The 56844-nt window shown below is 69.1% G+C and carries 51 protein-coding genes and 2 pseudogenes (2 of these 53 running past the window's edge); 23 read left to right on the forward strand and 30 right to left on the reverse strand.

Going from position 1 to position 56844, the window contains the following annotated elements; genetic code table 11:
• Positions 1-662: the 5' portion of a Gfo/Idh/MocA family protein gene (locus tag ACWENQ_RS33070; protein WP_452417733.1), read on the reverse strand. The gene continues 622 nt to the left of window position 1, outside the view; 662 of the gene's 1284 nt are visible here — the first part of the coding sequence; it begins with the start codon at positions 660-662; its stop codon lies beyond the left edge, outside the window.
• Positions 663-756: 94 nt separating this feature from the next.
• On the opposite strand from ACWENQ_RS33070, the gene ACWENQ_RS33075 reads away from it, so the two are divergent.
• Positions 757-1923: an ROK family transcriptional regulator gene (locus ACWENQ_RS33075; RefSeq protein WP_452417734.1), complete on the forward strand. Its 1167-nt coding sequence runs from the start codon at positions 757-759 to the stop codon at positions 1921-1923.
• Between the two features lie 60 nt (positions 1924-1983).
• Here the strand turns inward: ACWENQ_RS33075 and ACWENQ_RS33080 are convergent, their stop codons facing one another.
• From ACWENQ_RS33080 to ACWENQ_RS33095, 4 genes are all read right to left on the reverse strand, one after another.
• On the reverse strand, positions 1984-3777 hold the full coding sequence (locus ACWENQ_RS33080; protein WP_452417736.1) for a discoidin domain-containing protein: 1794 nt from the start codon (positions 3775-3777) through the stop codon (positions 1984-1986).
• An 819-nt stretch (positions 3778-4596) separates the two neighbouring features.
• Complete coding sequence (locus ACWENQ_RS33085) at positions 4597-5271, reverse strand: DUF402 domain-containing protein (RefSeq protein WP_452417737.1); 675 nt, start codon at positions 5269-5271, stop codon at positions 4597-4599.
• Between the two features lie 634 nt (positions 5272-5905).
• Positions 5906-6151 carry a hypothetical protein gene (locus ACWENQ_RS33090; RefSeq protein WP_452417739.1) on the reverse strand — a complete coding sequence of 82 codons (246 nt, stop codon included), beginning with the start codon at positions 6149-6151 and terminating at the stop codon, positions 5906-5908.
• Positions 6152-6569: 418 nt separating this feature from the next.
• On the reverse strand, positions 6570-6737 hold the full coding sequence (locus tag ACWENQ_RS33095; protein ID WP_452417741.1) for an RHS repeat domain-containing protein: 168 nt from the start codon (positions 6735-6737) through the stop codon (positions 6570-6572).
• A 153-nt stretch (positions 6738-6890) separates the two neighbouring features.
• On the opposite strand from ACWENQ_RS33095, the gene ACWENQ_RS33100 reads away from it, so the two are divergent.
• The 3 genes from ACWENQ_RS33100 to ACWENQ_RS33110 all read left to right on the forward strand — a co-directional run bounded on the left by ACWENQ_RS33100 (position 6891) and on the right by ACWENQ_RS33110 (position 8524).
• Positions 6891-7307, forward strand: coding sequence for a sensor histidine kinase (locus ACWENQ_RS33100; protein WP_452417743.1), 417 nt, complete (start codon positions 6891-6893; stop codon positions 7305-7307).
• A 446-nt stretch (positions 7308-7753) separates the two neighbouring features.
• The gene (locus tag ACWENQ_RS33105; protein ID WP_452417745.1) at positions 7754-8260 is read left to right on the forward strand and encodes a F0F1 ATP synthase subunit B; all 507 of its coding nucleotides are present in this window, start codon (positions 7754-7756) and stop codon (positions 8258-8260) included.
• Positions 8261-8368: 108 nt separating this feature from the next.
• Positions 8369-8524, forward strand: coding sequence for a hypothetical protein (locus ACWENQ_RS33110; RefSeq protein WP_452417746.1), 156 nt, complete (start codon positions 8369-8371; stop codon positions 8522-8524).
• A 171-nt stretch (positions 8525-8695) separates the two neighbouring features.
• Here the strand turns inward: ACWENQ_RS33110 and ACWENQ_RS33115 are convergent, their stop codons facing one another.
• Complete coding sequence (locus ACWENQ_RS33115; RefSeq protein ID WP_452417748.1) at positions 8696-9919, reverse strand: esterase-like activity of phytase family protein; 1224 nt, start codon at positions 9917-9919, stop codon at positions 8696-8698.
• A 679-nt stretch (positions 9920-10598) separates the two neighbouring features.
• Between ACWENQ_RS33115 and ACWENQ_RS33120 the strand changes: the two genes are divergently transcribed.
• Complete coding sequence (locus tag ACWENQ_RS33120; RefSeq protein ID WP_452417750.1) at positions 10599-11081, forward strand: hypothetical protein; 483 nt, start codon at positions 10599-10601, stop codon at positions 11079-11081.
• 436 nt (positions 11082-11517) lie between these two features.
• On the opposite strand, the gene ACWENQ_RS33125 is transcribed toward ACWENQ_RS33120, so the two are convergent.
• The 5 genes from ACWENQ_RS33125 to ACWENQ_RS33145 form a co-directional block, all read right to left on the reverse strand.
• Entirely contained in the window at positions 11518-11853 is a 336-nt protein-coding gene (locus ACWENQ_RS33125; RefSeq protein ID WP_452417751.1) for a hypothetical protein, read from the reverse strand.
• Positions 11808-12578 carry a hypothetical protein gene (locus ACWENQ_RS33130; RefSeq protein ID WP_452417752.1) on the reverse strand — a complete coding sequence of 257 codons (771 nt, stop codon included), beginning with the start codon at positions 12576-12578 and terminating at the stop codon, positions 11808-11810. Before ACWENQ_RS33130 ends, ACWENQ_RS33125 begins: the two co-directional genes overlap by 46 nt.
• Positions 12579-13041: 463 nt before the next feature.
• Positions 13042-13743: an iron-sulfur cluster assembly protein gene (locus ACWENQ_RS33135; RefSeq protein ID WP_449930237.1), complete on the reverse strand. Its 702-nt coding sequence runs from the start codon at positions 13741-13743 to the stop codon at positions 13042-13044.
• The gene (locus ACWENQ_RS33140; RefSeq protein WP_452417753.1) at positions 13740-14780 is read right to left on the reverse strand and encodes an amidohydrolase family protein; all 1041 of its coding nucleotides are present in this window, start codon (positions 14778-14780) and stop codon (positions 13740-13742) included. The genes ACWENQ_RS33135 and ACWENQ_RS33140 overlap by 4 nt, the downstream gene beginning before the upstream one ends.
• 1 nt (position 14781) lies before the next feature.
• Positions 14782-15816, reverse strand: a complete 1035-nt coding sequence (locus tag ACWENQ_RS33145; protein WP_452417755.1) for an NAD(P)-dependent alcohol dehydrogenase — start codon at positions 15814-15816, stop codon at positions 14782-14784.
• A gap of 853 nt (positions 15817-16669) precedes the next feature.
• On the opposite strand from ACWENQ_RS33145, the gene ACWENQ_RS33150 reads away from it, so the two are divergent.
• A complete protein-coding gene (locus tag ACWENQ_RS33150) occupies positions 16670-17305 on the forward strand; it encodes a hypothetical protein (RefSeq protein ID WP_452417756.1) in 636 nt (211 codons plus the stop codon).
• A 249-nt stretch (positions 17306-17554) separates the two neighbouring features.
• Here ACWENQ_RS33150 and ACWENQ_RS33155 read toward each other — a convergent pair whose 3' ends face one another.
• The 10 genes from ACWENQ_RS33155 to ACWENQ_RS33200 all read right to left on the reverse strand — a co-directional run bounded on the left by ACWENQ_RS33155 (position 17555) and on the right by ACWENQ_RS33200 (position 30569).
• The gene (locus tag ACWENQ_RS33155) at positions 17555-20689 is read right to left on the reverse strand and encodes a helix-turn-helix transcriptional regulator (RefSeq protein ID WP_452417757.1); all 3135 of its coding nucleotides are present in this window, start codon (positions 20687-20689) and stop codon (positions 17555-17557) included.
• Positions 20690-20738: 49 nt separating this feature from the next.
• On the reverse strand, positions 20739-21206 hold the full coding sequence (locus ACWENQ_RS33160) for an SAM-dependent methyltransferase (protein WP_449930225.1): 468 nt from the start codon (positions 21204-21206) through the stop codon (positions 20739-20741).
• Positions 21207-21211: 5 nt separating this feature from the next.
• Positions 21212-22204 (reverse strand): MBL fold metallo-hydrolase, encoded by a 993-nt coding sequence (locus ACWENQ_RS33165; RefSeq protein ID WP_452417758.1) that lies wholly within the window; start codon positions 22202-22204, stop codon positions 21212-21214.
• Complete coding sequence (locus tag ACWENQ_RS33170; protein WP_449930221.1) at positions 22201-22617, reverse strand: SRPBCC family protein; 417 nt, start codon at positions 22615-22617, stop codon at positions 22201-22203. The genes ACWENQ_RS33165 and ACWENQ_RS33170 overlap by 4 nt, the downstream gene beginning before the upstream one ends.
• Positions 22614-23861, reverse strand: coding sequence for a M24 family metallopeptidase (locus ACWENQ_RS33175; protein WP_452417759.1), 1248 nt, complete (start codon positions 23859-23861; stop codon positions 22614-22616). The genes ACWENQ_RS33170 and ACWENQ_RS33175 overlap by 4 nt, the downstream gene beginning before the upstream one ends.
• A 151-nt stretch (positions 23862-24012) precedes the next feature.
• Complete coding sequence (locus ACWENQ_RS33180; RefSeq protein ID WP_452417761.1) at positions 24013-26616, reverse strand: family 78 glycoside hydrolase catalytic domain; 2604 nt, start codon at positions 26614-26616, stop codon at positions 24013-24015.
• A gap of 14 nt (positions 26617-26630) precedes the next feature.
• Positions 26631-27620: a serine hydrolase domain-containing protein gene (locus ACWENQ_RS33185; protein WP_452417762.1), complete on the reverse strand. Its 990-nt coding sequence runs from the start codon at positions 27618-27620 to the stop codon at positions 26631-26633.
• On the reverse strand, positions 27617-28435 hold the full coding sequence (locus ACWENQ_RS33190) for a carbohydrate ABC transporter permease (protein ID WP_449930213.1): 819 nt from the start codon (positions 28433-28435) through the stop codon (positions 27617-27619). The genes ACWENQ_RS33185 and ACWENQ_RS33190 overlap by 4 nt, the downstream gene beginning before the upstream one ends.
• Positions 28432-29280, reverse strand: coding sequence for a carbohydrate ABC transporter permease (locus tag ACWENQ_RS33195; protein WP_452417763.1), 849 nt, complete (start codon positions 29278-29280; stop codon positions 28432-28434). The genes ACWENQ_RS33190 and ACWENQ_RS33195 overlap by 4 nt, the downstream gene beginning before the upstream one ends.
• Positions 29280-30569 (reverse strand): ABC transporter substrate-binding protein, encoded by a 1290-nt coding sequence (locus ACWENQ_RS33200; RefSeq protein ID WP_452417765.1) that lies wholly within the window; start codon positions 30567-30569, stop codon positions 29280-29282. The genes ACWENQ_RS33195 and ACWENQ_RS33200 overlap by 1 nt, the downstream gene beginning before the upstream one ends.
• A gap of 167 nt (positions 30570-30736) precedes the next feature.
• Here ACWENQ_RS33200 and ACWENQ_RS33205 point away from each other — a divergent pair, with 167 nt between their 5' ends.
• The 3 genes from ACWENQ_RS33205 to ACWENQ_RS33215 all read left to right on the forward strand — a co-directional run bounded on the left by ACWENQ_RS33205 (position 30737) and on the right by ACWENQ_RS33215 (position 35304).
• A complete protein-coding gene (locus ACWENQ_RS33205) occupies positions 30737-31747 on the forward strand; it encodes a LacI family DNA-binding transcriptional regulator (protein ID WP_354922112.1) in 1011 nt (336 codons plus the stop codon).
• 69 nt (positions 31748-31816) lie between these two features.
• A complete protein-coding gene (locus ACWENQ_RS33210) occupies positions 31817-33397 on the forward strand; it encodes a hypothetical protein (RefSeq protein ID WP_452417767.1) in 1581 nt (526 codons plus the stop codon).
• A 20-nt stretch (positions 33398-33417) separates the two neighbouring features.
• Positions 33418-35304: a hypothetical protein gene (locus ACWENQ_RS33215; RefSeq protein WP_452417769.1), complete on the forward strand. Its 1887-nt coding sequence runs from the start codon at positions 33418-33420 to the stop codon at positions 35302-35304.
• Here the strand turns inward: ACWENQ_RS33215 and ACWENQ_RS33220 are convergent.
• A complete protein-coding gene (locus ACWENQ_RS33220; protein ID WP_452417770.1) occupies positions 35274-35846 on the reverse strand; it encodes a TetR/AcrR family transcriptional regulator in 573 nt (190 codons plus the stop codon). The genes ACWENQ_RS33215 and ACWENQ_RS33220 overlap by 31 nt on opposite strands.
• Before the next feature lie 180 nt (positions 35847-36026).
• Between ACWENQ_RS33220 and ACWENQ_RS33225 the strand changes: the two genes are divergently transcribed.
• The 7 genes and pseudogenes from ACWENQ_RS33225 to ACWENQ_RS33255 all read left to right on the forward strand — a co-directional run.
• Positions 36027-36884, forward strand: coding sequence for a poly(ethylene terephthalate) hydrolase family protein (locus ACWENQ_RS33225; RefSeq protein ID WP_449930202.1), 858 nt, complete (start codon positions 36027-36029; stop codon positions 36882-36884).
• A 10-nt stretch (positions 36885-36894) separates the two neighbouring features.
• Complete coding sequence (locus tag ACWENQ_RS33230) at positions 36895-38148, forward strand: ABC transporter substrate-binding protein (protein WP_452417771.1); 1254 nt, start codon at positions 36895-36897, stop codon at positions 38146-38148.
• Positions 38145-39026, forward strand: a complete 882-nt coding sequence (locus ACWENQ_RS33235) for a carbohydrate ABC transporter permease (RefSeq protein WP_452417773.1) — start codon at positions 38145-38147, stop codon at positions 39024-39026. The genes ACWENQ_RS33230 and ACWENQ_RS33235 overlap by 4 nt, the downstream gene beginning before the upstream one ends.
• The gene (locus tag ACWENQ_RS33240; RefSeq protein ID WP_452417775.1) at positions 39023-39832 is read left to right on the forward strand and encodes a carbohydrate ABC transporter permease; all 810 of its coding nucleotides are present in this window, start codon (positions 39023-39025) and stop codon (positions 39830-39832) included. Before ACWENQ_RS33235 ends, ACWENQ_RS33240 begins: the two co-directional genes overlap by 4 nt.
• The gene (locus ACWENQ_RS33245; RefSeq protein WP_449930194.1) at positions 39829-41139 is read left to right on the forward strand and encodes a M28 family metallopeptidase; all 1311 of its coding nucleotides are present in this window, start codon (positions 39829-39831) and stop codon (positions 41137-41139) included. Before ACWENQ_RS33240 ends, ACWENQ_RS33245 begins: the two co-directional genes overlap by 4 nt.
• On the forward strand, positions 41136-42497 hold the full coding sequence (locus tag ACWENQ_RS33250) for a carboxylesterase/lipase family protein (protein ID WP_452417777.1): 1362 nt from the start codon (positions 41136-41138) through the stop codon (positions 42495-42497). The genes ACWENQ_RS33245 and ACWENQ_RS33250 overlap by 4 nt, the downstream gene beginning before the upstream one ends.
• A 62-nt stretch (positions 42498-42559) precedes the next feature.
• Positions 42560-42877, forward strand: a pseudogene (locus ACWENQ_RS33255) (GNAT family N-acetyltransferase); the annotation flags it as partial.
• Between the two features lie 38 nt (positions 42878-42915).
• On the opposite strand, the pseudogene ACWENQ_RS33260 reads toward ACWENQ_RS33255, so the two are convergent.
• Positions 42916-43038 (reverse strand): annotated as a pseudogene (locus ACWENQ_RS33260) (IS701 family transposase); the annotation flags it as partial.
• Between the two features lie 158 nt (positions 43039-43196).
• Between ACWENQ_RS33260 and ACWENQ_RS33265 the strand changes: the two are divergent.
• Positions 43197-44408, forward strand: a complete 1212-nt coding sequence (locus tag ACWENQ_RS33265) for an IS701 family transposase (RefSeq protein WP_452417806.1) — start codon at positions 43197-43199, stop codon at positions 44406-44408.
• Positions 44409-44575: 167 nt separating this feature from the next.
• On the opposite strand, the gene ACWENQ_RS33270 is transcribed toward ACWENQ_RS33265, so the two are convergent.
• From ACWENQ_RS33270 to ACWENQ_RS33280, 3 genes are read right to left on the reverse strand one after another with little or no spacing between them, the layout of a single operon-like run.
• Positions 44576-45043, reverse strand: coding sequence for a hemerythrin domain-containing protein (locus ACWENQ_RS33270; RefSeq protein ID WP_449930188.1), 468 nt, complete (start codon positions 45041-45043; stop codon positions 44576-44578).
• Positions 45033-46514: an MFS transporter gene (locus ACWENQ_RS33275; RefSeq protein ID WP_452417778.1), complete on the reverse strand. Its 1482-nt coding sequence runs from the start codon at positions 46512-46514 to the stop codon at positions 45033-45035. The genes ACWENQ_RS33270 and ACWENQ_RS33275 overlap by 11 nt, the downstream gene beginning before the upstream one ends.
• Positions 46498-47076, reverse strand: a complete 579-nt coding sequence (locus ACWENQ_RS33280) for a PadR family transcriptional regulator (protein ID WP_449930184.1) — start codon at positions 47074-47076, stop codon at positions 46498-46500. Before ACWENQ_RS33280 ends, ACWENQ_RS33275 begins: the two co-directional genes overlap by 17 nt.
• A gap of 246 nt (positions 47077-47322) precedes the next feature.
• Here ACWENQ_RS33280 and ACWENQ_RS33285 point away from each other — a divergent pair, with 246 nt between their 5' ends.
• On the forward strand, positions 47323-48522 hold the full coding sequence (locus tag ACWENQ_RS33285) for an FAD-dependent oxidoreductase (RefSeq protein ID WP_449930182.1): 1200 nt from the start codon (positions 47323-47325) through the stop codon (positions 48520-48522).
• A 298-nt stretch (positions 48523-48820) separates the two neighbouring features.
• The gene (locus ACWENQ_RS33290) at positions 48821-49492 is read left to right on the forward strand and encodes an RNA polymerase sigma factor (RefSeq protein ID WP_452417780.1); all 672 of its coding nucleotides are present in this window, start codon (positions 48821-48823) and stop codon (positions 49490-49492) included.
• Positions 49493-49545: 53 nt separating this feature from the next.
• Here ACWENQ_RS33290 and ACWENQ_RS33295 read toward each other — a convergent pair whose 3' ends face one another.
• The 4 genes from ACWENQ_RS33295 to ACWENQ_RS33310 are packed head-to-tail and all read right to left on the reverse strand — an operon-like array spanning position 49546 to position 52225.
• Positions 49546-50358 carry an alpha/beta fold hydrolase gene (locus tag ACWENQ_RS33295; protein ID WP_452417781.1) on the reverse strand — a complete coding sequence of 271 codons (813 nt, stop codon included), beginning with the start codon at positions 50356-50358 and terminating at the stop codon, positions 49546-49548.
• A gap of 23 nt (positions 50359-50381) precedes the next feature.
• Positions 50382-51191, reverse strand: a complete 810-nt coding sequence (locus tag ACWENQ_RS33300; protein ID WP_452417783.1) for a cyclase family protein — start codon at positions 51189-51191, stop codon at positions 50382-50384.
• Positions 51192-51195: 4 nt separating this feature from the next.
• On the reverse strand, positions 51196-51501 hold the full coding sequence (locus ACWENQ_RS33305) for an antibiotic biosynthesis monooxygenase family protein (RefSeq protein ID WP_449930174.1): 306 nt from the start codon (positions 51499-51501) through the stop codon (positions 51196-51198).
• Positions 51502-51514: 13 nt separating this feature from the next.
• Complete coding sequence (locus tag ACWENQ_RS33310; protein WP_449930172.1) at positions 51515-52225, reverse strand: class I SAM-dependent methyltransferase; 711 nt, start codon at positions 52223-52225, stop codon at positions 51515-51517.
• A 120-nt stretch (positions 52226-52345) separates the two neighbouring features.
• Between ACWENQ_RS33310 and ACWENQ_RS33315 the strand changes: the two genes are divergently transcribed.
• The 4 genes in view from ACWENQ_RS33315 to ACWENQ_RS33330 are tightly spaced (at most 14 nt apart) and all read left to right on the forward strand, a layout consistent with a single transcriptional unit that may run on beyond the window.
• The gene (locus ACWENQ_RS33315; protein WP_452417784.1) at positions 52346-54766 is read left to right on the forward strand and encodes a methyltransferase; all 2421 of its coding nucleotides are present in this window, start codon (positions 52346-52348) and stop codon (positions 54764-54766) included.
• A gap of 14 nt (positions 54767-54780) precedes the next feature.
• Entirely contained in the window at positions 54781-55182 is a 402-nt protein-coding gene (locus tag ACWENQ_RS33320; protein WP_449930168.1) for a cupin domain-containing protein, read from the forward strand.
• Positions 55179-56447 (forward strand): beta-ketoacyl-[acyl-carrier-protein] synthase family protein, encoded by a 1269-nt coding sequence (locus ACWENQ_RS33325; protein WP_449930166.1) that lies wholly within the window; start codon positions 55179-55181, stop codon positions 56445-56447. The genes ACWENQ_RS33320 and ACWENQ_RS33325 overlap by 4 nt, the downstream gene beginning before the upstream one ends.
• Positions 56444-56844 carry the 5' portion of a ketosynthase chain-length factor gene (locus ACWENQ_RS33330; protein WP_452417785.1) on the forward strand. The gene runs 808 nt beyond the window's last position, so 401 of the gene's 1209 nt are visible here — the first part of the coding sequence; its start codon is at positions 56444-56446; the stop codon falls past the right edge of the window. Before ACWENQ_RS33325 ends, ACWENQ_RS33330 begins: the two co-directional genes overlap by 4 nt.

Here is a 56844-nt window from a genome sequence, read left to right on the forward strand (position 1 = left end):
GAGCCGAAGGACGACACGGCGACCGGTTCGTCGCCGACGAGATGGAGCAGCCAGTCGATGTCGTGACAGGACTTGGTCAGCAGCATCGGCCCTGATTCGGCCGCATTGCGCCAGGCGCCCCGCACGAAGGAGTGGGCCATGTGCCACCAGCCCACCGGCTCCAGGTGCTGGACGCTGGAGATCGAGCCCAGCCTGCCGCTGCCCAGGAGCTCCTTGAACGCTTTTGTGTAGGCGGTGTAGCGGAGCACGTGGCAGATCGCGAAGACGACGCCGCTGCGCTCGACCGCCTCGACGATGCGGCGGGCCTCCGCTTCGGTGGGGGCCAGCGGCTTCTCCAGCAAGATCGCATAGCCCAGCTCGGCGAAGGCGACCGCCGGCTCGACGTGTATCCGGTCCTGCGTCGCGATGACCACAGCGTCCGCCAGCTTCGGCACGGCGGCCAGGTCAGCCCATCCCGTGAAGCGGGACTGCTCCGGCACGTCGTGCTCGGTGGCCAGCGCGGCCCGCCTCACCGGGTCGGGATCGGCCACAGCCACGATGCGTGCCCGACCGTCGGCAGCCGCCGCCCTGGCGTAGATCTGGCCGCGCGCGCCCGCCCCGACGACGGCTATGGTCAAAGTCATTCGAAGACCCCCTTTATTACAGGCTCCATAGATATTCACGGATCTCGCCTTGCGGTCAAGACCCCGGTGCCGGATGATCCAGGTAGACCAGCGCGACATAATTCAGACACTGTTGATAGTGAGGAGCACGCCCGTGCAGGTCAGTGGTGGAGACCTTCAGCGGCTGCGTCAGCAGAACACCCTGAACAGCCTCCGCGCCCTGCGTGAGGCGCGCGCGCCGTTGACGCTCACAGAGCTGGTCGCGCGGACCGGGCTGTCGCGAGCCTCCGTGGGGGACGTCGTCGCCGAGCTCCAGCAACGTGGCTGGATCGCCGAGGTAGCACCCGCACCGGGCACCTTGGGCCGGCCCGCCAAGCGCTACCGCTTCCGCACCGACGTCGGGCACGTGCTCGGCATCGACATAGGAGTCCACAAGGTCCTGGCCGTGGTCACCGACCTCGCGGGCCGGACCATCGCCAGCGGCCGGGTCGCCGTCGACCGGCACACCGCCCGGCATGAGCGGCTGGAGGCCGTGTGGAGAGCCGTCGACGCAGCACTCGTCGCCGCCGGCCGGGAAGCCTCCGACCTGTGGGGCGCCACCGCAGGAAGCACCGGCGTCGTCAACCGGGAAGGGCTGGTCACCCGGGTCCACGATCTTCCCGACTGGGCCGGAGTCGATCTGGCCGGCCATCTCGGGCAGCGCCTGACCTGCCCGATCACCATCGAGAACGACAGCAAGCTAGCCGCTCTCGCCGAGCAGCGGCTCGGCGTCGCGGCAGGCGTTCAGGACCTTGTCTACCTGCACGTCGGCCGCCGGCCCGGTGCCGCGCTCATCCTCAACGGACGGCTTCACCACGGGTTCAGCGGGGCCACCGGCGAGGTGGGCCTCATGGAGGTCACCGGGTGGCGCACCATGGCCGGCCACCTGGAGGTCTGTCGCGCGGCCGCCGGCGCATCACCTGAGGAGGCTGCCAGGCTCGTCTTCGACGCCGCCCGCGCCGGAGACCCCGAAGCCCAGGCCGCCGTCGATACCTACGCCCACCACCTCGCCCTCGGCACCGCCGCCATGGTGCTGACCCTGGATCCTGAACTGGTCGTTCTGGGCGGTGGCTTCTCCCGCTCGGCCGACGTGCTGCTTCCCGCGCTCAACCGGGCCCTCGAACCCCACTGCCTGCGCGTTCCCGGCATCCGGCCGTCGACGCTCGGTGAGGAATGCGTCGCCCTGGGCGGAGCCTGTCTGGCGCTGGACGATGTGGACGAGCGGCTCTTCTCACTGGAAGGGGCCATCCTCGACCCCGCTGCTCCACAGCGCATCTCTTGACGCCCCCTCCTCTTGAAGGCCGGCCGAGCCGGGTTCACCTGGCTCGGCCGGCCGTCGTTGTCAGGCCTTCTCGTAGGGGATGATCTCGGCCAGGGCGGAGGCTCCGCCGATGCCGTAGTCGGAGCGCAGCCTGATGTACCGGGCCGAGAGCCCCTGGAGGCTGACATCGTTGGGCGCGGTCATGCGGGGCCACTCGACGGGTGTGACGTCCCTGAACGTGATGCCGTCGTCGCTGACCTGCACCATGCCCTTGAGGATGGTGCCGTTCATGTTCGTGCGCAGCTTGGGCTGGAACCGTACGGCCGACAGCTCCCTGACGCGGCCGAGGTCGACGGTGATGGTGTGCGGCTGCGGCGGGACCGCGGGGTAGTCGGAGTGGAAGTCGGTGGTCAGCTTGCCGTCGATGGCATTGCGCGGGTCGCCGACGCCGGGCTTGAAGGTGCTGGCGGTGGCCTTGAGCTCGGCGGGCGGGATGCGGCGACCGGCGGGCTCGGCCGGCCAGATGTGGCGTCCCTTGCCGGGGTCCTCGGTGACGGGCTCCCGGTCGGGTCCGGTCCCCTTGCCGCGGATCAGGATGTCGGTGATGACCGAGCCGTGGTCGGAGTAGAAGGGGTAGGGCTGGTTGAGCCAGCTCTGCCGGTGGCGGGGCAGGCGATCGATGTCGGCGCGAGACCCCAGGATGCGGACGTCCTTGCCGCGGGCGAAGACGTAGTCGATGCGGCCTGGAATGGCGCCCATGCCGTGGTAAGGGCTCCACGTGCGGCCGGGGTAGCGTCCGGCGTCGGGGTTGGCGTAGCGGAAGGTATCCATGAAGCCGTGGTCGGTGTACAGCTTGGTGTACGGCCAGGGCAGGACCACGCCGCCGTGGCCGGGGGCGTCGGCGAACTGCTCGCTCCAGTCCAGGTGCGACTGCGCGTTGAGGTCGCCGCCCATGAGCACCGGGGCATCGTCGTCGCCGATGAAGGACGGGATCGCCTTCTCGAGGATGGCCTTGCCCATGGCGACCCGGCGAAGGTTGTCGCCCTCCAGGATCTGTTCGTTGGTCTTGGTGCGGGGCAGGCCGTGGGTGTTCTGCACCGCCGCGTCGTGGGTGTCGCCGTAGGCCCAGCCGTCGTGCCAGGTCCACAGGCTGAAGGCGTGGACATGCTTGCCGTTGGGCAGGCCGAGCCGGGCGCCGCCCAGGTTGAATGAGCTGATGTCCGCGTCGGCGTAGCGCGGGTACACCTTCTGGATGTCGAGCTTGGTGTAGAGCCACAGGTTGTCGCCGTTGACGCTGTAGTCCTCGGGCGTGGTGAGCTGCACGCCGGCGAATCGGTCGCCCTCCGCCCGCCCGGCGTTCAGCCCGTCGAGGATCTTCTGGCCGGAGCCGTACCCCTCGACCACGAAAAGAATGTCGGGGTTGACCTCGTTCATGTAGTCGATCATCTGGGCGAGGTTCTCGCCGGTGTTCTCCTGGCGGTTGTAGGTGCCGCCGACGAAGAGGTTCCATGACATCAGCCGGAGCGGTGTTCCCACGTGCTTCTCCGGCAGGGAGGTGAGGGAGACGTCGACCGTCACGTCCTTGTCGGGGAGCACGAAGGGGCGGCTGCGCACCTGCCCGTCACGCGTGTACAAGGTGTCTCGCGCCCATACCTGGTCGCCGCTCCTGACGGTGGTGACGAACTCCTCGACGCGGTGAGGTCGGGCCTTGCCGGTGGCGACCACTGTGCAGGTGCTGCCGGGGCCGTTGCCGTCGCAGTCCAACCGGTAGCTCGGCTTGCTTCCGCGGTCGGCGGAGGCCGCGGTGGTGTTCGTGGCGGCGAGCAGTCCGGTCAAGGCCACGGCGACGGCGAGCGGAGGGACTAAGAAGCGCATGGGCATTCCTTCTGCGAGATTTCTTGGGGATCAAGGGGGTCGGTCGCGGGTGTACGAGAAGTGCTGCCAGGTGAGAGGCCGCGGCGGCGGCAAGGTACGAGTCAGGGCCGGGGCGGCAGTGTGGGGGCGCCGGCCGACGGCGACCGAAGCGTGCGGCTCGCCGCTCCTGGGTCAGCTTCGAAGAAGAGTTCGTGGTCTCGCCCTCAGGGCATGTTCAACGGCCCGATAACGAGCGCACGCTGCGCGTCTGCTCGGACACGGTATTCCGGTTGTACCTCGCACAGGGTGGGAGACGGCGCCGGGCAGGCTCAGGTGACGTGACCTCTGCGTGTCGTCACAGGTGGTCGGCACGTGGCAGCACATTATTGACAGACTCCAGAGGAAGTTGTCCCCAGTGAAGGGCCTCTACCGGGATCATCCCGGCGTCGCCGCTACGCCGCAAGGTCTCCAAGGTGAATATTTACAGACTGTGCAATAAAGACCTGCTGTGGGAGTGGCATCCCGCAGCCAATGAGCTTCCCGACATTCCCAGCCACCCTGCTGGCCTGGCACCGCAAACTCCGCAGCTCACCGCGCCATGCGGCCACGGATGACGAGCCCGGCTCCTCGGCCTCATCTGCCGTGCGGGTTCTCACGCGCAAGCTTGAAGAGGAGCGGCGCGCTCGACGGAACGAGGTGGCGGAGTTGCGCAGAGCGTTGGACGTGGCCCAGGGCGAAAACCTTGAGCTGCGGCGACGCCTCGACCGATACGAGCCGACATGATCGCCCTCGTGGCCTTCGGCAAGCCGAGTAGGGGTGCCATGGGCACCTGGGGATCGCTTAGCGGGCAGTGGATTTCGTGACGATCTCCTGGACGTCCTCGGGCAATGTCGGTGCCGGCCACGCCTCATATCGAAGTGGCGCCCACTCGTGTGCGAACGGTCCTTGCCGAGTCTCGATCAGCCCCATGACCTCCAGACGGGCTTCGGCAACGCGGCGGTGAACTTGATCGTCTATCAGCCCCAGCCGCCTGCCGTGCTCATATTCGTCTTCATCCTTCCATCTGTACTGAGAAAGATCAGGTTCGACAATGAGGTCCAGCATGAGGTCGAAGGTGTCTATGCCCAGGTGAGTGCGTTGTTTCGGCATGTCGAAGTCGACATACCAGGCGAGCGGTTGATGATCGGAGTCGAAGAACTGGCGGACGGTGAAATAGGTGTCGATGCCATACCAGCTGCGCACCGCGGTGCCTTGCCAGGTCCACCATCCCAGTTCCCACCTGCCCGAGGCGAGCTCGCGGATCGTTCGTTCCCGCTGGCTGCCGCCGTTCAGGGTGGAGTCGATCCACGTGGTGGACGCCAGGCCGCGAAGCCCTGGCCATCCGGCCACCATCAGATACTTCTCGGTGTCTTGGAGAACGCGGTACGGGACCGCTGTCCAGACCTTCCCCTTCCAGATGTGGCGGCGCACGGCTGTCGCCCCGGCATCGAAGCGTCTATGGGCGTCGGTCTCCATGGCTCGATCTTGCATGATCCCGCGCAAGCCAGTCGATCTCGTGTTGATGTCGCTGCTGCGAACGAAAACACGGCCGTCGACGGAGGATGCACCCTCGTCAACGGCCCTCCTGTGGCAGGCGCAGATACGAGGTGGTCGACGTCGAGCCCGCTGGGATCGGTGACGACTTGATCGTCGTAGTAGGAGTACCAGCGGCCGCCTGACAGTTCTGCAGCCATCGCCGATCTGGAGAGAGGCATCGAGGCTTCCTCGATGAGGACCTCCACCCTGGTGGAGCAACCGTCACGATCGGCGTCGATCCAGTGCCTGAAGCCGCTGTGCTGGTAGCCCGCGCGCGATTCGGCGCCGGTGGGGAGAGTGGCGACGGCTTCGGCGAGGAGCGGGCCGGCGTAGGTCGGCGTCTGAGGTGCGGCGGATGCCGGCGTGGCGTTGGGTGCGGTGATGGCGACGAGGGCGCCGGCCAGGAAGGCATGGGTGGGCGTGGGGGCTCCACCGCTCATTACTGAGAGTTGTGATTCGTGGGAGTCCGCCGTCTCTACCCGCACAGTAAGAGCCCAGTAGCGAGTCGGTTGCCCAGTACTCCGACGAGGCGTTCGCCGATCTGCGCTTCTCGGCGCTGCCGCTGGTTTTTGCGTCACGGAACGAGCAGGTTGATAGCGACGCCGATGGGGATGGAGACGAGGGCGCCGATGCCGATGTAGATCCATTGTTGGCGTCGTTCAGCGCGGATGGTGGCTTCGGTCTCGCCGACGAGAATGTGGCGAATCTTCTCGGCTTCCTCCTTGTTGAGTTCGAGGAGCTTCCGCTGGTGCTCGGCGTCAGCGAGGAGTGTGTCGCGGATCGCTTGCTGGACGTCGAGATCGCGCTGGAGGTCTTCCATCAGTGCGGCCGCTTCTGCGAAGGCCGAGTTGACGGCCTCGATGCGGCGGCGCAGCCGTTCTCCGGGGTCCTCTGCAGCTTCCTGGTTTTCCGCTCATCGACCCAGTTGACCCACCAAAACACGAGTAGGACTGCGATCATGGTTGCGTAGCGTAAGGCGGTGCTGAGAAGCTCGCCGAAGTTGCGGGGCCATAGCGCGGGCATGGGCTCTGCGACGGCGATCACAAGTGCAACGAAAGCGACGACGGCTATTGCATACCGGTACTTGCGGGCGGTCTTGGCTGACCTGCTACGGGTCTTCATGATGTCATTGCATCGCGTTCGTCTGGGACGGTCGTGCCGCGTGATCGAATCGGGATCTTGGTGCTTGTGCAATGGAGCCCCCGCCGCCTCCCTGTACGAGGGATAGCGGGGGCTCTCTAGGTCGGGAAGGTCTGCTTGGCGAGGCGCCCGGCCCGGTCGTAGGTCGTCGTGGTGGTACGGCCTTCGGCGTCGATCTGCTCAGTACGCCGGCCGAAGGTGTTGGAGCCCAGCTTGGAGGCCGTCGTCTCGCTGACGGCGGTGCCGCCTGTGCGTTCCACCTGCATGGCGGGCAACAGCAGCAGCGCCGGCGCACAGCGGTAAGCGCGGCCCGGATCATGTGCATGTCTTGGTCAGAAGGACGCCGGATCACGTGGGCTTGAGCGTCGGTACGCAGGTGCGACCCGATGCGCCTGTCGAGTTCTCTATGGAGATGGTTGATGGCCGAGCGGGCCAAGGTGAGGCCGGCTGATGAAATACTCTCCCGGGAGTCTCTTTCTCGGTACTTGGCGCAATGGTCCAGGGATAGTGGAGTCAACGTAGAGATATGGGCGCTCCCGGATGAGATCGTACCGATCCGTGTAATGGCGGCGATCTCCGCCTGCATCGCCGAGGCCTTGTCCAATATCGAAAAGCACAGTCAGGCTCGCACCGTCTCTGTCGTCATCACGGTCAGTCCATCCGGCTTGAGGCTGACGATCAGCGACGACGGGTATGGGTTCGAGAAGCTTCGTCCTGGTCCGGGGATCGCTGTGATGCGGGCCGCGATGAAATCGGTTGGCGGATCCTTCGGCATCAATGGCACGCCGGGCGGCGGTACCACGATCAGCGGCGCAGTACCACGTACGCGCTGGTAGATCTATCATGTTTACTACGTGTATGAGCGCTTGTAGGCTCGTCTTGTTCGCGACCCAGCCGCACCTCTTGATCTTGATCGAGAATGTCTGGGACGTCTAGTACTCCAGTGGCACTCGACTTGGCCGCGAGTCCTTCCATCCGTCCTGTACCGGGGTCCGGGGTTACGGAACCGGTACCCGCCAACCTCTGACGCGTTACTGCCAAATATTGAGCGGCTGTGGGCCAACCCCTTCACTCGTTGTCTCTTCGCCCGAACTTCTCCGGGGGTGTGCTGTTCGAAGCGAGCAGTGTGGATACCTGTCGGCTCCAGCACGGATGTAATCGGCGTGATCGTAACGCTATCTTCACCGCCTTCGGGATATTTGTTTAGTTCGTGATGTCGATGTACGTCGGCAGTTCGCTGCCTATGGGTCCTCTGACAACCACGCTGACGAAAGGTCCATTCGTGAACCCCCTCTCCCCGGACAACTTCTACGAGCCCGTTATCGGACTCGTCATGTTCCTCGTTACTCTGTTCGTCCTCGGTAAACTGCTTGTACCGCGCTTACAGAAGACGCTGGCCGAGCGGGCTGACGCGATCGACGGCGGAATCATGCGGGCAGAGGAGGCCCAAGCCGAGGCCCGGAAGCTCGAGCGGCAATACCGCAAGCAGCTGGAAGAGGCCCGGCGCGACGCGGCGCTGCTGCGGGAGGAGGCCCGCGAGCAGGGCGCGCAGATCAGGGCTGAGCTCCGCGCGCAGGCGCAGGCCGAGGCTCGCCACCTCATCCGGACGGCGCACGCCCAGATCGAGGCCGACAGACAGGCGGCGTTCGCCCAACTCCGTACGGAGATCGGCCGTCTGTCGACCGACCTGGCGGGCCGCATCATTGGCGAGCCATTGGAGGAGGACGTGCGGCATACCGGCATCGTGGCGCGATTCCTGGACGAGCTGGAGAACCGAACCGCCTCGTGAGGTAACGGTCCGACCGTTGGCAAACGCGCGGCAGACCGATCCGTGCGGCACCTTCATCGAGCAGGGCTACAGCAAGCGCGGCGAACCCATCGCCCGCACGCTGAAGGGGTGGACGGCAGTCCGGCCGCCCCGCAGCCCGCCGCCGACGTGGTGCTCGATCCCGCGGCTACCTCCACCGTGGATGCGATGGGCCGCAAGACCGCCTACGCCTACTGGATGGACAACCGGCTCCGGCAGAGCACCACCTCGACGGCGCCAAGCTGAACGGCTCGGCCACGCCGGCGGACGTGGTGGAGCCGGCCGAGTACGACCCGGCCGGCAACCTGACCCAGCAGATCAACGGCGGCGGCCTGGGCGCCACCGATTTCGTGGTGCCCAAGGCGTGAGGCGGCGCCGGACGGGGCTCGGGACAGACCCTTCCGGCGCCTCTCATTACTACCGCTTCGGGAATCCGATCACGATCATCTCGGTGGCGTCCGTCTTGCCCGGGACGCGGCCGGCGCTGTCCGGGAAGTTGTTGTCCTGCATGACGGCGATCCTGTTGCCCGGCAGAGGGAGCAGGGCCTCCACGGACTGCAGGGGGAACTTGAAGGGGTCGCCGAGACCGTAACCTCCGGCGGGGTCGTCCGAGCCGATGTGGGCAGGGTTGCGCAGGTTCAGCAGGTCGGCGACCTCGGTCTTGACGAGGTAGCCGTCGGCGTCGGTCTTGCGCCGGTCGATCAAGTAGACGCGCTTGAAGGTGGCCTTGGGCCCCTCGTCGTCCTCACGCTCGATCAGGATGGCCCGGTTGGCGTCGAGGGCTTGCATGTCGGCGATGCGGTAGTCCTCGCCGTCCGTCCGGTACTGCCAGGAACGACCGGTGTATTGGTTCTGCTGGGTGTCGAACTCGTAGATGTAGCGCCGGAACGGGTTGGCGTCGTTGGTCAGCCGGCCTTCCACCGCGGGGTAGAGGAAGCGTCCGTCGGGGGAGGAGGTGAGGGCTTCGAAACCGCGGCTGCCCTGTACCGTCGTGGGCTCGCCGTTCGCCGGCGTCGGGTTGTTCGGGGATTTGAGTGAGGGGTGGGCGATCGGGGCCTGCAGCAGCTTGCCGGTGCTGTCGAAGTGCAGAAGGAACGGCCCGAACTCGTCGCCGACCCACATTGACCCGTCGGGGGTCCGGGTCACCGACTCCGGGTCGAAGTCGCCGCCGGTGAGCAGCCGGTCCGCGGTGTTCTCGTTGACGATCTGGAAGGGGATCTTGTGGTCCGGGTCGGCGAGCGAGAGGAACCGGCCCACGTCGATGGTCCCGGCTCCGCCGCCGGCCGTCTCCCACCGTGGCGTGAAGTGGTAAAGCCGCAGCAGGAAGTCCACCGAGTTGCCCTTGGTCCCGAAACCGTTGTCGGGCATGGCCCAGAACGAGCCCTTGCCGTCGGGAAGCATGGACGAGATGCCGAGCACCAACTGGCTGGGGTAAGGAGGCGTCATGCCGTTGTTGGGGTCGCTGAAGGCGCCGGTGGGTGGGCCGGGGGCCGGCGCGTAGGCGGGCAGTGTGGCGCGGGCGAGCAGGGTCGCGCGAGCGGGGTCACCCGGAGGCGAGGCAACCTTGCCGGCGGCGAAGGCGGGGGTACCGACCAGCATGAGCGCCGCGGTGGCCAAAAGGATGAGAGGGCGACGTCGCACATTTTCTCCTGAGGAGCGGACCAGTGATGGGGCATGGGCGAGTCGGATCAAATCGGTCGACTATTAACTGCGGTTACGGACTTGATGGCGGCAGGCCGTAGGGGCGGCGAAATGCCGGTGACATCCGCTGGTCGCGCCGCCCGGACCGGTGCCGTCCGCCTCCGTCCAGCGGGCCGATCGGGCGGTGACGACCAAGCTCCGTTCCACGCGCTGCCGCGCGTCGGGATGGTCAACCTGGCCCAGATCATCGGCGAGATCGACCCATGCTCGGACGTGCCGACTCCGCCGACCACCTGGCCGCCGAAACCGGCAACGCCTCTCTTCTTTCACGTGTGGCATGGTGGCCGCCTGTCGCAGCATGTTGCGACATCGCCGTGACGCCGGTGAGATCGTCACCCCTGTCCGCGATGCGACATCGAGCCCGGCTCAGCCCGCGGAACCGCACCCCAAGCAGGGCCGATGAGGTCGAGCATCACGATGGGAGCGGCCATTGGTCTCACGGCATGAACAAACAACCCACAACATCTCCGAGGTTTCCCGCGTCCGACTGACTATGACCTCACTTACCGAGCGCGCGAGTCACCCAAGAGCCCGCCGATACGAAGCCTGGACCAACGCCGCCGCCCTGGCCGCCTGCCTGACGGTCGTCCTCGGCGGAGGTACCGCCAACGCGGCCCCCGTGGACGGCGCGGCGGCGCAGGCCGGCGCCGCCATCGCGGCGGATGCCGCCGGCCGGCTGGACCGGGTCGACTGGGCGTCCGTAGTGGAGCCGGCTCTGAACTGCCCCAGACCGGGGCCGCACGCCACCTGGTACGTCGTGCGCGCCCGCGTGGCGGCCGTCGGCGACCTTACCCGTGACGGCAGGCGTGAGACCGTCGTCGTGTCGTCGTGCCCGAGCACGACGTCGAGCAATCCCTTGATCGCCTTTGTCTACGACGGAGCCTCCAAGCCCTCGGCTCCGCGCTTGCTCGGAAAACTCGGCAAGAACCGCTACTTCAAGTCCCTGAAGGTCGCGATCCGGGGCGGGCGTGTGCACCTGCACGGCGAGGCGCTCAGCGACCAGGCCCCCAGATGCTGCCCTGACCTGATCGTCAGCCAAACCTACAGGTGGGACGGCACGCAGTTCCGCAGGGCGGCGGAAAAGGCGAACCGCATCACGTGACCGCTGACAGGTAGGGCGTGTTGTACGGACCGCTAGTGCGGGGACGGCAGGCGGCCGGGGTCCGCGGTACTGGCCCAAGGGAGTGGCCCCAGGTCGGACTGCCGATCGGTGCCTGGTTCGTACCGGTCAGCCGGATCTCGTAGGCGATCTCCTCACCGAACCTCCACACGACTTCCTGGCAGATGCGGGCGAGGCCGGCGACGGTCTCGCCCGCCACTGCGCGCAGTGCGGCGGTGATCCTCACGGCCGGGCACGACTCCGCTGCTGAGGGCGTCGAACAGACGCTCCAGGCGGGCACGGTGGTCGTCTGCGATGGTGCCGGCCGCTTCTCCGGCGATCAGGCGCCGGGCGTTCTCCACCAGCGCGGCGGTGAAGAAGGCGGCGAGCAGGGGCCGTCGAGGGCCGGGTCGTGTTCGAGCTCGCCGGCGCAAGTTCGCTAAAGGTCGGAGGCGATCTCTCTGCCGCGGGCGACCAGCGCGGGCGAGGCCGCTACGGTCCGGAAGAAGGGGACGGACCCGTCCTTGTGGCCGGACAGGGCGTGCCGCTCCTTGAGGAGATGGAACGCCGTGTCGCGCAGGGACTGGAGCACTCCGGCGTCCGGGGCGCGGTCGCGGACCGCTGAGCGCAGAAGCTCGACGGCGTCGACCTCGCGGTCCAGGCGGAGGTCCTCCTCGCGCGGGAAGTGCTTGAAGACCGTCACGGCCGAGACCCCGGCGGAGAGCCCGCTCAGGGAGTGGGTGTGGCCGCCTGACTCGTCGTTCGCGCAACCCATGTGCGAAGGGTTTCCGACTTGTGCCAGTGCTGATTGAAGTAGTCGGTGAAGTACTTGGCCGCCTCGGGGTCTTCCATGCTCATTCCCCTGATTACCTGCTCCGTTCCGCCGGAGAAGGCCAGGAAGACGACGCGCTCGTCGACGATTGCCATGTTCAGCAGGTCCGCCTTGATGTCCCACTCCACCACGTGGGCCTCGTAATTCTGAACTTCGCAAGTCTGGTCGAAATGGGTCATTGCCCACTTTCGCATCGCGTCAGAGTTCACGCAGATCAGGCGGCGGACGGAACGAGAGGAGTTGCCTCCGGCCCAGTCAAGCACGGCGTCGAAGTACTGCTTGGCCTCCTTCTGGGCCAGGGTGCTCGGCGGCGCTTGCCGTACGTACCAGACGTCGAGCTGGTTCTCCGCGCCCCGGAGGATCGCTGTGCGGAGAGCGCTGTAGAACTCGGCGTTGTTCTTGTAGCGGCGGAATTCTGTGCACTGGTGGTTGGCGAGCTTCTCCAGGGTCCGGTCCATGCCGCGTAGAGGGAGGAGACACCGTAGAATCGCGTAGAGCGCTACGAAGATCAATGGTAGGAATGCGGCAGGCGGCCAGTCGAAGACGGCGCCCAGAACGCTTGCGCCGACAACGATCACGCAGACGACGGTGATGATGCGGTCTTCGATGCGGTCGAGTGATAGAGAAGCGAGAGACTTGCGCCGGTTGCGTGGGGGGGTCGCGTCCATGCTGTTGCCTTCCTCGTTATGCTCCAGTAGACGCTCAGAATCGGGAAGTAGTTCCAAGCGGTCTATTCGTGCGGCTCAAACAGCTACAGATCACGACGACACCGATCAGTGCCGTTGAAGAGGAACGGACATATTGTCAACGACGGCCGAATTCTGACTTTCCGTGATAGGCCCCGTTGAGTAGATCACGGTTCGGGTGTTCCGGCCGGTCGCCCAGCCTGATCACGAGCATCCGCAGCGTGTTGATCAAGGAGTTTGTCGCCGTCCTGTTCCCTCATCTGGTCGGCGTGTGCGTTGATCAGGTCTTCCGGCCGGGGACCACGGTAAGGATCCGGGCCAGGACCGGCACCGTGGAGGCCGCCTGCCCGGCCTGTGGAACGCCGTCGCAGCGGGTGCGCAGCCACTACGAACGGCGGCGTCCGATACCGCGGTCGGGAGGCCAGGAGGTGGTGTCGGCCGGCGGTCAGGGCGGACAGGATGGGGAGTCCCGCCCCGCCGCTTCGGGATAACGCGTGTGGAGGAGTCCGCGGCAGAAGTCGGCGTTGCCCTCGATGCTGACCCGCACGGCACGGGCGAAGCGCAGCCGCAGCGCGGCCTCCTCGTCGGGGATCGGCTCGCCGCGCTCGTCGAGAAGCAGCGGCGACTGCGGCGAGCAGTCCAGCCCGAGTTCGGCCCTGCGGTGAAGCAGCCGCGCCAGCTCCGGGGACGGCGGGACCTCGCCCAGTCGCAGTCGCGCAGGCGGCAGGCCCTCGGCGGTCAACCGGGTGCCCAACCGGTCGAGGCTCGCCAGGTAGGCCTTGCGCCGGAACGTCAGGCGCAGCTCGTCAGGCTCTCCGCACGCCTCGCCGGGGAAGGACCCGGTGAACCCTGCCCCTTCCGAGACAGCCGCGTTGATCTCGTGGGCCGCGAAATGGTCCTCCAGCCGGACGTCGACCGCGACCACGCCGGGTACCGCTCGTACCGCTTGGCAGGCGTCGGCCACCATCAGGTAGGCGAAGTTCGGCGCGCAGAAGTACGTCGGCAGGCGGAGCCGTACCGAGACGTGCCCCTCGTGGACCTCGGCCTCGCTGACGAACCCGAGCTCGGTGATCGGCTCGTCCAGCTCGGGATCCCGTACGGTCGCCAGCGCGTCCCAAACGTCGCGGTCGAGGGACGGCACGCTCATGCCGGCACTTTCGGCCCGGACCCGACGGGCTCGTCGCTGCCCGCGTGGGCTTCCACGATGTCCAGCTCCGGCGGTACCGGGATGTCGTAGAGCCGGGCGGCGTTGAGGCCCAGGATCTTCTTCTTCACCTCAGGGGTGAGCTCGCCGTACTCTCCGCGCATGTCTTCGGGGATCTGGAAGTCCACGAAGCGTTCGATGAGCCACTTGGGCGTCCAGATCGCGTAGTCGCTGGCGAAGGTGATCCGGTTCTCGTCGAGCCAGTACAGCAGTTCGCCGATCACCTGGGCGAAGTAGCGCGGCCTGGTGTGAATGAACGGCATCACGACGGCGAGCCCGCCGTAGACGTTCGGCTCCTGCGTGGCGATCCAGCAGAAATCCTCCAGCCTGGGCAGCCCGCAATGCTCGACGATGAACGTCAGCTCAGGGAACATGCTCGCGACCTCGTCCACGTCGGCCACGTCGAACGCGTCCCGGTTGAGCGGGTAGATCGTCGGCCCCTTGTGGACGTGAATGTTGCGGATCCCGAGTTCCTGGCTTTTCTCGAGGTATCGGTAGGACCACGGGTCGGTCAGTTTCCAGCCCTTCGAAGCGCCCTTCCATTCGGCGGTGTAGAGCTTGACCCCTTTGAGATTCCAGCGCTCCGCCAGCGCCTCGAGCCTTTCGAGCCCCGCCTCACCGTCGCGCGGATCCCACGACCCGTTCACGATGAACTTGTCCGGGTACTTCTCCGCGAGCACCCCGTCCTGCTCGGTGGTGTTGAAGCCGGCCACGAAGAAGTCGTTGAGGTAGGTCGGCTGGAAGATGGCCTTGTCCACGTAGCCGGCCTCGAAGACGTCGTGCAGGATCCGTTCCTCGCTCTGCTGCCAGAACTCCTCCAGCGGCCAGACCTCCGACGCCGGAGAGAGATTGCGGTGGTAGTCGTAGAAGCAGTTGATGAAACCCTCGCCATAGCGGTTCGCCTGATTCGACGGCTTGGCGTCCCAGAAATGGATGTGCCCGTCGACGACGAAATACTGCCGGCCATCCTTTTCGTACATCTCAGCTCCTCGCGGGTACGAGAATTCCCCGGCCTTGCAGACGGCCGCTGTCCAGGTCGTCCATGGCCTCGTTGACGGCTTCGAGGGGATATTTCCTGGTGTGCAGATGTACTTTTCCCTGCGCGGTCAGGGCCATCAGCTCGTCCAGATCGTTGTACGAACCGACGAGGTTGCCGATCACGTTGATCTCGTTGGAGATGATGTCGATGGTGGGGATCTCGACACGGCCCCCGTAGCCGATCACGAAGTAGGAGCCCGCGCGGCGCAGCATCGCCACGCCTTCGGCTTCGGTGCCTCCCTCGCCGACGAAGTCGAGCACGACGTGCGCGCCGCGCCCGCCGGTGAGGTCGGTGACCGCGTTGAGCTGGCTGCCGTCGGCCGGCACGGTGTGCGTGGCGCCCAACCCCTTGGCGAGCTCGAGTGCCGCCTGCGACCGGTCGACGACGATGATCTCGGCCGACGCCATGGCGGTCAGGCACTGCACGCCGATGTGGCCCAGCCCGCCGGCGCCGATCACCACGATCTGCGTGCCCGGGTAGAGCAGCGGCAGCGCCTTTCGTACCGCGTGGTAGGCGGTCAGTCCCGCGTCGGCCAGCGCGGCGACGTCCGCGGGCTCCATCGAAGGATCCAGCTTGACCACGGACCTGGCGTTGGTGAGGAGGAACTCGGCCATGCCGCCATCGGTGTCGATACCGGGGAACTTCGCGTTGGCGCAGTGCACGTCGTCGCCGGCGCGGCACGCGCGGCACAGCCCGCAGGTGACGAGCGGGTGCAGGATGACCGCGTCGCCGGGCTGCACGCCCGTCACGGCCGAGCCGACATCCCGCACCCAGCCGGCGTTCTCGTGCCCGATCGTGTACGGCAAGGCCACGCCGGACTTCTCCGCCCACTGACCTTCTACGATGTGCAGGTCCGTACGGCACAACCCGGTCCCGCCGATCTCGACCAGCACGTCCAGCGGCCCGCTGATCTCGGGGTCGGGGACGTCCTCGACCACCGGGCGCTTGTTGTACTCGTGAAGCCGTACGGCTCTCATCGCCACTCCCCGACCTACGAAAGGCTGTAGCTCGATCGTTGGAGGGTCACCGGGTGCGGTCAATGGCCGAGAATTCACGGAGCCGGAATTTTGCCCGATATTTCACAAGGCCGGAATTCCGGGGGCGACATTGGGCAACTCCCGGCCCTCTACAGGCGGGATGCCGAGGTTCTCGATCGAGGGCAGCTTGGTGTGTCACCACGCACGGAGCAGTCCCATCAGTACAGGTGGTCGACAGATCCGACGACGTCGGGATCGCGCCGTCTCCCCGGCGAAATACCGAGCCGTCTTGCACAGGGTCCCGCTCCACATCCAGTTCACGCACCCGCCGGCGCAGCTCGGCGTTCTCGGCCTCCACCGCCTCCGGCGACGCCTCGCCGCCGGTGCCGGCGCTCTTCGGCCTGCGTCCCGGCCGGCCCGCCTCAACCCGCTCCGTGCGCGCGGACCGGATCCAGTTCCGGAACGTCTCGGGGCCGACCCCAAGTCGGTGGCGATCCCCGCGCTCGTTGCTCCTGGCCTGGACTCATACAGCGCCACCGCGTCCTTCTTGAACTGCGGTGGACAGTTCTTCATCCCCAACGGGACACTCTCCCGATCTCCCCGAACCAGTAGGGTTCAGGGTCTCAGGTGTCCAGCCCCCGGGCGGAACGCCCGAGTTCTCAGCGGGGCAGCCCGTGCGGCTGAGGCAAGGCCCTCGCGGAGCGTGTGCTGAAATTACTTCACAGAATTGACATTCTGACGAGTCATCCGTGAGGTCGTCAGAGGAGATCCATTTCGACCCTTGTCATTCCCTGCGAGACTGTCCGCACCGTGCCCCCACCGCGTCGGAGCCTGAGGGATGGAAAGCTGACAGATGCGCCTTGACATCATCCGGAGATTCGCCGCTTGGGCGGCCATGAACGCCGACGGCATGATCGCCCTTGCCCTTGCTGTGATCGTAGCCGTGCTGGGCACAACCGTCGATAAACTGCCACCTGGACTCACTGAGAGCGCCACGTTGCTCGTCATGGCCCTTGTGGGGACCACGGTCCTTCGCGATCGGGCCCACTTATCCTGGCGGTTCGAACAACTCGAAAACCTGATCAAAGAGGCATCCCCCACGCTGCGCCGCAGGTCGGTCACGTCCGAAGACGACGACCTCGATCAGCGCTTCCACTATCTGGCCGAGCGGCTGGAGGACACTTTCCAAGAACTGGAAGAGCTTGAGAATGCGATGCGGGCGCGCGCCGCCATGGCCCGCAGGCTCGCGGCCGAAGCAGAATCCAATAGGCGTGAGGCCGAGACGAGTCGTGAAGTAGCGGAGCGGCGCCAGGAAGAGGCCAAGGCGTTCGACCTCCTACTCCAGAGCAAGATCGACGATGTGGCAGAGCGTGTGGAGAAACGCGGCCAAGGCACCCAGCGGCGGTACATGCTCTACGGCGTCGTCCTCGGGGCCACAGCCGCCATCTTGCTTGACGCGAGCAAGGCCCTGTGGGCGTTCTGGACGTAACCCAGCCCCACCGCTTCCCGGACACAGGGACGCTCAGGCGTGCGGACGTGAGGTCTGCCCTGGTAGTGGCAGTGTCGGGCTGTCCGTTGGTGACGGCGGCACCAGTCTGACCAGCGCCGGGTGTTCGTGATCGTGTGGGTGGTGGTCCGGCGACCTGATCGGTGCCCTTGAGGGCCTTGTCGCCCCGCTTGATGTCCACGCCTGGGACCCCGAGCGCACGCAGCTGCGCGCGCTCATGGGGCGGCTCCGTCAGATGACGGTGACGTACTGGGCCAGTTCGCCGCGCGAGGTGATGCCCAGTTTCGGGAACGCCTTGTACAGGTGGTAGGCGACCGTGCGCGGGCTGAGGAACAGGTGGGCGCCGATCTCACGGTTCGAGGCGCCCGTCGCTGCCAGCCGTACCACCTGGAGCTCTTGTGGGGTGAGGGCGGCCAGCGGATCCTCGGCGTGGCGGCGGTCGGACAGGGAGGCGCCGGCGGCCCGCAGTTCGGTCGCCGCGCGTTTCGCCCAGGGAGCGGCGCCGAGCCGTTCGAAGCCCTCCATCGCCGCGCGCAGGTGTGTGCGGGCCTCGGCGCGCCGCTGGTGGCGGCGCAGCCACTCGCCGTACAGCAGTTCGGTGCGGGCTTGCTCGAAGGGCTGATCGGCCTGCCGGTGGAGGGCGAGTGCCCGCGCGTAGCCGTCGCCGTCGCCGCTCAGCAGCGCTTCGCACCGCTTGAGTACGGCATGCGCCCAGGGCTGGTCGATGACGTTCGCCCAGTCGCGGAAACGGGTGAAGGCCGGCCGGGCCCGCTCGGGTGTTCCGGCACGGGCGGCGGACTCGACGTAGTCGGGGCAGGCGTACCACCACAGGAAGGCATGTCGAGCCGGTCCGGCCAGGGCCTGGTCCATGCGCTCGAGCACCGCGGTGTGTCGTCCAGCGGCGAGATCGAGGGCGATCAGCGCGTACGTTCCCCAGCCCAGGCCGGTCATCCACGCCCCGTCCACGTCGTCCGCCCTGGCGGCCAGTTCGCGGCAGCGCTCCTCCTCACCGGCGACGCCGGCGAGCCAGGCGGCCAGGCCGGTGAGATAGTCGTGCCAGTACGGCTGGCCGACGTCCTCGGCGATGTGTATTCCGTCGGCCGCGCTCTCGCGCGCGGCGTGATGTCGTCCATTGGTGAGCTGGGCCAGGGCCAGCAGCATCATGGCCTGCGGCAGGCGACCGGCTCGCCCGGCGGTACGGCACTCGGCGACGAGCCGGGTGGCGTCTTGCAGCATGGCGTGCTGGTCGCCGCGCATGAATCCCCTGTATGCGGCCAGCAACCGCAGGTCGACCGGCACCGATTCCTCACTGCGAAGGCCTGGGCCCGTGATCGCGGCCATGAGGTCGCCCTCCAGCAGGCGGCGCATCCCGTGGTTGAGCGCGTGCACCGCGCCGAGCGGCCCGTCCAGGCGTGGGGTCAGCTCCTCGGTCCGGCGGGCGAGCGGCACCTGGTCGGGATGTGTCCTGCTGCTCCAGACGTACACGCTCGCCAGGCCGAGCATGGTCAGCGCAGACACCGGGTCGGCGGCGGCGATGAGCTCGGCGCCCTCCTGCAGCAGCCGGGTCGCCTCCAGCGGCCGGCCCGCCTGGAAGGCGAGCGTCGCCCGCACCCGCGCCAGCTCCGCTGCCACCTCCTCGTCCTGTGGCCGGTCGGCGCGGCGAGCCAAGCCCTCTGCCTGCTGCCACAGCCCCGCGTCCAACGCCGCCGTCGCGCCGGCCGTCAACCTGCGTACCTTGGCTGCGGGATCGGCCGACAGCTCGGCGGCGCCGGACGCGATGTCGCCCGTGGCGAGCAGGCGCAGCCCGTCGGCGCCCCGGAGGAGAAAGGCATCGGGCACGTCCAGGCCGGACAGCCGGGCAGCGGTGTCCCCGGCTGCTGCCTCAGGGGCGGGCGAGTCCCAGGCCGCCGCCATCGCCTCGAACGTCATCAAGGCACCCGCCTGGCGGTCGAGCGGCGCAACATTCGTGGCCGCGTCGAGCAGGAGTGTGCGCGCTGACTCCGGCCGGCCCCTGGCATGTTCCAACCGGGCCCTCGTCAAGGCCAGGCGGGCGATCCACGCCGGGTCGCGCACGTACGGCAGCGCCTCGCCCGCCAGCGCGGCGGCGTGCTCGATCTGCCCCGCTTCGCTCGCCGCCATGGCCGCTGCGGCAAGGCGGCGCCCCCGGGTGTCCCGATCTTCGGTCAGTTGCGCCGCGCGGCGGTAGGCAGCGGCGACCGCGGCGAGGCCGCCACGCGACCTGAACAGCTCGGCGTTGCGCTCCAGTTCGGTCGCCGCCTGCTCGTCATGGCCCACCGTCGCCGCGGCCAGGTGCCAGGCCCGGCGTCCGCCATCCCCGACCGTCTCGGCAAGTGCGTGGTGCGCGGCCATCCGCTGCGACAGCGGCGCGCTCTGATAGGCGGCGGCGCGTGCCAGCGGATGGCGGAACCTCAAGCGGCCCTCGGCGACGCGGATCAGCCCGGCGTCGGCCGCAGGCCCCAGATCGGCCACCGATGCGCCCATCCGCTGCCCCGCGCGTACGATCAGGGCCGGGTCGCCCGTGTCGTCCGCCGCCGCGATCGTCAGCAGCGTGCGCGCAGGCGCGGGTAGCGCACCGATCCGCGCATCGAAGATCCGCTGGATCCGCCAGGAGACCGGCATGACACCGATCTCGTGCTCGTCCACCGGCTCAATGCCGTCCCGCTGGGCAGGGCTGAGCGCGCCGACCAGCTCCACCAGCGCCAGGGGATTGCCCTGCGCCTGGGACAGCAATCCCTGACGTGCCGAGACATGCAGGTCGGGCGCATGATCAGCGAGCAGGGCCGCCCCGGCCTCGTCGGAGAGCGGCCCCAACTCCACGACCGGCACGCCCGGACGGTCGAACACCGGCGAGCCGTCGCGCACGGCGAAGATCATGGCCACGCGCTCGGCGCCCAGCCTGCGGGCGGCGAACAGCAGCGCCTCGGCCGACTCCAGGTCCAGCCAGTGCGCGTCGTCGATCAACACCACCACCGGCTGCTCCTCGGCCAGCTCGCCGAGCAGGGTCAGCGCGGCGGCACCGACCAGGAAACGATCGCCCGCCGCGCCGTACGGCGGATCGATCAGCCCGCGCAGGGCGCGGGCCTGCTGCTCCGGCAGCCGATCGGCCAGATGACGCACCTCACGGAACAGCACCTGCAATCCCGCGTAGGGGAGCTCGGCTTCCGACTCCACGCCCCAGGCCCACAGCAGCCTGGACTCCCCGGCCGAGGAAGACACGGACTCCAACAGAGTCGTCTTGCCCGCGCCCGCCTCGCCGCGGATCACCACGGCACCGCCACGGCCTTCCCGCGCCCGCGACAGGGCACGCTCAAGCGCGGCGACCTCGGCTGCCCGCCCCCTCAACACGCCCGCCACCCTACCGACCGGTGTGACGAGGCAGGTCGGGCGCGGTACGTCAGTAGTAGTGGCGCATGATCTCGGTGGCCCACGGGGGCTGGGTCGTGGGTCCGACGGGGCCGAACTCGCTCATGTACGGCTTGATGTCCAGCACGGGAGTGCCGTCCACCGCGTCCAGGCCCCGCACGTGCGCCTCCAGCCCATCGACCTTGGTCAGGCGGCAGCGAGAGAGCCCGAGCCGGTTGGGGCGGTTCTTGCCGCGCTGGGCGAAGATCCCGACCAACGGCCAGTCGGTGTTGCCGCGGGGGTGGCGGGCGCCGGTCTCGATCTTCTCGGCCGGCACCCGGTCGAAGAAGTAGATGACCTCCAGGTGCGAGAAACCGTCCAGGCCGGCCAGCGCGTCAGGGCCGAACTGCGCCGCGTCCAACCTGATGACGGCGGAGACCGTCCCCCAATCGTCGTCGAAGACCACCTCCCGCCCGCCGATCACGTGACCGATGGGACGGGCGACCACTTCCTTCAGCATGTGATTCAACGTCCCACATAGAGGCGGTAGGTCGCCAGGATATTGAGCCGATGCAGGTTCCTGCACAGGTCGAGCATGGCGTGCCGGGCGAGGTCCGGTGGGACCTGGTAGGTGGCGAGCGCGGCTGACAGCGCCGGATCGAGTCGCTCGGCCCACGGGTTGGTGCAGGCGGCCATCGTCTCATCCAAGGGACGGCCGGCCCGCACAGCGGCGAGGACCTCCTCGTGCAGCCGTTCCAGATAGGCGATGAGCGTGTCGATGGCGGCGTGCCCGCCGCCCATCGGGCCGTGGCCGGGCACGATCGTCTCCAGGTCGGGCAGCGCCTGCCTCATCCGGCGCAGTGACTCCAGGTACGGCAGCGGGCCGCCCTGGAGCAGCATGTGCGCGATGCCCGCGTGCGCCAGGAAATTGCCGGTCCAGGCGGTCCGAGTGTCGGGGACGTAGACGACGGTGTCGCCGGGGCCGTTGCCGGGGCCGAAGTGCCAGAGCTGGACTGTTCGGCCGCCGAGGTCGATCTCGGCGAAGGAGTCGAAGATGATGTCCGGGAGCCGCCAGCGGGTCACGGCGGTGAGCGACGCCTCGTCGCCGTACATGTTGCCCGACCTGACCTGCTTCTCGTAGTCCAGATCGGCCATGTTCTCCTTGTTGAGGCGTGACGACACGATGACGGTGTCCTCGGGGAAGGCCAGGTTTCCGAAGGTGTGGTCGCCGTGGTAGGTCGTGTTGGCGAGGTAGCGCACCGGCCGGTCGGTCAGCTCGGCGGCCAGGTCCTGGATCTGCCGAGACACCTCGGGGGTGATTCCCGCGTCGACGATCAGGGCGGTGTCGTGGCCGACGACGAGCCCGTTGTTGTCCTTCGGCGGCAGGTTCGCCATCAGCGCGTGGACGCCGGGCGCCAACTCGCGGGGGAGCAGTCGCAAACCTGCGGGTGAGAGGTTGGGTCCGGCGTATCCGGCGGGCCGTTCGGCGATCTCACGGTCGGGGATGCGGGTGGTCACAGCTGGGCCTCCAGACGCTCGAACATCAGCGGCACCTGCTTGCCGAGCTGGGCTTTGACGAGATGCTCTGCCATCTTCGGCACGCCGTCGAGCTCCAGACGGAACTCCACCGCGCACCCACCCTCGGCAGGCAGCACGCCGTACGTCTGAGAGACGCCGGGTCGGGTGCCCGGCGCGGTCCGCAGCGAGATGCGCGCGCCGGGCAGGCATTCGGTCACGGTGAGGGCGATCTCGGTACGGCGGCCCATCACCTTGCGCACCTGGTTGAGGGCGGCGCCCTCCCGCAGTGGACCGTCGAGGTGTGCTTCCAGCACGTCTGACTGCCATGCCGGGTATCCACCCAGGTCGGCCAGCACGGCGAAGACGGCCTCCACCGGCTGGGGATAGCGGGCGACGTGGTCGACGGTGATCATGAGTTGCTCCTCAGCAGTTGGGCGGTGAACGGGTTGAGCTCGTGGGGTTCGTCCTCGCCGATGACGACGGTGCCGCCGAGATTGACCAGGTGGTCGCCGATGACGGCGTTGGGTTCGAAGGCGAAGGTCATCCCGGGGGCCAGCGGGAGTTCGCCGCCCATGGTGGGCACCTCGAACAGCCGGCCGTACTCCTGGGCCTCGGGCACGCGGCGCAGTCCCGCGCCGAAGCCGCAGACGGGCCCCATCGGGTTGAGGGTGTGCACGAGCGGGTGGATGTTCCAGGCATCGGCGTTCTTCAACGGGGCCTGCATGGCCTCGACGAGGTCGCCGAAGGTGTTGCCTGGCCGGGCCGCGGCCAGCCCGGCCTCGTAGCTGGCGCGGGCGACCTCGGCGCCCAGCTCGATGTCGGGGTGCGGCTCGCCGACGGCGATGGCGACCTGGTGCTGGGTCTCCTTCATGCCGAACCGGCAGAACACCTCGGCCATGATGACGTCACCGTCGTCGATGACGCGTGGCGCCTGCGGGCGGTAGGACCAGGCGGGCGGGCCCCAGGAGATGAACCCGGGACCGGAGGACAGCAGCATGTCGGGGGCGGCCACGCCGCGCTGGAAGGCCGCCGCCATACCCGCGGCGTACACCTCGGCCTCGCTGACACCGGGCCTGGCCGCGTTCAGCATGGCCCGGGCCATCGCGTCACCGGCGGCGGCCGAATGCCGGACGACCGCCAGTTCCTCCTCCGACTGGCAGATGGTGGCGAACAGGTGGCTCAGCCCGACCGGCGTGAAGGTCACCTCGGGCAGCTCGGCGAGTACCTGGCTCCACAAGCCGTGCGGCATGATCGGGTTGATGTGGAAGGGCGGGTAGGGGTCCAGCCCGAGCACGCCGACCGCCGCGGATTCCAGGCGGTGTTCGCGCAGGACCTCGACCACGCCTGCCGCGTGCTTGGCGACGCGGATGTCGCGCGGGGCGATCCACAGTTCCTCGCCGCGTCTGCGTGCCTGGATGTGGTCGGCGACGGGAAGCGTGGACCAGGTCAGCTGGATCGGGTCGGCGTCGCGGCAGAAGATGACGATCGCACCGGGACGGTCGTTGGTGAAGTACACATCCGGCGCGAAGGGCGCCAGGTCGGCGCATTCATGCTCGCCGTAGGCGATGAGAGCTTGGACGCCCTCGGCTTCCATGATCTGCCGGGCGAGCGCCCAGCGGCGGTCTCGCTCGGCGAGAGAGTAGGTGGGAACGTGCATGCCGCCGACGCTACGGACGCGCGGTGGGGCCCGGCTTCCGTCAGCTGACTGTAGTTTCCTGTACGGCCGAGCGGCGCCTCACCCGTCAGGCGGCGTCACCACTCAGTGACGACAAGCGACACGAGTGGTGACCGCAAGCCTCACACCCAGCTCACCGGCCCAGGTCGTCCCACTCCTGGAGCAGGTGGGCCGTGGCCGCAGCGGGGGCCGTGAACGACCAGCGGCCCGGCGGCAGGTTCAGGGCGCAGCCCCCGTCGGCCAGCCTGGTGGTCGGCAGCTGCTCGCTGAGGCCCATGAGGAAGGTGCCGTTGACGCTCATCCCGTCCCATGCGCCGCGCACGGGCAACACCGCGCGGGCGGTCACGCCCTCCGGGACGGCGAACGTGAACTGCACCCCGTCGGGCCCGGCCCGCCAGCCCGACTCGACCGTCCCCGACGCGCTCTCGTAGCGGGCGTGCGCCTGGCGCAGCAGCGGGACGGGGCCGGGACGCAGCAGCAGCTCGCCGAAGCCGCCACCTGTTCCGCGCGGGTCGTCGCCCAGGCCCGCCACGTGCCGGAACAGCCAGTCGCCCACGCAGCCGTAGGCGTAGTGGTTGAAGGAGTTCATGGCCGGCGTCTGCAGGCCGTGCCGGTGGTGCCAGGCGTCCCAGCGCTCCCACATGGTCGTCGCCCCGGCGCGGAGCTGGTAGCGCCAGGACGGATAGCCCTCCTGGTTGAAGATCCGGCACGCCAGGTCGTGGTGGCCGGTCTCGGACAGCACGGGCAGCAGCAGGGGGGTGCCGACGAAGCCCGTCATGAGCCGGTGCCCGTCGGCGCGGACCAGCTCGGCCAGCGCCTGCGCCGACGCGGCCCGGTCCTCGGGCGGGACCAGGTCCCAGGCGAGGGCGACGGCGTAGCCGGTCTGCGTCTCGGTGTGCAGCCTCGGCCCGCTGAGGAAGGCCCGCTGGAAGGCGCCCGACACGCGGGTGAACGCCTCGCCGTACTCCGGCGCGTGCGGCTCGCCGAGCACGTCGGCCACGTGCGCGACCAGGCGGAGGCTGCGGGCGAGGGCGGCGGTGGCGATGAGGCTCTTGGGCGTCTCGACCGTGCCGGGGGCCAGCCAGTCGCCCAGGGCCCTGCCCGGTCTGATGCCGTCCTCTGCCTGGGCCAGGCAGTAGTCGGCCCACCGCCGCATCGGGTCGTAGGCGCGGCGCAGCGTGCGGTCGTCGCCGTAGCGCCGCCACAGCAGCCACGGCACCTCGACCAGCGCGTCGGACCATACGGGGGAGTCGTATCCGTACTCGGGCAGGACCGGCGCGACATGCGGGACCGCGCCGTCGGCCCGCTGCCCGTCGATCAGCGTCGTCACCCAGCCGGACAGGAACGCCTGCGTGTGCCGCAGGAAGCTGAGCGTCGAGCCGAACACCGAGATGTCGGCCGTCCAGCCGGTCCGCTCGTCGCGCTGCGGGCAGTCGGTCGGCACGCTCACCAGGTTGCCGTCCGCCGACGCGCCGATGTTGGCGACGAGTTGCCGTACGGCGGGATCGCTCACGGTCAGCGAGCCGGTGACGGCGAGCGCGGAGGACAGCAGCACCGCTTCCAGGTCGTCCGGCGTCAGCGCGCCCGGCCAGCCGGTGACCTCCGCGTAGCGGAACCCGTGCAGGGTGAAGGCGGGCTCCACGACGTGCGCGCCGGGGCCGAGGACGAACTCGTCACGCTGGTCCGCGGTGCGCAGGTTGTCGGTGTAGAGCCGCCCGGTCGCGGTCAGCTCCTCCCCGTGCCGCACCACGATCCGTACGGGGTCCGGCGCGTCGACGCGCAGCCGTACGCGCCCGACGACGTTCCGCCCGAAGTCGGCCACCTGGACGCCCGGCGCGGGTTCGGTCACGGACACGGCGGGCACCGTGCCGGTCACCCGCACCGGGGGAGCGGGGTCGGCCTCCACGAGGATCTCCGGGGCGGCCGTCGTCTCGGCGGGTCCGACCTGCCGGGATGGGGCCTGGACGGTCTCGCCCATCACCAGGTCGGCGCGCGGGCGGCCGAGATCCCGCCGGGTCCAGGCCGCGTCCGTGGCGAACACGCGGCGGACCCCGTCGTCGTCCCGCACGAGCACCTGGGCGCTGGCAGCGGGCCGGTCGCCGTAGCGGCGCGGGCCGCCGCTGGCGACGTGACCGGCGTACCAGCCGGGAGCGAGCCACAGCTCCAGCTCGTTCTCGCCGGGTACGAGCAGCTCCGTGAGCTCCAGCAGCCGATAGCGCGTCCGGCGACCGTAGTCGGTCCAGCCGGGGGCCAGCTCCTCCTCGCCCAGCCGCACCCCGTTGAGCAGCGCCCGGTAGACGCCCAGCGCGGTGGCGGCCAGCCAGGCGCGCCCGGGAGTGTGACGCCAGGTGAACGACCCGCGCAGGCTCACCGCCGCCCGGGGGTCGCCCGCCAGCCAGGGGGCGTCCCACCCACCGCGCGCCCGCAGGCCCGTGGTGAACGCGCCGGTCGCGTGCCCTTCCACACTCCACGTGTACGGCGTCAGCGGCGCCAGCCACTCATCCGGCACGTCCACGCCGTACGATCCGGCAGGCACGGACGACCGCCACACCTCGCGCCCGTCCGAGGACACCACCACGGTGGCCTCCTGGATCAGCCGGGCGTCCCACGACAGCCGGGGCGACGGCTCGTCCACGCCCACCGGATCCGCCAGACCGCACGTCAGGCCCACCCGTGGACCGGGCGGGGCCGAACGGATGAACGGCGCCTGCGCGCCGGAGACCTGCACTCCGAGCACCCCCGAATCCCGGTTCACGCATCGAGCCCGGTGGTGAAGGCGTTGTGCAGACCGTCGACGTCGACGCCGGACAGGCTCGGCGCCATCACGTTGATCAGCAGCACGAAGCACGCGTCCTGCTCCGGGTACATCCACCACTGGCACCCCGAGGCGCCGCCGTGCCCGTACAGCCGCCGGTCGAGCAGTCCGGGAGCCGAGTGGCGCAGGTTCCAGGTGAGGCCCCAGTCCTGCCCGGCGTTGACCGGGTCGGGCTGCAGCTTGACCAGGCCGGTCGTCTGCGGGGTCGTCATGGCGGCCAGGGTGGTCGGGTGGATCAGCCCGCGGTCGCCGCGCAGCAGCGCCCCGCCCAGCGCCAGGAGGTCCTCGGCGCGTGAGAACAGCGCCCCTGCCGGGTGGCGGAGCCGTACGAACGTGTCGAAGTCGAAGCCAGGCCCGAGCAGTTCGATGCCGTGGACCTCGGCCGCGTCGCACGCCGGGTCGAACGTGATCCGCCCGCCGCCCGGCACCAGCGTGTTCAGGTCGGAGTCGATCACCTCGGCCACGTCGCGGCCTGTGACGTCGCGGACCATCTCCGCGATCCCGGCGAAGGCCAGGTTGGAGTACTGGCTGAGCGTGCCTGCCTCGAACATCGACGGCGCGGTGACGAGGTGCTCCAGCAGGTCGTCAGGCGTGAGCGTCTGCTCGGCGATGCCGCTGGTGTGGGTGAGCAGGTGCCAGAGCGTCACGTCGGGCCGGGCGAAGTTCGGCAGTACGTCCCGCAGGGGGCGGCGCAGCGACAGCAGCCCGCGCTCGACCTGGCGCAGGGCGACCAGCCCCATCAGCGGCTTGGTCACCGAGAACAGCGCGAAGTGGTCCTCGGTCCTGGTCTCGCGGCCGTCGTGCGCGCCGAACGCCTCCAGCACCTGGATCCCGTCGGAGGTGGCGGCGCCGAACACCGCGCACGGCAGCCGCCCCTCCTTGATCTCGCGCCTGACCCAGTCGAGCGCGATGTCGTGAGTGGTCATCCCTTGAGTGCACCTTCCGTAAGACCGGCCAGGACGCGCTTCTGCGCGACGACGTACACCGCCACGAGGGGCAGCGTGGTGAGCAGGACGTGGGCGAAGACGAGGTTCCAGTTCAGGCTCTGCAGGGTGCCGGAGGCGAACTGGAACAGGCTCAGCGGCAGCGTGGCGTTCGCGCTGCCCTGCAGCAGGAAGAGGGCGAAGAAGAAGTCGTTCCAGACGTTGATGATCAGGATCACGCTGCCGACGAACAGCACCGGCCGCAGCAGGGGCAGCAGGATGCGGACGAAGACCTGCGGGCGGGAGGCGCCGTCGATGGCGGCGGCGTCCTCCAGGTCGCGGGGGAACGCCCGGACGAATCCGGTCGCCAGGAAGATCACGATGCCCAGGCGGCAGCCGGTCATGGTCAGCACATAGCCGAGCGAGCCGTCGTCCAGCGACAGGGCACGCAGCAGGTAGACGGTCGGGATGATCGACGGCGGCAGCAGGATCGACAGCCCCATCACGAAGTAGGCCGCCTGCAGCCACCGCGACCGGCTGCGCCCGAACGCCCACGCCGCCGCCGCGCCGAGGAACACCACGGCCACCACGATCGGCACGGTCACCTTGAGGCTGTTGACCAGCCCCGTCAGGTAGCCGCCCCGGTCGAGCACGATGCCGTAGTTCTCGGCGATCGCCCACGTCCTGGGCAGGCCGAGGCCCAGCTCGGCGGCCTCGCCGGCGGGTTTGAACGAGTTGACGACCACGAGCCAGACGGGCACGAGGACCCACGGGATCGCGAAGAGCGTCAGCGCCGTGTACTTGAGGACCGCTCTCATCCCGTCACCTCCCTGCGCCGCAGCCACCACACGAGGGGCACGGCGGTGGCGATCACCAGCAGCGTCACGGTGAACCCCAGGGCGCTGGCGGAGCCGAAGAAGCCCTGCCCCCACTGCTGGCGCATCACCACGTTCAGGGCCCGCGTGTGGTCGCCGGGCCCGCCGCCGGTGGTGGCGGCGATCACGTCGTACGCGCTGAGCGCGCCCACCAGCGTGACCGCCACGTTGAAGGTCAGCGCCGGGGCGAGCATGGGGAACACCACCCGCCGGAACCGGGTCCACGACCCGGCCCCGTCGACCGTCGCCGACTCCAGCAGCGACTTCGGGATGGAGTTGAGGCCCGCGATGTAGACGAGGGTGATCAGCCCGCTCCACTTCCACGCGTCGATGAACGCGACCACCACCAGCGCGGTGGACGGTTCGCCCAGCCACGCCCATTCGATGCCGAGGAAGGAGTTGACCGCCCCGTCGGGGGCGAGCAGCCCGCGCCAGATGTATCCGGCGGCCAGCGGCGAGATGAGCGTCGGCAGGAAGAAGGCCGAGCGGAAGACGGTGTTGATCCGGCTGGTCCGCTGGAGGGCCAGGGCCAGCGAGAGGCTGACCGTGTTCTGGATCGCCATGCACAGGATCGCGTACAGCACGGTCACGGTGACCGCGTTGGCCAGCAGGTCCTGCTCGATCAGCGTGCGGACGTTCTCCAGCCCGTTCCAGGTGATCTCGGCCCGGAAGCTCGTCCAGGAGGAGAACGCGAACCGGACGTTGAGCAGGAACGGGGCGAGGAAGAAGACCGTGACCAGCACGATCGCGGGCAGCGCCCAGGGCAGCCAGGCCACCCTGTTCCGCATCACCATCCGGGCAGCCCTGCCGCCTTGGCCGCCTGCTCGACCTGGCCCTGTAGCTGGGTCGCCGCCTTCTGCGGATCCTTCTGCCCGGCGATCAGCTCGGACATGAGCTGGGCCAGCCCGCCCATGCCGGGGATGTCGGAGTTGAAGGAGATGACCGCGCCGGTGTCGTACGCCTTCTTGACGTCCTGCAGCACGGACGAGACGCCCTGCGGGTCGGGCACGTCCTTGAACACGGGGAAGGTCTTGGACGCGGTGATGTACTCGGCGTAGGCAGGGCCGGTCATGAAGCGCACGAAGTCGAGCGATGCCTTCTCCCGCGCCGCGTCACCGGTCTTGGGCAGGTAGAACGTGCCGATCGGGCCGGGCGCGTAGGTCGCGAGCGGCTTGGCGCTCGACAGGCCGACGAAGCCGACGGACTCGTCGACGGTCTTCTGGTCGCCGTCCGCGGCTGCGAGGAGGGCCGGGAGCATGTCGGAGTGCTGGGCGACCATGGCGGCCTTGCCGGTCACGAGGGCCTTCATGGAGTCCTCGAACGTGGCGGTGACGATGTCCTTGTTGAAGCAGCCGTCGGCCTTCAGCTTGGCGTAGGCGGTCAGGCCGGCGACGAAGGGCGAGCCCGCGTCGGCCAGCGTGCTGCTGTGGCTCGCGATGGCCTTGCCGTACGCGTTGGACTGGTTGGCGCCTGCCAGGTAGAGGATGGGCAGGATCTGCACCGGCCAGATCGACCCGCCCGACTCGAAGACCGGCGTGACGCCGGCGGCCTTGAGCTTGGGGCAGGCGGCGGCGAGCTCGGCGAAGTTCGAGGGCGGGGTCAGCCCGGCCGCGGTGAAGACCTTCTTGTTGTAGTAGAGGCCGAAGACCTGGGGGAAGCCGGTGATGGCGGCGTAGACCTTGCCGTTGACGGACCCGGCGGCCTCGTAGAGGTCGCCGGACCTGGCGATGTACGCCTCGCCTGTCAGGTCGCGCAGGTTCTCGGCCGGGTTGAGGGCGAGCAGGCCGCTCACCGTCGCGTGGTACTCCAGGATGTCCGGGCGGTCGCCGGTGGCCCACTTGGTCTGGGTGGTCTCCTCGAAGCCGTCGGACGGGATCGACACGAGCTCGATCTTGTGGCCGGACTGCTTCTCGAACTTCCTGTACATCTCCAGCAGCGGCGCCGGGTCCGCGCTGTTGTGCCAGAGGGTCAGCTTCACCTGACCGGTCCCCTCCGGGGCGGACGACCCGCAGCCGGAGAGGGACAGGGCGAGGGCGGCGCCGATCGCCGCGCCGAGCAGACGGGATGGTGCTCTCACGCCCGTGCTCCTGTTCACTTTGGGGATTGCTGTGTAGAACGTTCTCCATTGTTAGGGCACGAGAGAATCGCCCGTCAAGAGGTAGACCTGAGTGCCGGTAGCGGGCTAGCCTCACCTTTCGGAAAAGTGTGTAGTGCGTTCTACGAAAGCTCTATGAAGGACGGCGTGTGACGAGCGGACGGGTGACGATCGCCGATGTGGCCAGGCGAGCCGGGGTTTCCACGGCCGCCGTGTCCAAGGTGGTGCGCGGGGCCTACGGCGTGAGCGCGGAGATGCAGGCCAAGGTGACGCAGGCCATCGACGAGCTGGGCTACCGCCCGCACGCCGCGGCCCGCGCCCTGCGCGGACGCACCTACACCCTCGGCGTCATGCTCTCGGACACCCGCAACCCGTTCTTCCCCGACATCATCGAGGGCGTCACCGGCCGGCTGGGCGACACCGAGTACCAGGTGCTGCTCGGACCTGGCGGGATCGAGCCCAAGACGCAGGCCAGGATGACCGACGCCATGATCGACCGGAGCATGGACGGGCTCATCCTGATCTCGCCGGTCATGTCGGACGCCGAACTCGCCGCCATCGCGACGGCCATCCCGATCGTCGTGGTGGGCAGGCACGGCGGCGCCGCGGCCTACGACGCGGTCGTCGACGACGACGTGATGGGGGCGGGGCTCGTGGTCGACCACCTGGTCGGGCTCGGGCACACCCGGATCGCGCACATCACCCACCTGGAGCGGGCCCGCGCCCAGGGACTGCCGCACACGGTGCGCGCCGAAGGCTACCGCCAGGCGATGCGCGCCCACGGACTCGCCGACGACGTGCTGGCCACCTCCTTCACCGAGGAGGGCGGCTTCGAGGGCGCGCGGGAACTGCTCGCGCGCGACGACCGGCCCACCGCGATCTTCGCCGGGGCCGACATCGCGGCGCTCGGCGTGCTGCGCGCCGCCGACGAGGCGGGCCTGTCGGTGCCGGAGGACCTCTCCGTCGCCGGATACGACAACATCGGCATCGCCTCGCTCAAGCGCATCTCGCTCACCAGCGTCGACCAGGACGGGCACGTGATCGGGGCGACCGCCGCGCGCCTGCTCGTCGAACGCATCGAGGGACGCTCACGATCGGTGACGTCGTCGGTGTCACCCACGCTGATCGTCCGCGGAACCACAGGACCGCCTCGCCGCTGAACACCGGCCGCCTGTCGGGGGACTGTCGCGGACCAAGAATTAAAACGATTCGATGGAAGGACCCCCCACGTGAGACGACTCGCTCTCCTCGCCCTTCTCCTCCCGCTGGTCGCGCCCGCGCCATCGGCCTCCGCCCAGACGGCCGCTCCGGCCTGCCCGGTCAGGGTCGACCCCGCCGCGTTCGCCGCCGAGGCCCGCCTGAGCAGCCTGGCCGAGCAGCAGGAGGCGTTCGGCCCCAGGCCGACCGGCTCCACCGCGCACGCCGACTACGTCGACTGGCTGGAGGACGAGATGGCGGCCATCCCCGGCCTCCAGCTCTCCTCCCTGCCCTACGCCATCGACCGCTGGGACAGCCTCGGCACCGGCTTGACCGTCGGCGGCACGGCCGTGCAGGTCGCGGCCCCCGTACCGTTCTCCTCCTCCACCGGCGCGGGCGGCGTCTCGGCGCCACTCGTCCACCTGGCCGCAGGGACGAACATCACCGCGGCCAACGCCGCCGGGAAGATCGTCGTCCGGGACCTGCCGTGGACCAACATGCCCAACCTGCTGTTCTATCCGCCCGCCCTCGGCTACTCCATGTACGACCCGGCCCTCACGATCAACCTGCTCGGCTCGGAGTCGATGGAGGCCCCGGCCGCGGCCGACGCCGACCTCAAGGCGGCCGCCGCCGCGGGCGCGGTGGGCGTGATCGAGGTCAGCCAGCTCCCGCATGCCCAGATCCAGGGCCAGTACGCGCCCTACGAGGGCCTGCCGTACGGCGTGCCAGGCGCGTACGTCGGCGCCGACCAGGGCAAGCAGATCAAGGACGCGCTGGCCGCCGGGCAGCCGGTCCAGGCCGCGCTGACCGTGAACGCCGCCTGGACGCCGACGACGACCCGCACCCTGCTCGCGACGCTTCCCGGCGGGAGCGCCCAGAAGATCGTCGTGGAGAGCCACACCGACGGCATGAGCCCGGTGTGGGACAACGGCCCGCTCGCCATGATCGAGATGGCCCGCTACCTGTCGTCGCTACCGGTGGAGTGCCGTCCGCGCACCGTGCAGTTCGCGTTCGTGACCGGCCACCTCTACCAGCACCTGACCGGCCCCGACGTCCGCGAGGGCGGCGCGGGTCAGCTCGCCGCCCAGCTCGACGCCGAGTACGACCAGGGCGGGGTCTCCTCCGTCGTCGTGCTCGAGCACCTCGGCGCCAAGCGCTACGACGCGGTCGCCAGGCCGAACGGCCTGCCGGGCAAGCAGCTCGTCGCCAACCCCGCCCTCACCGAACTGCTGATGGTCCCCGTCAGCGAGAGCACGCCGCTGCGCGAACTGGTCAAGGGCCACATCGAGTACTGGGACGTGAGGCGCACCGCGATCCTCAAGGGCCTGTCGGCGGCCGACCTCGCCACGGTGCCGCACCACTGCGGCTTCGGTGGCGAGGGCACGCCGTACAACCAGCACCTGCTGCCCGTCATCGCGCCCATCGCCGCGCCCAAGACGCTGTTCTCGCCGCAGTTCGGCACCGAGGCGATCGACCTGCCGGCGATGCGCAAGGCGGCCCTCGCCTTCACCGACGTCGTGCTCGACCTCGGCCCGATGGCCCAGTCGGCCGTCGCGGGCGACGTGACCGCCATGCGCCAGCAGCGCGCCTCCGGCACGCCGGGGTGCGCGTGAGCATAGACAGGAAAAGGCTCGTGCGCCGGCACACCGTCGCCGACGCCGGGTGTCCGCTCACCGTCGGCAACGGCGAGTTCGCCTTCACCGCCGACGCCACCGGGCTGCAGACCTTCGCGCCGCTGGGCACGCAGGCGCAGTGGGGCTGGCACACGATGCCCAACCCCGAGGGCCACGTGCTGGAGGACGCGCTCACCGACTACGACGGCGTCGGCTATCCGGACCTGTATCCGGCCACCGAGGCGGGAGGCTGGCTGCACGTGAACCCGCACCGCCTGCATCTCGGCCGGATCGGCCTCGACGTCGACGAGGCCGCCCCGCTCGGCCGGTCGGCGCAGACCCTCGACCTGTGGACCGGCACGCTGTCCAGCTCCTTCGAGCTGGGCGGCCTGCCGTACGAGGTGGAGACGGTCTGTCACCCCGAGCGGGACCTGCTGGCCGTCCGCGTCGTGGGCGGCGCGGGGATCAGGATCGCCTTCCCCTACGCCAGCGATGGCTGGCACACCACCGCCGACTGGGACCAACCCGAGAGGCACACCACCACGCACGCGCTCACGCACACGCCGTACGGCTCGCGCTGCGACTTCACCCGCGTCCTGGACGCGGACCGGTACCACGTGGCCGCCGAGTGGGCGGGGTCGGCGCGGCTCACGTCGCCCGGCGGTCACGTGTACCTGATCCAGGGCGACGAGCTCGAGCTCGTCGTCGAGTTCGCGCGCCACCCCGTCGGCGCCGCGCTCCCGTCCTTCTCCCAGGTCCGTACGGCTGCCGCCGACCACTGGGAGAGGTTCTGGACGAGCGGAGGAGCGGTGAGCTTCGACGGCAGCACCGACCCGCGAGCGCCCGAGCTCGAACGCCGGGTCGTGCTCTCGCAGTACCTCACCGCGGTCAACTGCGCGGGCTCCACCCCGCCGCAGGAGACCGGGCTGGCCGTCAACTCCTGGAGCGGCAAGTTCCACCTGGAGATGCACTGGTGGCACGCCGCCCACTTCGCCCTGTGGGGCAGGCCCGAGCTGCTGGAGCGGAGCCTGCCGTGGTACCGCTCGATCCTGCCGCGGGCCAGGGCCACGGCCGGACGGCAGGGTTTCCGCGGCGCCCGCTGGCCCAAGCAGGTGGGGCCGGAGGGCAGGGAGAGCCCGAGCGAGATCGGCGCCTTCATCATCTGGCAGCAGCCGCACCTGATCTACTTCGCCGAGCTGCTCCGCCGGATCCGCCCTGGGGCGCTGGAGGACTACCGGGACCTGGTGTTCGAGACGGCCGAGTTCATGGCCTCCTTCGCGGGCGGCGGGCATCTGGGGCCGCCGCTGGTCCCGGCGCAGGAGTCCTACTACGAGTCCAGGCGGTTGGTGCGCGATCCCGCGTTCGAGCTGGCCTACTGGTGGTGGGGGCTGGAGACGGCCCAGCGGTGGCGGGGCCTGCTCGGCCTCGCCCCCGACCCGGAGTGGGCGCGGGTCCTGCACGGCCTGGCCCGGCCACTGGTGCGCGACGGCGTCTACGCGGCCATCGGCGTGGAGCCGTACACGATCAGGACCGACCACCCCTCGATGACCGGCGCGCTCGGGTTCGTGCCGCCCACCCCGCTGATCGACCCCGAGACCATGCGGGCCACCCTGCACGACGTGCTCGCCGACTGGGATCTGGAGAGCGCCTGGGGCTGGGACTTCCCGATGCTCGCCATGTGCGCGGCCAGGCTCGGCGAGCCTGACACCGCCGTGGACGCGCTGCTGATGGACGCCCCGAAGAACACCTACCTGGCCAGCGGCCACAACCACCAGTGGCCCGGACTGCTGCCCCTCTACCTGCCGGGCAACGGTGGCCTGCTGGCCGCCGTGGCCCACATGGCGGCGGAGGAGTGCTTCCCCGAAGGCTGGCTGGTTCAGGCGGAAGGAGTGGTCGCGATGCCGTGATCGGGGCCGGCGAGCAGGGTGAGCGTGTAGTGGTAGAGGTCGCCGGCCGACGACGTCAGAGTGGCGACACGGCCCTCACGTACCTCCGAGGCGATGAACTCGGTGGTCCCGTAGACGATCAGGCGGGGCACCGCGGCACGCAGCGGCGGCAGCGAGGGATCCTCCAGCCTGGCCCGCGCGGCCAGCGCCCCGAGCATGTCGAGGAAGGGCCGGTAGGCGGCGTCACGCTGCTCGACGGCCCGCTCACCCGCCCTCGGCAACTCCACGAAGTACGCCTGCGCGTACTCCGGGCGTTCCTGCCACCACCGCAGGTAGGCGGTCATCCCCAGCCGGAGCGCCTCGCGCCAGCGGTCGCCCGCCCCCGACGCGGCCGTGTAGATCGAGTCGATCATATCGGGCAGGTCGCGCTCGCATCCGGCGAGGAAGCACGCCTCCTTGTCGGCGAACTGGGCGTAGAAGGCGTTGCGCGAGACCCGCGCGGCGGCGATCACGTCCGGCACGCTCGTGGCGGCGTATCCACGCCTCGCGACGAGCCTCAGCATGGCCTCCACGAGGCGGTTTCGCTGGGAGTCGCGCACCGTGTCGGGGGACAGTCCGTGCCGCCCCCTGGGGAGTGGCCGGCCCGCCGGAACTTCCTTCTGTTCGTGTCTTGACATCGCTCCCCGATCGTACTTCCCTCTCTTAGGAGACGTTCACGTCTCCAAATAGCCTACGAGGTGACCATGGAGAACTTCACCCGCCGGCAGGCGTTACGGGCAGGGGCACTCGGCCTCATGCCGGCCGGATTCCTGTCGTGGACCACCGAGGCCAACGCCGCCTCCACCATCGAGACGATCTACAAGGCAGCGGGTCCGTGGCCGGTCGCCACCGGCACCTCGGGCGGCCACCGGCTCTACTACCCCTCCACCCTGGGCTCGGGCGGCGTCACGCACCCGATCGTCACATGGGGCAACGGCTCGTGGGCCACCCCCGACGACTATCCGGGACTGCTCAACCACCTCGCCTCGTGGGGCTTCGCGGTGGTCGCCTCCACCGACACGACCACGGGCACCGGCGCCGAGATCCTCGCCGCCGCCCAGCACCTCATCAGCCTCGACACCGACCCCGCCAGCGTCTTCCACGGCAAGCTGAACACCGCCCAGGTCGCCGCCGCCGGCCACTCCCAGGGCGCGGGGGGATCCATCAACGCGGCCAACGACTCCGCAGGGCTGATCAAGACCGTCGTGCCGATCGCCGTGCCCGCGCAGTGGATGGCCGGCCCAGGAGATGAGTTCTCCGTCGCCGACCTGACCTGCCCGGTGCTCTTCCTCAGCGGCGCGAACGACTGGCTGATCTCCTCGGCCGCGACCGTGCAGGGCTACTACGACCAGGCCACCGCCGGAGCGGGCAGGGCGCTGCTCAAGGGCGCAGGGCACAACGACATCCAGAACACCGGCGGCGCCTTCCTCGGCTACGTGACCGCCTGGCTGAGGTACCGCCTCCAGGCCGACACCCAGGCCCGCGGGGCGTTCGCCGGCGGCACCGCCGAGCTCCCCACCAACACCGCCTGGCAGAACCAGGCCCTCAAGAACCTCACCTAGGAGAACCACCATGGCGGATCCGACGCGGCGTGGGCTACTCGCCGCCGGCGCGCTCACCCTGCTCGCCGGATGCGGCAAGGACCAGCCTCGGCAGCAGGCCGCGGACGGCAGGCCGCACGGCGAGGTCACCGTCTGGCTGCACGGCTCGCAGGACACCGGCCGGCAGTTCCAGGAGCTCGTGCACCGCTACATCGCCGAGTTCAAGGTCGACGTGAAGCTGCTCCACCTGCCCGTGGGCCAGCTCGACGCCAAACTGCTGACCGCCTTCAGCGGCGGCGCCCCGCCCGACGTCTTCAAGATCGGCCACTGGAGCTTCCCCGCGCACGCCAGGAAGAAGCGGCTCGCGCCCGTCGACACCAGGGCGCTCTCGCTACAGAACTACGAGCCGGGCACGACCACCCCGCTCACCTACCAGGACGTGCCCTACGGCGTGCCCATCGACTTCAACCCCTGCATGCTCTACTACCGCAAGGACCGGTTCGAGGAGGCCGGACTCGACCCCGGCAGGCCCCCGGCGACCTGGGAGGAGGTCGCCGAGTACAGCGCCAAGCTCACCTCCGAGGACCGCAGGCGAGTCGGCCTGCAGTGGCTCTACGGCGACCCCCAGTGGGCCCTCATGACGCTGACCGCCCTCGTCAGGGGCAAGGGCGGCGAGCTCGTCACGGCGGGCGGCACGAAGGCGTCGCTGTCCACCGAGCAGGGCCTCAACGCCCTGACGTACATGTCGGGGATCGGCAACCCCAAGCTCTCCAACCCGCTGGGCGCGCTCGGCCTGTTCTACTCCGGCGAGGCCGCCATGGTCGTCAGCGGCGCCTTCCTCGGCCCCGCGCTGGAGAAGCTGGGCAAGGACAAGCTCACCTTCGGCAAGCAGTACGGCGTCGCGCCCATGCCCACCTGGGCCGGCGGCCCGCCCGTTGTTCCCGCCTACACCTGGGGCTGGGGCGTGGCCAAGGACTCGCCCAACCAGTTCACCGCCTGGCACCTCATCAACTACCTGCAGGGCGCCCCGTCGGTGGCCGCCAACCTCGACAACGGCATCATCATCCCGGCCAAGGGCTGGCGCGACGCCGGGCCGCGCGGCAGGTCCGAGATCATGAAGATCGTCGCCGACGGCCTCCCGCATGTGGACTTCGGCCCGATCATCCCCGGCACCCTCGAACTGGCGAAGGCCGCGGCCGGCGCCGTCGACTCCGTCGCCCACGGCAAGTCGACCCCCGCCCAGGCCGCGGCGACCTTCGACTCCACCGTGCGGCTGGTCCTGTGAGCGTGCTCGGCAGGGTCAGCGCCCGGCCCCAGGCCACGGCGGGCGTGGCGCTGACCCTCCCGGTGGCCGTCTTCTTCGTCGTGTTCTGGCTCGTCCCGTTCCTGGCCGCCATCTATCTCAGCTTCACCGACTACGAGATGGCAGGGACGCCCAACTGGATCGGCCTCGCCAACTACGAGCGCATGTTCGCCGACCCCGGCTTCCTCAACTCGGCGTGGATCACCGTCGTCTACACGGTCTGCACGGTGGTCCCGACGATCGTGCTGGCCCTGCTGGTGGCCGTGCCGCTGAGCAAGCCGGGACGGCTCAACCGCCGGCTCAGAGCGCTCGTCATGATTCCGGCCGTGATGCCGCTCGCCGCCACGTCCATGGTCTGGGTGATCATCTACTCCGACCGCGGCCTGGCCAACACCCTCCTCGGCCTGGTCGGGATCGATCCGCAGTCCTGGCTGACCGGCTCCGGCCTGGCCATCTGGGCCCTGGTCGTGATGGTCGTCTGGAAGAGCATGGGGCTGTTCGTGATCATCCTGACCGCCGGGCTGCAGGCGCTGCCCGGCGAGGTGTACGAGGCCGCCGCCATCGACGGCTCAGGGGCGGTGACCACGTTCACCCGGATCACGCTCCCGCTGCTGCGCAGGACCCTGCTGTTCGTCCTGGTCATCTCGGTGGCCGGATCGATGCAGGCGTTCGTGCCCGCCTTCCTGCTCACCGGCGGCGGGCCCGCCGACGCCACCCAGGTGCTGCCGTACTACATCTGGGCCAACGCCTTCCCCTACGAGCACATGGGCTACGCCGCCGCCATGGGCATGGTGCTGCTCGTCGCCATGATGATCGTCTCGGCGCTGCAGTTCGGGTTCCTGAAGGGAGGCGACGAATGAGAGCGGGAACCATCCTGCGCACCGTCTGGCTGATCGCCGCGGTCGGGTTCATGCTGCTGCCGGTCTACGCCATGCTCGTCGTCGCCTCGGCGCCCGACGACACCGACCTGCGCGGGCTGGTCTTCAACGGCTTCCACCTGCCCGAGAACATCAGGCTGCTGTTCGGCGAGGGCAACCTGCCCACCTACCTGCGCAACAGCCTCATCCTGTGCGTCGGCACCGGCGTCCTGGACGTCATCTTCTCGGCCGCCGCGGGATACGCGATGGCCCAGCTGTCCTTCCCCGGCCGCCGCGTCCTGTTCGCGCTGGTGGTCGGCACGCTGGCGCTCACCCCGATGGTCCTGGTCATCCCCGTCTTCCTCATCGTGAAGGAGCTTGGCTGGGTCAACACCTTCCAGGGCATGATGGTGCCCGGCATGATCAGCGCGTTCGGCGTCTTCCTGGTGCGGCAGTTCGCCCTCGGCATCCCGAAGGAGCTGCTGCTGGCCGCGCGGGTCGACGGCGCGGGGGAGTTCCGCATCTTCGCGCGCGTCGCCGTGCCGCTGCTCAAGCCCGCGCTCATCACCCTGTTCCTCGTGCATTTCCTGGCGCAGTGGGACAACCTGCTGTGGCCGCTGATCGTGGCCAACGAGCAGGAGCTGTGGCCGCTGCCGGTGGGGCTGGCCAACTTCCAGAGCGAGGCCGGCTTCAACTATCACCTGACCACCACCGCGGCACTGGTCACCGCCGTGCCCCCGTTCATCCTGATGGTGGCGCTGCAGCGTTACTACGTGGCCGGGCTCACCTTCGGAGGGCTGAAACGATGATCCCGGACACCGCACGGATGATGGAGTGGATCGAGACGGTCACCTCGCGGGGCATCAGGCGTCCCGGCTACCCGGCCGACGACTGGACCGCCGCGTGGGCCGCCGAGCTCTTCACCGGGTTCGGGCTCGGCGACGTACGGCTGGCGCCGGTCGAGCTGCCCGTCTGGCGGCCGGTGACGGCGGACCTGGTGGTGCGCCTGGACGCTGACCCGTCGAGAGTCGTGCGGGTGGCGGCGTCCGCCCTGCCGTACACCACGCCGAAGGCGACCGTGAGCGCGCCGGTCAGCCGCGAGGTCGTGCCGGGCGCGATCGTTGTGCCCGAGTACACCTTCACCGAGCTGCCGCAGTCCTACCTCAGGGACCAGGCGACGGCCGTGCACGACCCCGAGGGCGTCTTCGACGAGCTGGTCCAGACGCTGCCGTTCCAGCTCGACTACCTCGACGTCATCCAGGGCGTCATGGACGGCGGCGCCGCCGCCTTCGCGGGGGCGCTGACCGGGGTGCCGTGGGAGACACGCGACTACTACGTGCCTTACGACGCCGTGCACCGCGACCTGCCGGCCGTCTGGCTGTCGGGCGGCGACTCGCGGCGGGTGCTCGCCCTGGTCGACGAGGGACCCTGCACGGGCACGCTCACCGTCGAGTCGGAGACGGGCCCGGCCGTCTCGCACAACGTGATCGGCACGCTCCCCGGCCGCTCCGGCCAGTGGGTGATCATCGGCTCGCACCACGACGCGCCATGGGCCTCGGCCGTCGAGGACGCCTCGGGGATCGCGCTGGTGCTGGCCGCCGCCCAGTACTGGGCGGGCGTGCCCGAACGGGACCGGCCGCACAACCTGATCTTCCTGCTGACCGCAGGTCACATGGCGCACGCCGCGGGCACCCGGGCCTTCATCGAGGAGAACCGCGGGCTGCTGGGCGACGTGGTACTCCAGCTCCACCTGGAGCACGCCGCCCGGCGGTGCGTGGTCGTGGACGGCGAACTGGTGCCCACCGGCGACCCCGAACCCGGCTGGTGGTTCACCACCAGGAAGCCGGAGCTGGAGAGCCTGGTGGCGGCGGCCCTCGTCGCGGAGGACCTGAGACGCTCGTTCGTGCTGCCGCCGGACGTGTTCTCCCCGATGCCGCCCACCGACGGGGCCTTCTTCCACCCCGAAGGGGTGCCGCTCGTGCACTTCCTGTCGGCTCCCATGTACCTGTTCGACTCGGCCGACACCCTCGACAAGGTGCACGAGGCCAGCCTCGAGCCGCTCACCCGGGCGGCGATCAGAATCGTCGAAGGGACGGCCGGATGGCGCCGCGCATGATCGTGCGAACCACTTGCGGGCTGGTCGAGGGCAGGGCCGAGGAGGGCGTGCTCGCCTTCCTCGGCGTGCCGTACGCCGCCCCGCCCTTCGGCGAGCACCGCTTCGGCGCGCCCGTCCCGCCACCCGCGTGGGACGGCGTACGGCCCGCCGTCACGCGGGGCCCTGCCGCCCCGCAGGCCGTCGGCGAGGACATCGGCCTGTACGCGCCCGACGTCTTCGAGGTGGGCGAGGACTGCCTCAACCTCGACGTGCGCACCCCTGAGACCGGCCGGGCCGGGCTGCCCGTCCTGGTCTGGATCCACGGCGGCGGGTTCTCCATCGGCGGCAACGGGGCGGCCTGGCACCAGGGCCCCCGCTTCGCCCGCGACGGCGTGGTCTGCGTGGCCATCAACTACCGGCTCGGCTTCGAGGGCTTCCTGGCCCTGGAGGACGCCCCGCTCAACCGGGGTGTCCTCGACTGGCTGGCCGCGCTGGAATGGGTACGCGACAACATCGCGGCCTTCGGCGGCGACCCCGGCAACGTGACGATCGCCGGGCAGTCGGCGGGCGCCGCCGCCGTCGCCACCCTGCTGACGATGCCCCGCGCCGAAGGGCTGTTCCGGCGCGCGATCGTGATGAGCGGCTCGGCCAACCTGGTCGCCACCGAGCAGGAGGCGCGCGACTACGCCAGGACGCTCGCCGCCCGGCTGCGGATCGACCCGACCAGATCCTCCTTCGCCGGGCTGTCCCCCGAGGCGCTCGTCGCCGAACAGCCGCCGCCGCTGACCGGCGACTCCGGCGGGCTGAACGAGTCGGTGCCGGTCAAGCCGGTCGTCGACGGCGACCTGATCCCGGCCGTCCCGCTGGCCGCCCTGCGCGCGGGCGCGAGCGGGCACCTTCCACTGCTGGTCGGCTGCACCTCCCAGGAGGCCGACGTGTTCGTCCGCCGCCTCGCCGCCGACCTCGACGAGGCCGCCGCGCAGGCCGCGCTCGACCACCTCGGCGTCCAGATCGACGAACCCGGCCTCACACCCGCCGAGCGCGTCGGACGCGCCTTCACCCAGCACCTGTTCACCCGCGAGACGCGCTGGATCCGGGAGGCCAGGCCCGCCTACGCCTACGAGTTCCGGTGGGAGTCGCCCGTCGAGAGCCCGGTCGGCGGAGGACGGGTGGGCGCGGTGCACAACCTCGACCTGCCCTTCGTCTTCGACGTGCTCGACGCGCCCGGCGTCGAACGCACCGCAGGGCCAGGCGCGCCGCAGGCCGTGGCCGACGCGATGCACGCCGCCTGGGTGCGCTTCGCCCGCACCGGCGACCCCGGCTGGCCACTCGGGCACACCATGGTCTTCGACGAACCCACTGCGTCGATGCGGCATTGAGTATCAGGCGCGCGTTCATGCCCACGTTGAACGTCGTCCTCCAGGGTTGTCAGCCTGCGCGCATGTCAGATCTAGGACATGTGGCTTGGCCGCCTGAGCTGATCAGGACCGAGCGGCTCGTGCTCCGTGAGCCGGAGGCGTGGGACCGTGCGACATTCATCGAGCTGCTCGCCTCGCCAGAGGTGCACACCTACCTCGGCGGTCCCCGCCCGCGTGACGAGCTTGAGCGTGAGATGCCCGAGGTGCCCGAGCGATGGCCCGGGAGTTTCGTCGTCGAGCTCGACGGGGCGATGATCGGCCAGATCCTGCTCAGGAGAGCAGCCGGGCACCGTCGCCCGGCTGCTGTGGGGAAGGCCGATCTCGGTTACCTGTTCCTGTCGAAGGCCTGGGGGCAAGGGTACGCTGCCGAGGCGTGCGCGGCGGCACTCGGGGCCGCCTCCGCGAGCTGCCAGCCGTTCTTACGCTCGACCGGAGCAAGCAGCCCCGTCACATACGCCCGCGCCTGCTTTCGGGGCTCCACCCGCCCGAACCGGCCTGCCATCCGCCCGAACAGCGCGTCCAGCCCGGACGACCACGCGCGGAGGTCGTCAGCGGTTAACTCGTCCGACATGCCGCCAGACTATAGATCACAAAGCCTGGCTGTAGCACTAGTACTACAGTCATGTTTTGTGATCTATAGTCGCGTTCGTGTCGGATGTGGTGACGTCTGAGGATCTCCAGTCGTGGGCGGCCGGGCTGGATGAACTGTTCGCGCGGGTCGCCAGCCGCTTCGGCCGGGTAGAGCCGCGTCGTCAGGCGCGGGCGTATCTGGTCGGGCTGCTGGCGCCGGTAGAGCGTAAGAACGGCTGGCAACTGGCCGAGGCCGCAGGCGATGCCCAGCCTCATCGGATGCAGCGACTGCTGAACAATGTGCGGTGGGATCCCCGGGATGTCCGTGTTGACCTGCGCGGTTACGTGGTCGAGCAGCTTGGGGATCCGGCCGGGGTGCTGATCGTGGACGAGACCGGGTTCGTCAAGAAAGGCACCCGGTCGGCCGGGGTGCAGCGGCAGTATTCAGGGACGGCCGGCCGGGTGGAGAACTGCCAGCTCGGGGTGTTTCTCGCGTACGCGACACCGCGTGGGCGGGCGTTGCTGGATGCCGAGTTGTACCTGCCGAAGTCCTGGACCGGGGATCGGGAGCGATGCGCTCAGGCCGGTATCCCTGACAGCGTGCCGTTCGCCACCAAGCCGGCGCTGGCCACAGCCATGCTGGGCCGGGCGCTGGAAGGTGGGGTGCCCGCCTCGTGGGTGACTGCGGACGAGGCCTACGGCCAGGATCACAAGTTCCGTCTCTACCTGGAGAAACGCAAGGTCGGGTATGTGGTCGCCGTACCCAAGAACCAGTCGGTCGGCACCGGCATCGGCTACGGCAACACCGGCTCACGAGCTGACGCGGTGACCGCGGATGCGCCTGAGCAGGCGTGGAAACGTCTGTCGGCGGGTGATGGGGCCAAGGGGCCAAGGTTGTACGACTGGGCGATGGCGACCCTGCCGCCCCACGCCGACGATCACCTTGGCGGGTCCGGCGGCTTCCAGCGGTGGCTGCTGGTTCGCCGCAGCCTCACTCCCAACGACCACGGCGAGCTGGAACTGGCCTTCTACCTGTGCTTCGGACCCGCGGGCACCGCGCTGGACCAACTCGTTCGCGTCGCCGGCACCCGCTGGGCCATCGAGGAGTGCTTCCAGAGCGCCAAGAACGAAGTCGGCCTGGACCAGTACCAGGTCCGCCGCTACGACGGCTGGCACCGCCACATCACCTTGGCCATGCTCGCCCACGCCTACCTCGCTGTCACCGCCGCCAACGCCCCAAAAGCCCGAGCGGCCTGGTCCCCCTCAGCCCAGCCGAGATCCGCCGTCTCCTGGCACATCTGACCAGCGCCGTCACCGATCCAATCAGCCAGATTCTTCAACGCGCCCTGGCGTGGTCACACCACCGCCGCGCCCACCAAGCCGGCGCTCGCAGCAGCCACTACTGGAAACGCTGGCTCCGGCACAACAAGATCCAGCTATAGATCACAAAGCCTGGCTGTAGTACTAGACTAGGCGTCACCGAACATCCGCTGCTTGTCGCTCTCCGGAGCATCGAGGACGCGCAGCGCACGTTTCAGCGACCCCTCCTCGAAGCCGAAGTGCGCCTTCATAGCACCCTTGATCTCGTTTATCTGCCGGAAGAGCTCCTGCGGCGACGACTCGGAGGAGTCCAGGGCCCGCTGGAAATCGGCCAGGAGCTGTGAGAGGACCTCGTGCTCGCGGGTGAGCTGGGTGATGATGGGCTCCAGCTCAGGCATCTGCTCGAGCAGGGCAGGGAAGAACTCGGCGTCCTCGCTGCGATGATGGCTGCCCATCGCCGAGCAGAACGTGTAGCAGAACTCACGCAGTTCAGGCTTGAGCGCGGAGGCACGATTGCCCTCGCGGATGGCCTTTCTGGCCTCCTCCAGCGCCTTCTCCAGGCGCTGGTGCACGTTCTTCAGCTCCAGATGCCAGGCGAAGATACGGTTACGCAGCATGGAGGGGCTCCTTTCCCTTGGCGGAGTCGGGGGCGTCGTCGCTGTGCTTGGGCAGGGCGAAGACGAGTGCCATGGCGACGAGCGCGAACATGACACTGGCGCCCATGGCGTACGTGGCGCTCCGGGTGAAGACCACGTCGAGGGAACCACCGGTGGTGAAGTCCAGGGTGTCGAACAGGACCCGCCCGGTCACGGCGATGCCGATGGCGCTGCCGACCCGCTGCATGGTCCCGATGACCCCGCTGGCGGCGCCGGCGTCGCGCCGCGAGACGGTCGCGACGATGAAGTCCATGTTGGGCGGGATGAACAGCCCGCTGCCGATGCCGCCGACGACCAGCGGCGCGACGAGCGTCCAGCCCCGCAGGCTGCCGGGCGGGACCACAGCCAGGATGATCAGGATGGCGGTCATGCTCGCTGTCACGAGGGCCAGGCCGATGATGAGCACGGTACGGCCGAAGCGAGCGGCGAGTTGGTCACTCTGTGCGGCCCCGATGATGGTGCCGATCGCGAACGTCATCAGCAGCAGGCCCGACTCCAGGGCCGACGCGTCCAGCCCCGCCTGCCACAGCAGCGAGATGGTGAAGAAGATGCTGGTGAACGCGGCGAAATAGACCAGGGCCAGCACGACGCCGCCGGTGAAGGCGGGGCTGGTGAACAGGTGCGGCGGGACCAGGGGGTTACCGCCGCGCCTGGCCACCCGGCGCTCCCAGAGGGCGAACACGCCGAGCATCGGCACGCTGAGCAACGAGACGAGGTAGGACCACAGCGGCCAGCCCTGGCTGTGGCCCTCGACGAGCGGGACGAGCAGGACGACCAGCGCGACGGTGAGGATGACGAGGCCGGCCCAGTCGGCGCGGTCGTCCTCCTCGGTCCTGCCGGCGGAGGGGAGCAGCCAGAATGCGGCGAGGACGGCGATGACGCCGATCGGGAGGTTGACGCCGAAGATGTAGCGCCAGCCGTTCTCCGCGCCGAAGGCCTCGATGATCAGGCCTCCCGCGAGCGGGCCCATGGCGCTGGAGACGCCGATGACCGCTCCCATGATCGCCAGGGCCTTGCCGCGGAGGCTGCCGGGGAACATCAGGTGGATGAAGGCGGTGATGGAGGTGTAGAAGATGCCGGCCGAGAGTCCCTGGGCGGCGCGCGCGAGGTTGAGCTGCAGGTCGTTCTGGGCGAGCGCGCAGGCCACGCTGGTGAGCGTGAACAGGACCAGCCCGGCGATGAAGACCGGCTTGTGGCCGTACCGGTCGCCGAGGCGGCCCGCGGGAATCAGCGCCAGGCCGTACGCGAGCATGTAGCCGGACAGTACCCAGGACAGCGTGGCCTCCGACGCGTTGAGGCTGGTGTAGATCGTCGGAATGGCGACGTTGACGATGGTGCTGTCCAATAACGCCATGAAGGCGCCCGCCAGCAGGACTGCCAGCGCCAGCCAGGTGGAACGGGTGGTCACCGGGGTTTCATGTTGCTGGGTCATGCGAGTTCCTCCGGGCTTTCTCGTCGAGGATCAGCTGAGGCAGCTGCGCCACGAGCTCCTGGTGCCAGGCGATCTCGGCTCGCAGCCGCACGACGTGGTGCCGCATGGCGAGGGACTCCGCCATGGACAGGTAGCGGGCGACTGTATGCATGTGCGCCTCGTAGTCGGTGAGCATCGCCTCCAGCGAGGTGAGGCGGGCCGCGATGATGGACTCCAGGCCATCGAGCCGGTCCGGGTCGAGCCGGGTGAGGGCGAGGTCGAACGGGTCGGGCCGGAGAACGATTTCACGCAGCCCGCTGATCTTGAGCGATGACAGGGCCTGGGCACCTGCCTCGGTGATCCGCCAGATCTTGCGCGTCGGGTAGGAGCCCACCGTCTCCTTGAGCATCTCCTCGATCAGTCCTTCGGCGGCGAGGCGCTTGATCGCACCGTAGAGCCCGCCGGTGGTGATGTCGGTCCACAGGTCGAGGTGCTCCTCCTCGGACAGGAGGCGTAGGTGGTGCCCGTGCATGGGGCCGCGTTCCGACAACGCGCTGAGGATGAAGATGCGTATTGACGACACGCGACTAGTCTCGCGAGAGTAGTCGTAGGAGGCAAGAGTCTGAGGTCCACAACATCGCGCGGCCGGAAAACCGGCGCCGGATGGAGGGAATCGGCGAACCATGCGTATCTGGAACGCCCCCGACACGTCTGATACGTATCCCTTCGATCGCCGTCGCGATGCGATCAGCGTCGGCGGCGACTGCAGTCCCTTGGACCTGTGCGACCGAACGACCACTCCACGATCCCTCACCAGAGGAGACGGATCATGAAGACTGTCGCAGTTATCGGAGCAGGCGTGGCGGGCCCGACCGTGGCGATGGCCCTGCAGTTGGCGGGGTTCGAACCGGTCGTCTACGAGTCGCATCCCAGCGGCTCGGAAGGGGTGGGCGCGTTTGTGATCCTGCACGTCAACGGCATTGACGCCTTACGCGCGATCGACGCGGACAAGTGCCTTGACGGGCTGGGATTCGACACCCCGCAGATGCGTTTCCGCAGCGGGACCGGGCGTTCCCTGGGCGTGGCGGGCACCGGCCTCCCGCTGGCCGACGGGACGGTCGGGCGCACGATCCGGCGAGCCGACCTGTGCGGGGCGCTGAGGGACGAGGCGTTGCGGCGCGGGATCGGATTTGAGTACGGCCGGCGGCTGGTCGGTATGAGTGGCGAGGACGGCGGCATAACGGCTGTCTTCGAGGACGGCGCCAGGCGTGAGGCCGATCTGCTCGTCGGGGCGGACGGCATCAAGTCCAGGGTGCGTGCGCTGATCGATCCCGCCGCGCCGCCGGCCAGGTACATCCCCAACCTCTACATCAGCGGTTATGCCAGGGCCGGGGTGGTCGACGTGCCGCCAGGGGAGTATCAGATGGTCTTCGGCCGGCGTTGTTTCTTCGGTTACACCGTAGCCCCGGGCGGTGAGGTGTGGTGGTTCGCCAACCCGCCGTACCCGAACGAGCCGAGCCAGAACGAGCTGCGACAGCTTGGCGACGCCCATTGGCGGGCGGTGCTCGCCGACCTGCTTGGCGTGGATCCAGGACCGGCCCGGAAGATCGTCGAGGCCACCGATCACGAGCTCGCGGCGTGGCCGTTCCACGACATCCCCACGGTGTCGCGCTGGCACCGCGATCGCATGATCATCGTCGGCGACGCGGCGCACGCGACGTCGCCGGCGGCCGGGCAGGGGGCGTCGATGGCCATCGAGGACTCGGTCGAGCTCGGCCGCTGCCTGCGTGACCTGCCCGATGTCCGGCAGGCGTTCCGCGCCTACGAGGCGCTTCGCCGTGAGCGGGTGGAGCGGGTGGTCGCCACGGGCGCCAAATGGTCAACCTTCAAATCGGTGGGGCCGGTCACGCGAATGATCCGCGACATGATCATGCCGGTGATGCTCAAATATTACGCCGGCGATGGCGGAGCCTCCCTTGGCTGGATGCACCATCACCACATCGAATGGAATGAACGGGTCTCGGCCTGATTTCGCGGAATTCCGCGAACACGTATGAATTTCTACATGACCCGCTGAATCTGCTCATTCGCAGATCGGACGGGTTATTGTGCTGCCCGGTTTCATCCTTTCTTTGCGGAGTATTCGCAGATGAGAGCACGTATCGCCGGGCGAGGCGTTTGGCTGAATTCATTCACACAACGATTGACATTTCGCGCTTTCCGGCATGAGACTGGTAGCCGAGTGGCAGATTTTACAACAGGCGACACATGGGGATTTGGCCGATTAGTGGGGCCAGGTGTCGTCACGGGGAGATCGAGGGGTTGCTTTGAACCGCAGAAAACGGATTTCGGCGGCTGCGCCATGTTCCTTACCGGGGAAAGCGCAGTACGCCGGTGAAGGCAAGGAGGATTTCCGCAACGACCGCCGTCTGGAAGAGCTGGTCAAGCTGGCCAGGGACGGCAACCAGTGGGCGTGGAACAGCCTTCTGTGCCGTTTCCTCCCGCTGGTCCAGCTGATAGCGCGCAGACACGGGCTCCAGAGTCAGGACGCCGAGGATGTGAACCAGGTCGTCTGGCTGAAGCTCCTCCAGCACATCAAGAGCATCCGCAACACGCGGTCGCTGGCCGGCTGGATCGCCACCACGTCGAGGAACGAGTGCGTGAACGTCATCCGGCGGTCGCGGCCCCTGGTGCTGTTCGACGACTGGCCCAGCTTCTTCGACGCGGCACACACGGTCAGCTACGACTGGATCGAAGAGGCCGCCGCCCACGAACGCAAGCGTGCGCTGGCCCGCGCACTCAAGGGTCTGAGCAGCCGGCACCGCCAGTTGCTGAACCTGCTCGTCGCCGATCCGCCCCTGTCCTACGTGGAGATCGGGAAGCGGATGGGAATGCCTGTGGGCAGCATCGGGCCCACCCGGCTGCGTGTCATCGCCCGGTTGCGGGAGTCGATGGGCATGGCCGGGGATTCGCCGGAGCGGCGGAGGGAATCGGCCTGAGCGGGTGATGGGGCGGCCGCGGCCGCCCCATCACCCGTTTTTGCGGGAGGATGTCACGTCAGGCCGAGCAGTAAGGCGCGGATCTCCTCCGCCACCGCCCCCGGGCGTTCCATGTACATGAAGTGCGCGGTCTCCTGGATCACGCGCAGCCGTGCGTCGCGGTGGTGCCGCTGGATCCACTGGGCCTGCTCGACGGTGGTGCATCTGTCATGCTCGCCGGCGATGACCAGGGCCGGGACGGTGAGCCCGCGGATCGTCTCCTCCAGATCCGGATGGCGCATCCTGACGAGGTTCTGGTGCACCTCGAAGGTGATGGCGGACCAGGCGGCGCTGACCCGCCTGGCGACGTCCGGATGCTTGTCGTGGAAGAAGAAGGGAACGGCGCGGGTGTTGGCCTCGCACACGTACTCGGCCCAGGTCTCCTTGGTCGGCACCTGCTCCGGCCGACGGAAGGGCAGGCTGAAGGAAGCCGCCGACCCCATGAGGACGAGCCCGCCGACCAGGTCGGGCCGCCGGCCGGCCAGGGTGATGGCCACCGCCGAGCCGAGCGAGTGCCCGGCCAGGACCACCTTCTCCCAGCCGTAGTGCAGGATCAGCTGCTCGATGTCGTCGGCGAACAGCGTCGCGCTCGGCGGGACGTCCAGCGTCGAGGACAGGCCGTGGCCGCGGAAGTCCACGGCGACGGTGTGATGGTCCGGGCTGAGCAGCTCCTGTAGGTCGGCGTAGTGCGAGTGGTTGTCGCGGTTGCCGTGCAGCATGATCACGGGCAGTCGCGCCGCCGTACGCGGACCGGCATGGCGGCAGAACAGCTGCACACCGTCGCGCACGTTGACGTAGTCGGCCAGGGTGCCTTCTCGGTCGAGCATGGTGACTGACTCCTCGCGCCGGTTCACTGGTCGATCAATGCGACGGGCCGCGCCCAGCCGGCGCCGGCGCCCTGGACCCGGACCGGGGCGCAGAACACCGTGAAGCCCGTGGGCCCGGGGAGCCGGCCCAGGCCGGCCATGCGTTCGATCTGCAGATACTCGCGCTCGCGCCCGAACATGTGGCAGGGCCACAGGTGCCGGGAGTCGCCCGTCTTCACGAACTGCTCGATCATGTGGGCGGTCGGCAGGTCGAAACCGGCGGTGTCGACCCCGATCAGCTTCACGCCGTGGTCGACGATGACCTCGATCGCCTCGGGGGACATCGCCGGGTGCGCGGAGTAGTACTCGGGATCCGGCCAGCGCTCGCTCCAGCCCGTCTCGATGAGGGCCACCTCGAGCGGCCTGAGCCGGTGGCCGATCCGGTCCAGCTCGCGCCGGACGTCGTCGGCGGTGATGACCTCGAGTGCCCTCTTGTCGCGGAACGACAGCCGCACCCCAGGGCCGCAGCACCACTCGAGCGGCACCTCCTCGATCGTCTTGGCCGGCCGGCCCGCCGACGCCGGCCCGTAGTGATATGGAGCGTCCACATGGGTACCACCGTGCACGCTGAGGGTGACGATCTCGTTGCTCATGAACACGCCGTCGGGAAAATGCTCCCTTTCCAGGAAAGGCACGGGAGAAATTCCCTCGCGTTCGGCGATCTGCTGGATCAGCGATTTCGCGGCATTGCCCAGCCGTTCCGGACCGCTGTCGTGAGTCCACCGGTCGATATCCCGGACGCCCGGGTCGTCAGGGTGCTGGGTAATGGTCATGCTCAGGTCGATCAAGCGCATGGGATCAGCCTCGCGGGGAGGGGACTCGGAGCGAATAGAACCGCATCTCGCTGGGCCGGAGGAAGAACGGCCGCATCTCCGCCGTCATGCTGTCGTGGGCGGGCGACTCCAGCCATGCGGTGAATTGCTCGCGTTTTTCCCATTCGCTGACCAGGACATAGGATCCGGCCGTGTCCTCCAGCCGGAGGAGCTCGTCCCTGATGTGCCCCGGCATGGTGGCGACGCGTTCCCTGACTTTGCTGAACGCGGCCTCGAATTCGCGCTCCCGCTCCGCGTCCACGGTCGAGAAGAGCATCATGCGAACGGTCATCCGGCATTCCTCCTTAGACAGTGACCGAGAACAGCGCGACGCTGCCACGGGTGTGTAGCGTGACATGGGTGAACCGCTTCGCCAGCGCGTTTTCGAGATCCTCCAGGGAGTCCTGCTCGTTGGCGAAGATGCCCATTTTGTTCATGTAGCCCAACTGCGAACGCGACAGCCTGGTCTGGGGCACGCCGAGGCTGAGAATGGTCGAGCCGAACAGCCTGCCGCCCGGCCTGAGCAGCGGCGCGAGCTGGTCGAAGACCTGCGCCTTGTCCTGGATGTTGCCCGGCAGGCAGTGCAGGACATGGACGAGGGCGACCGAGTCGAACTGCCTTTTCCGCAGCGAGAGGGGTTTCAGCAGATCGGCCCGGATGCATTGCGGCTGGTGCCGGGCGATTCGCTCGGCGGCGCGGCGGAGAACGTCGGAGTTGACGTCCAGCAGGGCTATTCTCGGCTCCGCGGCCGGGAACCTGCATTTGTTGAGGTACCACCCCGTCCCGGGGCCGACGTCGAGATGGTCGCTCGACGCGTTCCCGCGATAAAGCGCGAGCAGGGCTTTGCTGGGACAGCGCCAGGTGAACCTGTTCTGGAAACGGATGACGAGCGGATCGTAGACGTATTTCAGAAAGAATGGGGTGTAGGCGGCCTGGCCCGCGTATGCCGGGTCTTCAGGCTCCAGGCGCCGCTCAGGCTCATAACCGTTGTTGCTGACGCTCGGCGTGTAAGGCATGCCCTACAGACGGGGCAGCCCCGCCGTAGATACCGAATATTTTCCTGTATCAGGCGATGCCCACCCGCGTCTGAATGGCATACGCGTTCTCCACTAGCCCCCTCCGTCCCAGGGAGAATCATGCCTTCTGACGAGTCGACCCTCGACCATCGCATTCAGGGCAGCGTGGTCAGGCCCGGTGATCCGCACTATGACGAATACCGCAAGGTGTTCAACGGCATGATCGACAGCCGACCTGACCTGATCATCCGCTGCGCTTCATCGGCCGACGTGGCCGAAGGAATCGCCCACGCCAGGCGGCAGGGCCTGCCGCTGTCTGTGCGGGCCGGGGGTCACGGCGTGACGGGCGACGCCGTCCTCGACGGTTCGGTCTGCCTCGACCTGCGGCCCATGAACTCCGTCACCATCGACCCCGACCGCCGGCGCGCCCGGGTCGGGGGCGGCGCGAACTGGGGTGAGTTCGACGCCGCCGCGCAGAAGTACGGACTGGCCGTCACCGGCGGGCGGGTCCGCGGCACGGGAGTGGCCGGGCTGACCCTCGGCAGCGGGAGCGGCTGGCTGGAGCGCAAGCTCGGCCTCAGCTGCGACTCCCTCGCTTCCGTGGAGATCGTCACCGCCGGCGGCAAGGTGCTCAGAGCCTCGGAGACGGAGAACCAGGAGCTGTTCTGGGGCGTGCGCGGCGGCGGCGGCAACTTCGGCGTGGTCACCGAGTTCGAGTTCCAGCTCCACCCGGTCGGACCGCAGGTTCTCGGCGGGCTCGTCATGTACCCGCCGTTCCAGATCGCCGACCTCATCCGGCATTTCCGCGACTTCATGGCGACGGCGCCGGACGAGGTCGGCGCCGGGCTCGCCTTCATCTCCGCGCCGGACGAGCCGTTCGTCCCCGAGTTCGCGCGCGGCAAGCCCGTCGTGGGCGCGGTCCTGTCCTACTTCGGCCCCATCGAGGAGGGCGAGGAGGTGCTCAGGCCGCTGCGCGAGTTCGGCCCGCCCGTGCGTGACATGGTCGCGCCCATCGCCTACACCGACCTGCAAGGGCTGCTGGAGCCCGGCACCCACGACGGCATGCAGAACTACTGGAAGGCCGAGTTCCTCGCTGAACTGCCCGATGAGGCGATCGACCACATCGTGCGCTTCACACAGAGCGTGCCCTCCCGTTTCACGCAGACGATCCTCATGCCGCTGGGCGGCGCGCTGGCCCGCGTCGACAACGACGCCATGGCCTTCGGCCAGCGCGACGCGCCCTTCAACATCCACATCCTGTCCATGTGGGAGGACCCGGCCGACTCCGAGCGGCAGATCTCCTGGACCCGCGAGTTCCACCGGGCGATCCAGCCGTACAGCACCGGCGGCGCCTACCTCAACTTCATCGGCAAGGAGGGCGGGGACCGGATCAAGGCCGCCTTCGGGCCAGAGAAGTACGAGCGGCTGGTAGAGCTCAAGCGGCGCTACGACCCGGCCAACGTCTTCTCCGGAAACCAGAACATCCCGCCGCGGGCTAAGACGGTCGAGGAGGAGCCCGAGGAGGCGGAGCAGCAGGGGCACTTCGCCCCGCTCGCCGTACTCGAGCTCCTGAACGGGATGTGGATCGCGCGTGCCCTGCAGGTCGCGGCGCAGCTGCGGATCGCCGAGCAGCTCGGTGACGGGCCGCGCACGCTCGCCGAGCTCGCCACCGAGTGCGGCTGCGACCCCGCGGCGCTGGGCCGGCTGATCTCGGCGCTCAGCACGGTCGGCTTCTTCGCCCGCACCGGCGAGGACAAGATCCAGCAGACACCGCTGTCGGCCGTGCTGGCCGACGGCCACCCGCACTCCGTCGGAGCCGTCGCCCGCCTGTTCGGCTCGAACTGGCAGTGGCAGGCGTGGTCGCAGCTCGAATACTCGGTACGGCACGGCAAGCCGGCTCTCGACCAGGTAGTCGGCACGAGCCTGCCGGCCTTCCTCGACACCATGTCGCCCGAGGACGGGGTCCTCTTCGACCAGGCGATGACCGGTCTGTCCCGCTTCCTCAACCGGACGATCCTGAACGCCTACGACTTCTCCGACGCCGGCCGGATCGCCGACGTCAGCGGCGGCCACGGCACCCTGCTGGTCGACATCCTCGCCGGCGACCCGTCGCTGACCGGGGTCCTGCTCGACCGGCCCGCGGTCACCGCCAAGGTCCGCGAGAAGGCGCGGGAGGCCGGGCTCGGCGACCGGCTGGACGTGGTGGACTGCGACTACCTCGAGTCGCTGCCGGAGCAGGCCGACACCATCGTGCTCAACCGGGTGCTGCACGACTGGGACGACGACTCGGCCGCCAGGATCCTTCGGGCCTGCCGCGCCGCCCTGCGCCCCGGGGGCCGGATCGTCGTGGTCGAGCAGCTCATGACGGGCGACAAGCGCGCGGCCTTCCTGGACCTGCAGATGCTGGTGCTGCGCGGCGGCCGCGAACGCACCAAGGCGGAGATGGCCGAGCTGTTCGAGCGATCCGGCCTCAGCCTGGCGGAGACGATCAACACCACCTCTCCCATGTGCCTGCTCATCGGCCACTCCCTCGACCACTGAACGGGGCCTGAGACATGACAACCACCACGAAGGTCATCAACGCCGCGGACGTCACGCCCAACCGCCACCGCGGCGGCGAGATCCGGGTGACGCTGAGCCAGAAGACCTGCGGCGCCACGTCGGGGTTCGGCGGCTCCGTGCTGCTGCAGCCCGGGGAGTACGTGAGCGAGCACTATCACCCGTACTCGGAGGAGTTCATCCACGTCATCCGGGGCGAGCTCGAGCTGAAGGTGGAGGACGAGCCGATCGCCCTCGGCCCGGACGACTCGTTCCTGGTGCCCATCGGGCAACGCCACCGCCTGGCCAACGTGGGCGACTCGACGGCGCACGTCGTGTTCCATCTCTCGCCGCTGGCGCCGCGACCCGACCTCGGCCACGTCGACACGGAACCCCTTCCGTCAGTGGGAGAGCCGTGATGAGACGTGCCGTCATCACCGGGATGGGGGTGCTCGCCCCCGGTGGCGTCGGGCGGGACGCGTTCTGGAAACTGCTGGCCGGCGGTCAGAGCGCGACCCGCACCCTGACCATGTTCGACCCCGCTCCGTTCCGGTCGCAGCTCGCCGCCGAGGTCGACTTCGACCCGCGCGCGGCGGGCCTGACCGAGCGCGAGACGCGCCGTATGGACCGCGCCGCCCAGTTCGCCGTCGTGTGCACGCGGGAGGCGCTCACCGACAGCGGTCTTGACCTGTCCGGCGTGGACCCGGCCCGCGTCGGGGTCAGCCTCGGCAGCGCGGTCGGCTGCACGATCTCCCTGGAGGAGGAGTACCGGGTCCTGTCCGACGAGGGCCGCCAGTGGCTCGTCGACCACACCTACGGTGTCCCGCACCTGTACGGGTACATGGTCCCCAGCACGCTGGCCACCGAGGTGGCCTGGCAGGCGGGCGCCGAGGGGCCGGTCCAGCTCGTCTCCACGGGCTGCACGTCCGGCCTGGACGCCGTCGGCATGGGTGCCCGGCTGATCGAGGAGAACTCGGCCGACGTCGTCATCGCCGGCGCGACCGACGCGCCCCTGTCACCCATCACCTACGCGTGCTTCGATGCGATCAAGGCCACCTCGGCCAACAACGACGACCCAGAGCACGCCTCGCGCCCATTCGACGCCCGGCGCGACGGCATCGTCCTCGGCGAGGGCGCCGCGATCCTGGTGCTCGAGGAGGAGAGCAGGGCGCGGTCGCGCGGCGCCCGGATCCAGGCGGAGCTGGTCGGGTACGGCCAGCGCAACAACGCCTTCCACATGACCGGCCTGCGCCCAGATGGCCGGGAGATGGCCGAGGCGATCCGCGTCGCCCTGCGCGAAGCCCGGCTCGACCCCACCGCCGTGGACTACATCAACGCCCACGGGTCGGGCACTAAGCAGAACGACCGGCACGAGACCGCGGCCTTCAAGGACAGCCTCGGCGACCACGCCCGCCGGGTGCCGATCAGCTCGATCAAGTCGATGATCGGCCACTCCCTGGGGGCGATCGGCTCGATCGAGCTGGCGGCCTGCGTGCTCGCCCTGGAACACCAGGTGGTGCCGCCCACGGCCAATCTGCACGTGCCCGACCCGGAATGCGACCTGGACTACGTCCCGCTCGTCGCCCGCGATCACCGCATGAACGTGATCCTCAACGTGGGCAGCGGCTTCGGCGGATTCCAGACCGCCGTCCTGCTGGCCGCACCTGGAACGGTTCGCCCATGAGCACGCTCGCGATCACCGGCATGGCCGTCGTCGCGCCGACCGGCCAGAGCCTGGACCAGCACTGGTCGTCGGTCCTCACAGGCCGCAGCGGGATCCGTCCCAACAGCCGCTTCGATCCGGCCTCCTACCCCGTCCGCGTCGCCGGTCAGGTGGAGGACTACGTGGCGAGGGGCACCATGCCCTCCCGGTTCGTGAGGGAGACCGACCGCTTCACCCAGATGGGGCTGAGCGCGGCCCAGGCCGCGCTCCAGGACGCCGCGCTCGACCCGGCCGAGCTCCCCGAGTACGCGGTGGCCGTGGTCACGGCGAGCTCGTCGGGCGGCACGGAGTTCGGCCAGAAGGAGATGGAGCGGCTCTATCAGCACGGCCCCTCGTGGGTCAGCCCCTACCAGTCCAT

Source organism: Nonomuraea sp. NPDC004354 (assembly GCF_053602555.1).

Bases quoted from the DNA above. Each gene is read 5' to 3' on its own strand.
- ACWENQ_RS33080 (WP_452417736.1), bottom strand. From the start codon at position 3,777: ATGCGCTTCTTAGTCCCTCCGCTCGCCGTCGCCGTGGCCTTGACCGGA.
- ACWENQ_RS33085 (WP_452417737.1), bottom strand. From the start codon at position 5,271: ATGGAGACCGACGCCCATAGACGCTTCGATGCCGGGGCGACAGCCGTG.
- ACWENQ_RS33090 (WP_452417739.1), bottom strand. From the start codon at position 6,151: ATGGAAGACCTCCAGCGCGATCTCGACGTCCAGCAAGCGATCCGCGAC.
- ACWENQ_RS33095 (WP_452417741.1), bottom strand. From the start codon at position 6,737: ATGCAGGTGGAACGCACAGGCGGCACCGCCGTCAGCGAGACGACGGCC.
- ACWENQ_RS33100 (WP_452417743.1), top strand. From the start codon at position 6,891: ATGGCCGAGCGGGCCAAGGTGAGGCCGGCTGATGAAATACTCTCCCGG.
- ACWENQ_RS33125 (WP_452417751.1), bottom strand. From the start codon at position 11,853: ATGGGTTGCGCGAACGACGAGTCAGGCGGCCACACCCACTCCCTGAGC.
- ACWENQ_RS33130 (WP_452417752.1), bottom strand. From the start codon at position 12,578: ATGGACGCGACCCCCCCACGCAACCGGCGCAAGTCTCTCGCTTCTCTA.
- ACWENQ_RS33135 (WP_449930237.1), bottom strand. From the start codon at position 13,743: ATGAGCGTGCCGTCCCTCGACCGCGACGTTTGGGACGCGCTGGCGACC.
- ACWENQ_RS33140 (WP_452417753.1), bottom strand. From the start codon at position 14,780: ATGTACGAAAAGGATGGCCGGCAGTATTTCGTCGTCGACGGGCACATC.
- ACWENQ_RS33145 (WP_452417755.1), bottom strand. From the start codon at position 15,816: ATGAGAGCCGTACGGCTTCACGAGTACAACAAGCGCCCGGTGGTCGAG.
- ACWENQ_RS33150 (WP_452417756.1), top strand. From the start codon at position 16,670: ATGCGCCTTGACATCATCCGGAGATTCGCCGCTTGGGCGGCCATGAAC.
- ACWENQ_RS33160 (WP_449930225.1), bottom strand. From the start codon at position 21,206: ATGCTGAAGGAAGTGGTCGCCCGTCCCATCGGTCACGTGATCGGCGGG.
- ACWENQ_RS33170 (WP_449930221.1), bottom strand. From the start codon at position 22,617: ATGATCACCGTCGACCACGTCGCCCGCTATCCCCAGCCGGTGGAGGCC.
- ACWENQ_RS33175 (WP_452417759.1), bottom strand. From the start codon at position 23,861: ATGCACGTTCCCACCTACTCTCTCGCCGAGCGAGACCGCCGCTGGGCG.
- ACWENQ_RS33185 (WP_452417762.1), bottom strand. From the start codon at position 27,620: ATGACCACTCACGACATCGCGCTCGACTGGGTCAGGCGCGAGATCAAG.
- ACWENQ_RS33190 (WP_449930213.1), bottom strand. From the start codon at position 28,435: ATGAGAGCGGTCCTCAAGTACACGGCGCTGACGCTCTTCGCGATCCCG.
- ACWENQ_RS33195 (WP_452417763.1), bottom strand. From the start codon at position 29,280: ATGCGGAACAGGGTGGCCTGGCTGCCCTGGGCGCTGCCCGCGATCGTG.
- ACWENQ_RS33220 (WP_452417770.1), bottom strand. From the start codon at position 35,846: ATGCTGAGGCTCGTCGCGAGGCGTGGATACGCCGCCACGAGCGTGCCG.
- ACWENQ_RS33225 (WP_449930202.1), top strand. From the start codon at position 36,027: ATGGAGAACTTCACCCGCCGGCAGGCGTTACGGGCAGGGGCACTCGGC.
- ACWENQ_RS33230 (WP_452417771.1), top strand. From the start codon at position 36,895: ATGGCGGATCCGACGCGGCGTGGGCTACTCGCCGCCGGCGCGCTCACC.
- ACWENQ_RS33240 (WP_452417775.1), top strand. From the start codon at position 39,023: ATGAGAGCGGGAACCATCCTGCGCACCGTCTGGCTGATCGCCGCGGTC.
- ACWENQ_RS33245 (WP_449930194.1), top strand. From the start codon at position 39,829: ATGATCCCGGACACCGCACGGATGATGGAGTGGATCGAGACGGTCACC.
- ACWENQ_RS33250 (WP_452417777.1), top strand. From the start codon at position 41,136: ATGATCGTGCGAACCACTTGCGGGCTGGTCGAGGGCAGGGCCGAGGAG.
- ACWENQ_RS33270 (WP_449930188.1), bottom strand. From the start codon at position 45,043: ATGCTGCGTAACCGTATCTTCGCCTGGCATCTGGAGCTGAAGAACGTG.
- ACWENQ_RS33275 (WP_452417778.1), bottom strand. From the start codon at position 46,514: ATGACCCAGCAACATGAAACCCCGGTGACCACCCGTTCCACCTGGCTG.
- ACWENQ_RS33285 (WP_449930182.1), top strand. From the start codon at position 47,323: ATGAAGACTGTCGCAGTTATCGGAGCAGGCGTGGCGGGCCCGACCGTG.
- ACWENQ_RS33295 (WP_452417781.1), bottom strand. From the start codon at position 50,358: ATGCTCGACCGAGAAGGCACCCTGGCCGACTACGTCAACGTGCGCGAC.
- ACWENQ_RS33300 (WP_452417783.1), bottom strand. From the start codon at position 51,191: ATGCGCTTGATCGACCTGAGCATGACCATTACCCAGCACCCTGACGAC.
- ACWENQ_RS33305 (WP_449930174.1), bottom strand. From the start codon at position 51,501: ATGACCGTTCGCATGATGCTCTTCTCGACCGTGGACGCGGAGCGGGAG.
- ACWENQ_RS33310 (WP_449930172.1), bottom strand. From the start codon at position 52,225: ATGCCTTACACGCCGAGCGTCAGCAACAACGGTTATGAGCCTGAGCGG.
- ACWENQ_RS33315 (WP_452417784.1), top strand. From the start codon at position 52,346: ATGCCTTCTGACGAGTCGACCCTCGACCATCGCATTCAGGGCAGCGTG.
- ACWENQ_RS33320 (WP_449930168.1), top strand. From the start codon at position 54,781: ATGACAACCACCACGAAGGTCATCAACGCCGCGGACGTCACGCCCAAC.